Source organism: Micromonospora sp. NPDC005252, assembly GCF_042872475.1.
GTDB lineage: Bacteria > Actinomycetota > Actinomycetes > Mycobacteriales > Micromonosporaceae > Micromonospora.
Genome location: NZ_JBIAKN010000001.1, coordinates 916275 through 973791 on the forward strand (window position 1 = coordinate 916275; position 57517 = coordinate 973791).

Annotated in this window: 49 protein-coding genes and 4 tRNA genes (2 of these 53 only partly in view); 25 read left to right on the forward strand and 28 right to left on the reverse strand. The window is 70.5% G+C overall.

The window, feature by feature from the left end; all coding sequences use genetic code 11:
- The 5 genes in view from hutI to ACFYPH_RS04470 are tightly spaced (at most 16 nt apart) and all read right to left on the reverse strand, a layout consistent with a single transcriptional unit that may run on beyond the window.
- Positions 1-77 carry the start of an imidazolonepropionase gene (gene hutI, locus ACFYPH_RS04450; protein WP_387178878.1) on the reverse strand. The gene continues 1108 nt to the left of window position 1, outside the view, so 77 of the gene's 1185 nt are visible here — the first part of the coding sequence; the start codon lies at positions 75-77; the stop codon falls past the left edge of the window.
- Complete coding sequence (locus ACFYPH_RS04455) at positions 74-1441, reverse strand: formimidoylglutamate deiminase (protein WP_387178881.1); 1368 nt, start codon at positions 1439-1441, stop codon at positions 74-76. Before ACFYPH_RS04455 ends, hutI begins: the two co-directional genes overlap by 4 nt.
- Positions 1432-2634, reverse strand: a complete 1203-nt coding sequence (locus ACFYPH_RS04460) for an allantoate amidohydrolase (RefSeq protein ID WP_387178884.1) — start codon at positions 2632-2634, stop codon at positions 1432-1434. The genes ACFYPH_RS04455 and ACFYPH_RS04460 overlap by 10 nt, the downstream gene beginning before the upstream one ends.
- Complete coding sequence (gene hutU / locus ACFYPH_RS04465; RefSeq protein WP_387178887.1) at positions 2631-4289, reverse strand: urocanate hydratase; 1659 nt, start codon at positions 4287-4289, stop codon at positions 2631-2633. Before hutU ends, ACFYPH_RS04460 begins: the two co-directional genes overlap by 4 nt.
- 16 nt (positions 4290-4305) lie before the next feature.
- Entirely contained in the window at positions 4306-5157 is an 852-nt protein-coding gene (locus tag ACFYPH_RS04470) for a MurR/RpiR family transcriptional regulator (protein ID WP_387178890.1), read from the reverse strand.
- A gap of 130 nt (positions 5158-5287) precedes the next feature.
- Here ACFYPH_RS04470 and ACFYPH_RS04475 point away from each other — a divergent pair, with 130 nt between their 5' ends.
- A complete protein-coding gene (locus tag ACFYPH_RS04475) occupies positions 5288-6616 on the forward strand; it encodes a hypothetical protein (RefSeq protein ID WP_387178893.1) in 1329 nt (442 codons plus the stop codon).
- A gap of 52 nt (positions 6617-6668) precedes the next feature.
- Here ACFYPH_RS04475 and ACFYPH_RS04480 read toward each other — a convergent pair whose 3' ends face one another.
- The 6 genes from ACFYPH_RS04480 to ACFYPH_RS04505 all read right to left on the reverse strand — a co-directional run bounded on the left by ACFYPH_RS04480 (position 6669) and on the right by ACFYPH_RS04505 (position 14667).
- Positions 6669-7733, reverse strand: a complete 1065-nt coding sequence (locus ACFYPH_RS04480) for a glycosyltransferase (RefSeq protein ID WP_354855142.1) — start codon at positions 7731-7733, stop codon at positions 6669-6671.
- Positions 7734-8211: 478 nt separating this feature from the next.
- Positions 8212-9675: a lipid II flippase MurJ gene (locus tag ACFYPH_RS04485; protein ID WP_355066928.1), complete on the reverse strand. Its 1464-nt coding sequence runs from the start codon at positions 9673-9675 to the stop codon at positions 8212-8214.
- Positions 9676-9746: 71 nt separating this feature from the next.
- On the reverse strand, positions 9747-10877 hold the full coding sequence (locus ACFYPH_RS04490) for a glycosyltransferase family 4 protein (protein WP_387178897.1): 1131 nt from the start codon (positions 10875-10877) through the stop codon (positions 9747-9749).
- Positions 10878-10930: 53 nt separating this feature from the next.
- The gene (locus ACFYPH_RS04495; protein WP_387178900.1) at positions 10931-11968 is read right to left on the reverse strand and encodes a glycosyltransferase; all 1038 of its coding nucleotides are present in this window, start codon (positions 11966-11968) and stop codon (positions 10931-10933) included.
- Positions 11898-13409 carry an O-antigen ligase family protein gene (locus ACFYPH_RS04500; RefSeq protein ID WP_354855147.1) on the reverse strand — a complete coding sequence of 504 codons (1512 nt, stop codon included), beginning with the start codon at positions 13407-13409 and terminating at the stop codon, positions 11898-11900. The genes ACFYPH_RS04495 and ACFYPH_RS04500 overlap by 71 nt, the downstream gene beginning before the upstream one ends.
- The gene (locus tag ACFYPH_RS04505; protein ID WP_355066930.1) at positions 13402-14667 is read right to left on the reverse strand and encodes a glycosyl transferase family 1; all 1266 of its coding nucleotides are present in this window, start codon (positions 14665-14667) and stop codon (positions 13402-13404) included. Before ACFYPH_RS04505 ends, ACFYPH_RS04500 begins: the two co-directional genes overlap by 8 nt.
- 432 nt (positions 14668-15099) lie before the next feature.
- Between ACFYPH_RS04505 and ACFYPH_RS04510 the strand changes: the two genes are divergently transcribed.
- Both ACFYPH_RS04510 and ACFYPH_RS04515 read left to right on the forward strand, forming a co-directional pair.
- On the forward strand, positions 15100-16368 hold the full coding sequence (locus ACFYPH_RS04510; RefSeq protein WP_354855149.1) for a DUF1800 family protein: 1269 nt from the start codon (positions 15100-15102) through the stop codon (positions 16366-16368).
- 19 nt (positions 16369-16387) lie between these two features.
- The gene (locus ACFYPH_RS04515; RefSeq protein WP_354855150.1) at positions 16388-17644 is read left to right on the forward strand and encodes a DUF1501 domain-containing protein; all 1257 of its coding nucleotides are present in this window, start codon (positions 16388-16390) and stop codon (positions 17642-17644) included.
- Between the two features lie 9 nt (positions 17645-17653).
- Here ACFYPH_RS04515 and ACFYPH_RS04520 read toward each other — a convergent pair whose 3' ends face one another.
- Together ACFYPH_RS04520 and ACFYPH_RS04525 are read right to left on the reverse strand one after the other, a co-directional pair.
- The gene (locus tag ACFYPH_RS04520; RefSeq protein WP_354855151.1) at positions 17654-18958 is read right to left on the reverse strand and encodes a sugar transferase; all 1305 of its coding nucleotides are present in this window, start codon (positions 18956-18958) and stop codon (positions 17654-17656) included.
- Between the two features lie 330 nt (positions 18959-19288).
- Complete coding sequence (locus ACFYPH_RS04525) at positions 19289-20377, reverse strand: LCP family protein (RefSeq protein WP_387178905.1); 1089 nt, start codon at positions 20375-20377, stop codon at positions 19289-19291.
- A gap of 637 nt (positions 20378-21014) precedes the next feature.
- On the opposite strand from ACFYPH_RS04525, the gene ACFYPH_RS04530 reads away from it, so the two are divergent.
- The gene (locus ACFYPH_RS04530) at positions 21015-21833 is read left to right on the forward strand and encodes an MOSC domain-containing protein (RefSeq protein ID WP_387178908.1); all 819 of its coding nucleotides are present in this window, start codon (positions 21015-21017) and stop codon (positions 21831-21833) included.
- 97 nt (positions 21834-21930) lie between these two features.
- Positions 21931-22980 (forward strand): expansin EXLX1 family cellulose-binding protein, encoded by a 1050-nt coding sequence (locus tag ACFYPH_RS04535; RefSeq protein WP_387178911.1) that lies wholly within the window; start codon positions 21931-21933, stop codon positions 22978-22980.
- A 161-nt stretch (positions 22981-23141) separates the two neighbouring features.
- Here ACFYPH_RS04535 and ACFYPH_RS04540 read toward each other — a convergent pair whose 3' ends face one another.
- The 4 genes from ACFYPH_RS04540 to bcp form a co-directional block, all read right to left on the reverse strand.
- Positions 23142-23669 (reverse strand): GNAT family N-acetyltransferase, encoded by a 528-nt coding sequence (locus tag ACFYPH_RS04540; RefSeq protein ID WP_354855155.1) that lies wholly within the window; start codon positions 23667-23669, stop codon positions 23142-23144.
- A gap of 108 nt (positions 23670-23777) precedes the next feature.
- A tRNA-Leu gene (locus ACFYPH_RS04545) sits at positions 23778-23851 on the reverse strand.
- Positions 23842-24438, reverse strand: coding sequence for an HNH endonuclease (locus ACFYPH_RS04550; protein ID WP_387178914.1), 597 nt, complete (start codon positions 24436-24438; stop codon positions 23842-23844). The genes ACFYPH_RS04545 and ACFYPH_RS04550 overlap by 10 nt, the downstream gene beginning before the upstream one ends.
- A gap of 31 nt (positions 24439-24469) precedes the next feature.
- Positions 24470-24946, reverse strand: a complete 477-nt coding sequence (bcp, locus tag ACFYPH_RS04555; protein ID WP_354855157.1) for a thioredoxin-dependent thiol peroxidase — start codon at positions 24944-24946, stop codon at positions 24470-24472.
- Between the two features lie 435 nt (positions 24947-25381).
- Here bcp and ACFYPH_RS04560 point away from each other — a divergent pair, with 435 nt between their 5' ends.
- The 4 genes from ACFYPH_RS04560 to ACFYPH_RS04575 are packed head-to-tail and all read left to right on the forward strand — an operon-like array spanning position 25382 to position 28106.
- A complete protein-coding gene (locus tag ACFYPH_RS04560; protein WP_363940085.1) occupies positions 25382-26098 on the forward strand; it encodes an energy-coupling factor ABC transporter permease in 717 nt (238 codons plus the stop codon).
- The gene (locus ACFYPH_RS04565; protein ID WP_387178918.1) at positions 26095-26565 is read left to right on the forward strand and encodes a PDGLE domain-containing protein; all 471 of its coding nucleotides are present in this window, start codon (positions 26095-26097) and stop codon (positions 26563-26565) included. Before ACFYPH_RS04560 ends, ACFYPH_RS04565 begins: the two co-directional genes overlap by 4 nt.
- A gap of 15 nt (positions 26566-26580) precedes the next feature.
- Positions 26581-27351 carry a cobalt ECF transporter T component CbiQ gene (gene cbiQ, locus ACFYPH_RS04570; RefSeq protein WP_354855160.1) on the forward strand — a complete coding sequence of 257 codons (771 nt, stop codon included), beginning with the start codon at positions 26581-26583 and terminating at the stop codon, positions 27349-27351.
- Positions 27348-28106, forward strand: coding sequence for an ABC transporter ATP-binding protein (locus tag ACFYPH_RS04575; protein WP_355066935.1), 759 nt, complete (start codon positions 27348-27350; stop codon positions 28104-28106). The genes cbiQ and ACFYPH_RS04575 overlap by 4 nt, the downstream gene beginning before the upstream one ends.
- Here the strand turns inward: ACFYPH_RS04575 and ACFYPH_RS04580 are convergent.
- Genes ACFYPH_RS04580 through ACFYPH_RS04595 form a run of 4 tightly spaced genes read right to left on the reverse strand, consistent with a single transcriptional unit; the run spans position 28090 to position 31046 of the window.
- Complete coding sequence (locus tag ACFYPH_RS04580) at positions 28090-29202, reverse strand: hypothetical protein (RefSeq protein WP_387178922.1); 1113 nt, start codon at positions 29200-29202, stop codon at positions 28090-28092. The two genes, ACFYPH_RS04575 and ACFYPH_RS04580, sit on opposite strands and share 17 nt — an antisense overlap.
- Complete coding sequence (locus tag ACFYPH_RS04585; RefSeq protein WP_354855163.1) at positions 29199-29915, reverse strand: thioredoxin domain-containing protein; 717 nt, start codon at positions 29913-29915, stop codon at positions 29199-29201. The genes ACFYPH_RS04580 and ACFYPH_RS04585 overlap by 4 nt, the downstream gene beginning before the upstream one ends.
- The gene (locus tag ACFYPH_RS04590) at positions 29908-30432 is read right to left on the reverse strand and encodes a MauE/DoxX family redox-associated membrane protein (RefSeq protein WP_387178925.1); all 525 of its coding nucleotides are present in this window, start codon (positions 30430-30432) and stop codon (positions 29908-29910) included. The genes ACFYPH_RS04585 and ACFYPH_RS04590 overlap by 8 nt, the downstream gene beginning before the upstream one ends.
- Before the next feature lie 32 nt (positions 30433-30464).
- Positions 30465-31046, reverse strand: coding sequence for a sigma-70 family RNA polymerase sigma factor (locus tag ACFYPH_RS04595; RefSeq protein WP_354855165.1), 582 nt, complete (start codon positions 31044-31046; stop codon positions 30465-30467).
- Between the two features lie 202 nt (positions 31047-31248).
- Between ACFYPH_RS04595 and ACFYPH_RS04600 the strand changes: the two genes are divergently transcribed.
- The 3 genes from ACFYPH_RS04600 to ACFYPH_RS04610 all read left to right on the forward strand — a co-directional run bounded on the left by ACFYPH_RS04600 (position 31249) and on the right by ACFYPH_RS04610 (position 34791).
- Positions 31249-32913: a copper resistance CopC/CopD family protein gene (locus ACFYPH_RS04600; protein ID WP_387178928.1), complete on the forward strand. Its 1665-nt coding sequence runs from the start codon at positions 31249-31251 to the stop codon at positions 32911-32913.
- A gap of 17 nt (positions 32914-32930) precedes the next feature.
- Complete coding sequence (locus tag ACFYPH_RS04605) at positions 32931-33662, forward strand: YcnI family protein (RefSeq protein WP_387178931.1); 732 nt, start codon at positions 32931-32933, stop codon at positions 33660-33662.
- Positions 33663-33813: 151 nt separating this feature from the next.
- Positions 33814-34791, forward strand: a complete 978-nt coding sequence (locus ACFYPH_RS04610; protein WP_387178934.1) for a hypothetical protein — start codon at positions 33814-33816, stop codon at positions 34789-34791.
- 111 nt (positions 34792-34902) lie between these two features.
- Here the strand turns inward: ACFYPH_RS04610 and ACFYPH_RS04615 are convergent, their stop codons facing one another.
- The gene (locus ACFYPH_RS04615) at positions 34903-36180 is read right to left on the reverse strand and encodes a glycosyltransferase 87 family protein (protein WP_354855168.1); all 1278 of its coding nucleotides are present in this window, start codon (positions 36178-36180) and stop codon (positions 34903-34905) included.
- Between the two features lie 73 nt (positions 36181-36253).
- Here ACFYPH_RS04615 and orn point away from each other — a divergent pair, with 73 nt between their 5' ends.
- Both orn and ACFYPH_RS04625 read left to right on the forward strand, forming a co-directional pair.
- Positions 36254-36844 (forward strand): oligoribonuclease, encoded by a 591-nt coding sequence (orn, locus tag ACFYPH_RS04620; RefSeq protein ID WP_354855169.1) that lies wholly within the window; start codon positions 36254-36256, stop codon positions 36842-36844.
- A 147-nt stretch (positions 36845-36991) separates the two neighbouring features.
- Positions 36992-37067 (forward strand) — tRNA-His (locus ACFYPH_RS04625).
- Between the two features lie 140 nt (positions 37068-37207).
- Here ACFYPH_RS04625 and ACFYPH_RS04630 read toward each other — a convergent pair.
- Together ACFYPH_RS04630 and ACFYPH_RS04635 are read right to left on the reverse strand one after the other, a co-directional pair.
- Positions 37208-38497, reverse strand: coding sequence for an Ig-like domain-containing protein (locus ACFYPH_RS04630; RefSeq protein ID WP_354855170.1), 1290 nt, complete (start codon positions 38495-38497; stop codon positions 37208-37210).
- A gap of 251 nt (positions 38498-38748) precedes the next feature.
- Complete coding sequence (locus tag ACFYPH_RS04635; protein ID WP_387178939.1) at positions 38749-40020, reverse strand: Ig-like domain-containing protein; 1272 nt, start codon at positions 40018-40020, stop codon at positions 38749-38751.
- A gap of 188 nt (positions 40021-40208) precedes the next feature.
- Between ACFYPH_RS04635 and ACFYPH_RS04640 the strand changes: the two genes are divergently transcribed.
- The 3 genes from ACFYPH_RS04640 to ACFYPH_RS04650 all read left to right on the forward strand — a co-directional run bounded on the left by ACFYPH_RS04640 (position 40209) and on the right by ACFYPH_RS04650 (position 41792).
- Positions 40209-40284 (forward strand) — tRNA-Lys (locus ACFYPH_RS04640).
- Positions 40285-40467: 183 nt separating this feature from the next.
- Entirely contained in the window at positions 40468-41370 is a 903-nt protein-coding gene (locus ACFYPH_RS04645; RefSeq protein WP_354855172.1) for a ParA family protein, read from the forward strand.
- Between the two features lie 14 nt (positions 41371-41384).
- Positions 41385-41792, forward strand: a complete 408-nt coding sequence (locus ACFYPH_RS04650; protein WP_355066943.1) for a hypothetical protein — start codon at positions 41385-41387, stop codon at positions 41790-41792.
- Here the strand turns inward: ACFYPH_RS04650 and ACFYPH_RS04655 are convergent.
- Positions 41764-43917 (reverse strand): HelD family protein, encoded by a 2154-nt coding sequence (locus ACFYPH_RS04655; RefSeq protein WP_387178943.1) that lies wholly within the window; start codon positions 43915-43917, stop codon positions 41764-41766. The genes ACFYPH_RS04650 and ACFYPH_RS04655 overlap by 29 nt on opposite strands.
- Before the next feature lie 151 nt (positions 43918-44068).
- Here ACFYPH_RS04655 and ACFYPH_RS04660 point away from each other — a divergent pair, with 151 nt between their 5' ends.
- Complete coding sequence (locus tag ACFYPH_RS04660) at positions 44069-44758, forward strand: vancomycin high temperature exclusion protein (protein WP_387178947.1); 690 nt, start codon at positions 44069-44071, stop codon at positions 44756-44758.
- 203 nt (positions 44759-44961) lie between these two features.
- Here ACFYPH_RS04660 and ACFYPH_RS04665 read toward each other — a convergent pair whose 3' ends face one another.
- The 3 genes from ACFYPH_RS04665 to ACFYPH_RS04675 form a co-directional block, all read right to left on the reverse strand.
- Positions 44962-45408, reverse strand: coding sequence for a DUF418 domain-containing protein (locus tag ACFYPH_RS04665; RefSeq protein WP_387178950.1), 447 nt, complete (start codon positions 45406-45408; stop codon positions 44962-44964).
- A complete protein-coding gene (locus ACFYPH_RS04670) occupies positions 45384-45965 on the reverse strand; it encodes a DUF418 domain-containing protein (RefSeq protein WP_387178953.1) in 582 nt (193 codons plus the stop codon). Before ACFYPH_RS04670 ends, ACFYPH_RS04665 begins: the two co-directional genes overlap by 25 nt.
- A 167-nt stretch (positions 45966-46132) precedes the next feature.
- Positions 46133-47806: a Na+/H+ antiporter gene (locus ACFYPH_RS04675; RefSeq protein ID WP_387178956.1), complete on the reverse strand. Its 1674-nt coding sequence runs from the start codon at positions 47804-47806 to the stop codon at positions 46133-46135.
- Positions 47807-48112: 306 nt separating this feature from the next.
- Here ACFYPH_RS04675 and ACFYPH_RS04680 point away from each other — a divergent pair, with 306 nt between their 5' ends.
- The 7 genes from ACFYPH_RS04680 to ACFYPH_RS04710 form a co-directional block, all read left to right on the forward strand.
- Entirely contained in the window at positions 48113-51097 is a 2985-nt protein-coding gene (locus ACFYPH_RS04680; RefSeq protein WP_387178959.1) for a glycoside hydrolase family 3 C-terminal domain-containing protein, read from the forward strand.
- Positions 51098-51484: 387 nt separating this feature from the next.
- On the forward strand, positions 51485-54184 hold the full coding sequence (locus tag ACFYPH_RS04685) for an RICIN domain-containing protein (RefSeq protein WP_387178962.1): 2700 nt from the start codon (positions 51485-51487) through the stop codon (positions 54182-54184).
- A gap of 112 nt (positions 54185-54296) precedes the next feature.
- Complete coding sequence (locus ACFYPH_RS04690; protein ID WP_354855180.1) at positions 54297-54593, forward strand: DUF6582 domain-containing protein; 297 nt, start codon at positions 54297-54299, stop codon at positions 54591-54593.
- A gap of 67 nt (positions 54594-54660) precedes the next feature.
- Positions 54661-54736 (forward strand) — tRNA-Lys (locus ACFYPH_RS04695).
- 696 nt (positions 54737-55432) lie between these two features.
- Positions 55433-55861 carry a hypothetical protein gene (locus ACFYPH_RS04700; protein ID WP_387178966.1) on the forward strand — a complete coding sequence of 143 codons (429 nt, stop codon included), beginning with the start codon at positions 55433-55435 and terminating at the stop codon, positions 55859-55861.
- Between the two features lie 307 nt (positions 55862-56168).
- Complete coding sequence (locus tag ACFYPH_RS04705) at positions 56169-56696, forward strand: hypothetical protein (RefSeq protein WP_387178969.1); 528 nt, start codon at positions 56169-56171, stop codon at positions 56694-56696.
- A 329-nt stretch (positions 56697-57025) separates the two neighbouring features.
- On the forward strand, positions 57026-57517 hold the 5' portion of the coding sequence (locus tag ACFYPH_RS04710; RefSeq protein ID WP_387178972.1) for a YdcF family protein. The gene runs 183 nt beyond the window's last position; the window shows 492 of its 675 coding nt (coding positions 1-492); it begins with the start codon at positions 57026-57028; its stop codon lies beyond the right edge, outside the window.

Below are 57517 nucleotides of genomic sequence, written 5' to 3' on the forward strand. Positions count from 1 at the left end.
CGGCGGATGCCCAGCGGGCCCTCGCCGACGCCGTTGGTGACCAGCTCGCCGATGTTGTCCACCAGCAGAGCGCTCATGAGCGGATCACCGCCTCGATCGACGCCGACAGTTCGGCCGGCACGTCGACGCTCAGGTGCCGGCCCTCGGCCACCACCACGCGGCCGTCCACCACGACCTGGTCGACGTCGGCCGCCCCGGCTGCGAAGAACGCCCCCACCGGCGGCACCCCGGCGGTGCGGGCGCTGTCGAGTCGTACCGTGACCAGGTCGGCGCGGGCGCCCACGGCGATCCGCCCGGCGTCGGCCCAGCCCAGCGCCGCGTGCCCGGCAGCGGTCGCCATGGTCAGCAGGCCCGCCGGCGTGAAGTGGCCGCGCCGGCGGGTGCGCAGCCGCTCGTCCAGCTCCACCGCCCGGGCCTCCTCGAACAGGTCGATCACGGCGTGGCTGTCGCTGCCCAGGCTCAGCCGGATCCCCGCGTCGGCCATCCGCCGGGCCGGGCCGATGCCGTCGGCGAGGTCGCGTTCGGTGGTGGGGCAGAGGCACACCCCGGTCCGGCTGTCGGCGAGCAGCGTCAGGTCTCCGCTGGTCGGGTGGGTGGCGTGCACGGCGGTGGTCTCCGGCCCGAGCACGCCGTGCTGGGCGAGCAGCGCGGTGGGCGTACGCCCGTGCACGGCCCGGCACTCGTCGTTCTCGGCGGGCTGCTCGGAGAGGTGTACGTGCAGCGGTGCGCGCCGCTCCCGGGCCCAGTCGGCGACCGCGCGCAACTGCTCCGCCGGGACCGCCCGCACCGAGTGCACGGCCGCGCCCACCCGGGCGTGCGAGTCCGCCGGCTGGAACGCCGACACCCGCTGCGCCCAGCGGACCGCGTCGCCGTCGCCGAAGCGCCGCTGCGGCCCCGCGAGCGGCCGGCCGTCCACCCCGGCGCTCAGGTAGCAGGCGTCCAGCAGGGTGAGCCGGATACCGGCGTGCGCGGCGGCCTCGACAAGCGCCGCGCCCATCGCGTTCGGGTCGTCGTACGCGCCGCCGTCGGGTCGATGGTGCAGGTAGTGGAACTCGCCGACGCAGGTGATCCCCGCGAGGGCCATCTCGGCGTAGACGGCGCGGGCCAGCGCCAGGTAGGTGTCCGGGTCCAGCCGGTCCGCCACCGCGTACATCCGGTCCCGCCAGCTGAAGAAGTCGCCCCGGCCGCCGTGGGTACGCCCGCGCAGAGCCCGGTGGAAGGCGTGCGAGTGCACGTTCGCGAGGCCGGGCAGGGTCAGGCCGGGCAGCGGCACCGCGTCGGCGTACACGTCCACACCGGCGCTCGGCCGACCGGGCGCGGCCAACGCGGTCACACCGGTGATCACCCCTGCGTCCGTCTCGATGAGCACGTCGGGCGTGGGCTGGGCGAGATTGGGCAGCCAGGCGTACTCGGCGAGCCAGCGGGTCGGGGTCAGCGGCATGTCAGCTCCTCCAGCACGCGGGCCAGCGCGCGCACCCCGGCGGCGCAGTCGTCGTCGGTCGCGGCCTCGGCGGGGGAGTGCGACACCCCGGTCGGGTTGCGCACGAAGAGCATCGCGGTGGGCAGGTGCGCGGCGAGCACCCCGGCGTCGTGCCCCGCGCCGGTCGGCAGCACCGGCGCGTCGAGCAGCGCGGCCAGGCGTCTGGCCAGCCCGCCGTCGAAGGCGACCAGCGGGGTCACCGACTCCTCGGTGACGGTCACCTCCGTACCGTCGCGGCGGGCCCGCTCGGTGAGCTTGCCCCGGACCGCGTCGACCAGCCCGGCCAGCGTCTCGGGGTCGGCGGCGCGGGCGTCCAGCCAGCCGGTCACCTTCGACGGAATGGCGTTGGTGGCGTTGGGCTCGACGGCGACCCGGCCCACGGTGGCGTGCGCGCCGCGCAGCCGGGCCTCCTTGTTGGCCGCCAGCACCGTGAACGCGTAGGTGAGCATCGGGTCGCGGCGGTCGGCCATCCGGGTCGTACCCGCGTGGTTGCCCTCGCCGACCACTTCGAAGCGCCAGCGGCCGTGCGGCCAGATCGCGCTGGCCACACCGACCGGAGCGTCCGTGTCGATCAGCGCGCGGCCCTGCTCGACGTGCAGTTCCACGAAGGCGCCGAACCGGCCCAGCAGCTCCGGTCGGGCGCCCGCCGGCCGGGCGCCGAGCGCGTCGGCGAAGCTCACCCCGGCCGCGTCGCGCAGGCCGGCCGCGCGGTCGGCCGCCAGCGCGCCGGTGAGCAGCCGCGACCCCAGACAGGGTACGCCGAAACGGGCGCCTTCCTCCTCGACGAACGCGCCCAGCACCAGCGGTCGGACGGGGGTGACGCCGGCGGCGCGTAGCTCGTCCACGGCCAGGAACGCGCTGACGATGCCGAGCGGCCCGTCGTACGCCCCGCCGTGCGGCACCGAGTCGAAGTGGCTGCCGGTCAGCACCGCGTCGGAGCCCTCGGGGTCGCCCCAGTGGGCGAACAGGTTGCCGTTGCCGTCCTCGGTGACCGGCAGGCCCCGCCGCTGTGCCTGCGCACGGAACCAGGACCGCAGCTCCTGCTCCGGCTCGGTCAACGCGTAGCGCAGGTAGCCGCCGCTGCCGGCGTCCCGTCCGACCGGCGTGATCTCGTCCCACAGCGCCCGGAACCGGCCGGGAAGGTGGTCCGTCACGAGTTGCCACCCTCGGCCATCGGCACCCGTACCCCGGTGCGCTCGGCGACTTCGCGGGCGCTGTCGTAGCCGGCGTCGGCGTGCCGGATGACGCCCATCGCCGGGTCGTTGGTGAGCACCCGCTCGATCTTCTGCCCCGCGAGTGCGGTGCCGTCGGCCACGCAGACCTGCCCGGCGTGGATCGACCGCCCGATGCCGACGCCACCGCCGTGGTGGATCGACACCCACGACGCGCCGCTGGCCGTGTTGACAAGCGCGTTGAGCAGCGGCCAGTCGGCGATGGCGTCGGAGCCGTCGGCCATCCCCTCGGTCTCCCGGTACGGGCTGGCGACGCTGCCGGTGTCCAGGTGGTCGCGGCCGATCACCACCGGGGCGGAGAGTTCACCGGAGGCGACCATGTCGTTGAACCGCACACCCGCCCGGTCCCGTTCGCCCTGACCGAGCCAGCAGATCCGGGCCGGCAGGCCCTGGAAGGCGACCCGCTCGCCGGCCAGCTTGATCCACCGGGCCAGCGACTCGTTCTCCGGGAACAGGTCCAGGATGGCCCGGTCGGTGGCCGCGATGTCGGCCGGGTCGCCGGAGAGCGCCGCCCACCGGAACGGGCCCCTGCCCTCGCAGAACAGCGGCCGGATGTACGCGGGCACGAAACCGGGGAAGTCGAAGGCCCGCTGGTAGCCGCCGAGCTGCGCCTCGCCCCGGATCGAGTTGCCGTAGTCGAACACCTCGGCGCCGGCGTCGAGGAAGCCCACCATCGCCTCGACGTGCTTCGCCATCGACGCTCGGGCCCGGTCGGTGAACTCGGCCGGCTTCGCTGCGGCGTAGTCGCGGGCGTCGGCCAGCTCGACCCCCACCGGGAGGTACGCCAGCGGGTCGTGCGCGCTGGTCTGGTCGGTCACGATGTCGATCTCGACGCCCCGGCTGAGCAGCTCGGGAAAGACCTCGGCGGCATTGCCGACGACGCCGACGCTCAACGCCCGCCGGTCCCGCTTCGCCGCGAGGGCCCGCTCGACGGCGTCGTCCAGCGAGTCGGCGACCTCGTCCAGGTAGCGGTCGTGCACGCGACGGTCGAGCCGGGTGCGATCCACGTCCACGATCAGGCAGACGCCGTCGTTCATGGTGACCGCGAGGGGCTGCGCGCCACCCATTCCGCCGCAGCCGGCGGTCAGCGTCAGCGTGCCGGCGAGACTTCCTCCGAACCTCTTGGCGGCCACCGCCGCGAACGTCTCGTAGGTGCCCTGGAGGATGCCCTGGGTGCCGATGTAGATCCACGATCCGGCGGTCATCTGCCCGTACATGGTCAGGCCGAGCTGTTCGAGGCGGCGGAACTCCGGCCAGGTCGCCCAGTCACCGACCAGGTTCGAGTTGGCCAGCAGCACCCGGGGCGCCCACTCGTGGGTGCGCATGACCCCGACCGGGCGGCCCGACTGCACCAGCATCGTCTCGTCCTCGCGCAGGTCGGTCAGCGTACGGACCAACGCGTGGTACGACGGCCAGTCCCGTGCCGCCTTGCCGGTGCCGCCGTAGACGACCAGGTCGTCGGGGCGTTCGGCCACCTCCGGGTCGAGGTTGTTCATCAGCATCCGCAGGGCGGCCTCCTGCTGCCACCCGCGGGTGGTGAGCTGGCTGCCCCGTGCGGCACGGATGGGCTGGGTCATCTGCGGTCTCCTCCGGTCAACCGAGGAACAACTGTCGGCGGGCCGCGGAGGCTTCGAACGCCTCCAGACGGCGTTGGGTGTCGGCCGGCGCGGCGTCGCAGATCGCCTGCAACAGCACCATGGCCAGGGTCATCGGGGCGGTGTGCAGGTCGAAGACGAGCTGGGCGCCGACGGCGGCCGGCAGCAGCACGTCGGCGTGTTCGGCGGCCGGGCTGACCGGCGAGTCGGTGATCGCCACGACGGTCAGCCCGGCGGCACGCGCGTCGCGCAGCGCGTCCAGGGTCTCCCGGGGATAGCGGGGCAGCACGAAGGCGAGCACGGCGGACGCCCCGGCCTCGGCGGCCTGCTCCAGGCGGTCGGTGAGCAGGCTGCCGCCGTCGTCGAGCACCCGTACGTCCGGGTGCACCTTGGCGGCGAAGTAGGCGAAATACGCGGCCAGCGGCGCGGCGGCGCGCAGGCCGAGCACCGGCAGCGGGCGGCTGGTCGCGAGCAGCCGCCCGGTCTCGGCGATCCGGTCGGTGTCGGCGAGCTGACCGGCCAGCCGGTCCAGGTTGCCCATCTCGGCGCGTACCGCCTGCTGGAGCTCGTTGCTGGCGTCCGTCGGCCCGCCGGGCGTCGTGCTGGTGAGGTCGCGCAGCCGGCGGCGCAACGCCGGATAGCCGTCGTGGCCGAGCGCGACGGCGAACCGGGTGACCGAGGGCTGGCTGACCCCGGCCAGTTCGGCGACCTCCGCCGCGGAGAGGTACGCCACGGCCGGGGCGTGTTGCACGAGACAGTGCGCGATCCGACGCTGGGTCGGGGTGAGCCGTACGCCGTCGAACAGGTTGAACACCTGTTCGGCCGACGCCTGGACCGCTCCGTCATTCACTCCGCGACTGTATGCATGAAAACTTTCACGAAGCAAGTAGTGGCTCGATCACCGGCGGATGCCGGCCGAGGAGGGTCAGGTGTGCGAATGGCCGGTACTATCCGCACGGCGGTACAACGGAGGAGTGCGCATGCAGCCGGAAGGCCCCTACAGGTTCACCCACGCGCTCGGCGGGTCTCCGGTGGGGAAGGCGTGGGCCGCGATCGACGAGCAGGGCCGGTTCGTCACAGTGGCGGTGCTCGACGCCACTGTGGCCGCAGCGCCAGGCTGGCGCGAGTCCTTTGCCGGAGTCGCCGATTCGCTGGCGCAGGCTCCGGGTGGGCCGGCCTACACGTACGCCGACTTCTCGGCCGACGCCCCCTGGGTGGCGTACCCGGCCGAGGCGGGTGCCGGGGCCGAAAAGCTGTTCCGGGCCCTCGGCGTCGAATACACCCCCGCTCCGACGGCTGCGCCGCCCACGTCCGCCCCGCCGTCGGTGTCCGCCCCGCCCGTGTCGAGCCCGCCGCAGCCGGTCTCCGCTGTGCCGCAGGCCCCGTGGGCAGTGCAGACAGGTCCCGTCCCCGGCAAGTTGGTGTCCGCGATCCCGCACCCGATCTCCGGCGTACCCATTTCGCCGGCCGAGGTGACGTCGGCGCCACCCGCCCCGGTGATGTCGGCACCTCCCGCGCCGGTGAACTCGGCACCACCCGACACCTACAGCCACGGTCCGACGAACGCCGACCTGTTCGCCTCGCCAGTGCGTCGCATCACCCCCTCCGCACCGCCCAAACGGCGGACCGGCCTCTGGGTCGGAGCCGCAGCGCTGGTACTGGTGGTGCTGGCGGGCGGGGGCGGCCTCGTCGCCTGGGCCGGCCGGGCTGACGACGACAACCCGGCCGACCTGAACGCCGCTGCCACCGCCACCGCCACCGCCGAATCGCCACCGATGCCTACCGCCCCGCCACAGTCGCCGGGAATCGAGCCGCCGCACGGAGGCAAGTGGCCGGCACAGTGGCCGGGGTTCACCGAACGGGACAACGTGCGGACGCTGACCGGCCTCGAAGGGCTCGGGTTCCCGGTGAAGGTTCCGATGGACTGGTCCTGCACACTTGCCGGTCAGGCCGAGGGGTTCGTCAAGTACAACTGCGGCATGACAGCCTCCGGGGGGTCGCCGATCGGTGGTGAGCTGATCGTTCGGAACTGCCCTGAGCCGTGTGACGAGCAACGCCAGACCACGATGCGGATGAGCGAGGAGGCGTGGGGCGCGCGGTGGATCCGCAGCGGGCAGTACGCCACCTACGCCGAGGCGCTCATCAACGCCGACGGCGAGCAGCGGCACGCCCTGGTCGTCGTCGCCTACTTCCGCAGCGGGGACGGTGTCGTCGACCGGCAGCTCGTGCTCCGCATGACCAGCCCGGTGCCGGAGGCCCAGCAACTGCGCCGGGTCGCCACCTACCTGCGGGACGTCGTGGTCTTCTGAACCTGCCGTGGATACGCGTGCCGACCGGCACGCGTATCCACGTAAATCGCACTCAGCGCCGGGCTTCGGCGATCCAGTCCGTCATACGCGCGGCGAACTGCTGCTCGGAGAACGCGGCGGCATGTGCCCGGATGCGCTCCGGCGACAGTTCCGGCAGGCGGTGGACCAGCGGTACGAAGCTGCGTGGGTCGACGGAGTCGACGAGGAAGCCGGTCTCGCCGTTGTTGACGGTCTCCAATAGACCGCCGCGGCGCAGACCCAGCACCGGGGTACCGCAGGCCTGTGCCTCGACCGGGATTATGCCGAAGTCCTCATGGACCGGGAACAGCAGCGCCCGCGCACCCCAGTAGAGCTGGCGCAGCCGCTCCTTCGAGGGGCGTACCTCGAACGTCACCGCCACCCGGGCTCGCTCGGCGGCGTGGCGGAGCGCGGTCTCCTCGGGACCCGAGCCGGCGATGACCACCGGCAGACCGGCCGCCTCGGCGATCTGAATGATCAGGTCGAAGTTCTTGTACGGGATCCACCGCCCGACCCCGAGCAGGTAGTCGCGGGACTGGCTCTGGTCTGCAGCAGGCGCGGCAGCGAAGTAGTCGACGTCCACCGGAGGGTTGATGACGACCGCGTCGCGTCGCCAGTACCGGGCGATCCGGGCACGCACCTCCTCGGAGTTCGCGGCGTACCCGTGCACGTGGCGGCTGAGCCGCACATCGGCGGTCTGCAGCACACGCCGCGGCAGGGTCAGCAGCGGGTTGGAGCCCCGCCCGTCGAAGTTCGGGCTCCAGATGTATCGGGCGGGGGAGTGCACGTAGCTCAGGTACCGGGTGTGTTCCGTCGAGCCGAGCCGTACGGTGTGGGCGAACGCGTGGCTGGACGAGATGACGAGGTCGAACCGCTCCCGGCTGAGGGTCCGCCAGACCAGCGGCATCAACGGCAGCGCGCCTGCCTTCGTACGGCGCAACGGTGTCTGCGCCAACCAAGATTCCCGCAGGTTGGGCTCGACGGCGTCGTGGTCCTTCCACAACACGAAGCGCTCAGCCTCCGGCAGCAGGTTGCTGATCTGCCGGAAGACGTTCTCGGAGCCGCCGGTCGCCCCGAACCACTCGTGCACGAGCGCCACCCGCCTGCTCGTCAGATGGTCGAGCGGGCGCGTCCCGTCGGCCTCAGGATGGGCGGAAAGATCGTCTACCACTGGTTGCTCCTCATGCCGTGGGGACGCCGGCGTCCGGCCGTACCGGCCAGCCGAGATGGTCGCTGCTCGCCTGTTGCGCTCTGATCTGCGCGTAGCCCTACTGCAACCTCCGGCGCAGCACCCGGGCGGCGACGAAATGCGGCGCGAAGCCCGCCTCCACGAACTGGATGATGGGCCGGACCTGCGAGTACTCCGCGGAAAGAGCAGCGATCATCCACTGTACGTAGATGAGAACGATTCGCTTGTACGTCAACCTGTACCACACGACGACCGCGAAAAGCAGGTAGATCTTCAGTTCGACGGGACAGGGGTCGAGTCGCCGGATTCGTTGGCCGGCTGCGGTGCTTCCCGCTCCGAGGTGTCGTCCATGCCGGTCACCAGGCCGGTGTGCATCGCCATCGGGTCCTCACTTGATCGCCACCAGGCCGTCCTGCTGAGGCTCGTCCGTGCCGTGGCCGAGCTTCTTCAGGACGAACGACAGGAACGTACGCCGAAGCGAGGGCACGGCCGTTACGTAGCCCACCCAGATCAGCAGGATGGCCACGCACGATGCGATGAGGCGTAGCGGCCCGGCGCCGGCCAGCAGATATCCGGCTACTGCGGCGACGGCCGCGCCGGGCAGCGCGAGGGCGAGCAGGCGTGTGCTGTAGCCCAGCACCGACAGCCACCTCGCCGAGATGAGGAACATCAGGACGCCGCCGATCGAGGACGCCGCGCCGATCGTGAAGGCCCCCCACTGCCTGTACAGCAGGAGGTTCACGGCGATCGGAATGCCGAAGGACAGCGCCATCACGATCGCGACCTGGAAGTTGGCCCCTCGGGCGTTCAGCACTTTTACGAAGGTGTAGCCGAGGACGTGTGCCCAGATCCCGAGCGCGAAGCCCATGAGCAGCACCGACGAGACGTCCACGGCCCGCTCGTCGAACTGGCCTCGGGCATAAAGAAGGGTGACGATCCCCCGGCTGTTCAGCGACAGGATCAGGGCGAGGGGCACGGCCACCAGGATCACCGGCGGGATCAGTCGGCCGAGCCCGTCACCCACCTCATCGGCCTTCATGCGGGCGAACGACGCCAGGCCGGCCAGACCCAGCGGGGCGGCGAGCAGGGCCATGCACGAGTCGACCACGAAGCGTGCGTACTCGGTGGCCGCTACCACCTCGACGCCGAGCAGCGAGCCGACGGCCCGCTCGACCGCGATCGAGCCCTGCAGGATCACGGGAATCAGCAGCAGTGGCCGCAGGCGCCGCCAGAACATCCCGAGGGCCACCTTGGCGGCCGCCCGATCCGGGCGGTGCGAACCAGTGTCGTCGCCTCCGTGCAGGTAGCCCTGACGGCGGATCCAGTAGGCGCCCCAACCCCACAGCACGATGTACGGCACCGTGAAGCCCCACGCCAGCACGGAAACGTGCCCGGTCCTCCAGGCGATCACCGTGGCGAGGATCAGCCCGACGCTCTGGCACGAGGGCCGCAGGTTGATCAGGCGGACGTCGTCGTTGGCCAGGCCGACCAGGGTGTTGAGGTTGTACAGGACGTAGAACGGAACCCCTAGCGCGGCGATGCCGAGCATGGTCGCGGCGATGTCCGCCGTGTGCGGATCCAGCCCCGGCCCCAGGAGCCCAACCCACAGGTCCCGCCCGAAGATCAGCGCCACGGCCAGAAGCAGGGAGAAGACGGCCAACAGCAGGTGCACCGCACGGTGCAATGTCCGCGCCATCGCCGGCCGCTCCTGGCGGTACTGCACGTACAGGGGAAGGAATCCCGCAGTCAGCGCGTCGGCGGTGAAGAAGTTGATCGGAACCAACGTCGCAGTCAGCGCGATACGGTTGGCTGCCACCACCCGCCCCGCCCCGAAGAGCGCGGCCAGCAGCACCTCGCGGAGCAGGCCGAGGATCTTGCCGGCGATGCCGCCGAGGACCAGACGGAAGAAGATCTTGCCCATGGTCAGGCTCGGCGCTGTGTGACCAGGTGCGCGAAGTCCGCCAGGTAGTCCCGGGCACACTTGTCGAGCAGGAAGGCCGGGGGCAGCAGATTTGCCCGCGGCGCTCGGTCCGCCGTCACCTTAAGCACCACGTCGGCAAGAGCGTCTGAGTTCGACGTGTCGACCTCGTGCATGACCCGGCTCAGCGCCTCGGATCGGATCGACCCGGCCGTGACGACGCAGGGCAGGCCGCTGGCCAACGCCTCCAGCACCGCCATCGGAAGCCCTTCCAGTCGCGCGGTGGTGAGCAGTGACACGTCCGCGGCCGAGTAGTAGTCGGGCACCGCGTCCGCGTCCACCCGTCCGGTGAAAACGACCATCTTCTCCAACTGGAGCTTGCGGACCAGGCCGCGCAGCCGTCCGTCGTCCGGGCCATCGCCCACCATGAGGAACCGGAACCGGTCGCCGAGGCCACGGTCACGGAGGGCCGCTGCCGCCTGCAGGGCACGGTCGACCCGCTTCTGCACGTGCAGTCGGCCGATATAGCCGACCAGTACCGTCGCCTCGTCGATTCCCAGAGCGCGTCGGATCCGGTCCCGGGCCGCGCGGTCAAAGGCGTGGTCCTCGGCCCGGACGCCGTTCGGAATCAGGCGGATCTTGCCTGGCAGCGTCGACCAGTTCTGTGGCGCCGCGGTCAGCGACTCGACCACGTTTTCGCCGACCGCGATCAGGCGGTCGAAGTCGCGATACCGGGCAAGGTCGCGGACCAGCGAGAGGGCGTTCTTGGGCGTACCGGCCAGGGAACGCGCGGTGGGTGCCCGCAGCTTCGACCCGAGTTCCATGGCGGACGTGCCGTGGGCCTGGAGCACGAACGGCGTGTGCGGGTGCAGGGCCCGCTCCCGGACCACTGAGTAGGAGCCGGCGCTGACCGAGAGAACCACCCCCGGTGGGGTGCCGATCGCCGCCCAGTGGGCCCGGGACTCCTCCCACCAGGCGCGGGAGTAGTGGCCCGGCCGGGTGCCGGCCAGCGGCGTCACCTGGACGCCGTCCTCTGTGAACGCGCCGGTCCGGCCCGGAATCGCCGTGGTGACCATGTGCACCCGCGGTACGTTCCTGGCCCACTCGGCGGCCAGTCGCCAGGCGAGGGTTTCCATCCCGCCCGTGTGATGGTGCGGCGTCGACCGGGAATGGATGAGAATTGACTCGATCACAGCAGATCCCTGTACAACGACTCGAGTTTCTCGGTCTGCCGGCGCAGGTTGAACCGGTCCTCGACGGTCTGCCGCCCGACCTTCCCGAACCGGTCGCAGAGGTGCTTGTCCCGCAGCAGTTCGATCAGCCGGTCCGCGAGCGCGGCGACATCCCGCTCGGGCACCAGGAAGCCGTTCGCCCCGTCGGTCACCGCTTCCGGTATCCCGCCGTGGAGAGTGCCGATCACCGGCTTGCCGGAGGCGGCCGCCTCCAGGAGGACCATGCCCAGCCCCTCCTGGTCACCGTCCTGCGCCGTCACGCTCGGCAGGCAGAGCAACGTCGACTGGCTCAGCCACTGGAGGGTAACGCTGTGCTTCTGGGTGCCCAGGAAGCGCACCGATGCCTCGATGCCGAGTTCCCGGGCGAGCGCGCCGAGCGGGTCGCGGAGCGGACCCTCACCGATGAGCGTCAGCTCCGCACCGGGAATCGCCTTCCGCACGTCAGCGAAGGCCCGCAGCAGGTATTGCGTTCCCTTCTTTTCCACCAGCCGCGCGACGTGCAGGATGCGGGGCACCTCGACAGGACCGGTGGGCTGGATGGCGTCGACGTCCACGCCGATGGGCAGTACGCGGCACCGATCCGCGGGGTATCCCCACTCCACCGCGCGGCGGCGGATGTGCTCGGACACGCAGACGAACACCGCGCCCTCAGTGAAGAGGGAGTTGCGGAAGGTGACGTAGTTCAACCACGACGGCTTCTTCGAGGCGAACATCTTCGCCCGGGTGACCGTGACGTCGAAGCCATGCAGGGTCGTGACCAGCGGTACTCCCAGCGCCTTCGCGGTGGGGACCGCGTACACCCCCTCGACGCCGAAGTGGGCGTGCAGCAAGGCGGTGCCGCGCTCCGCGAGGGCGCCGGCCAGTGCCTCGGAGCGGCGCGTCAGCGTGTACGACAGGACGGCCGGCTTGCCGAACTCCGCGACGCTAAGCGATTCGGTCCCAGGCCGGTCCGGAACCAGATCCCGGCCCACGAACAGCGGTCGGAAGCTGCGCATCGCCAGCGCCTGGCTCGGGATGAACGTCTCCGAGGGCAGGAACTGTTGATGTCGAAGGATTCCAACGGCGGGTAGTCGCATGATCGTTCGACTCCTCGCGGCCGCCCCCGATGAGGAAGGCGACCAGCAGCGAAAGGATAGGTATGAGGTGGATGTCACCGAAAATCTCGGTGTTGTCACCCAGCCCATGAATGAGCGTCCAGGCGATGGCCGCGGTGGTCCAGAGCGCGAACGCTCGGTGTCGAGGCTCGCCGTTCGTGACGACGCGGACGGCGAGCCGCAACGCGAGCGTGAAGAACGCGGCGGTCAACACCAGGCCGACCAGACCTGTCGCGGCCCACGCCGCGAGGAGGACGTTGTGCGGCGGGAAGCTGCGGTAGATGCCGTGCTCTCGCGCGTATGTCCCGAAGCCGGCGTCCCAGCCGCCGTAGCCGAGGCCGAGCAGCGGGTCACGCAGGAACGCCTCCGCGCCGAAGCCCCAAATGGCCGCCCGGTCGCCGAAGGACTTGGCCAGCGCATCGGTGAAGCCGAGGTTGACGGCGAGCAGCACGGCCGCGACCGCGCCGAGCAGACCGGCACCGCCCAGCCCGAGCAACAGTTGACGGCGCCTGCGGCCGGTCGGCCAGTGGCGGACGCTCTGTCGGGCCGGCCCCGACCCGCGCGTAGGGGCGAGACGTTGGACGGCGAGCACGGTCGCGGGTAGGGCGACCGCGAGGATCGTCGCCGATTTCGAGCCGGTGATCGGCACCGCCGCCAGCGCGACGAAGCCCACCACCCGCGTCCACCGATCCCGGGTGACAGCCGCGACGGCGAACGCGGCAATCGCGTTCACACCGAGGAACAGCCCGGCGACATTCGCGTTCACGAACACCCCGCCGGACTTCGCCTCGTCGAAGACGTTGTTGGGACTGTCCCCAAACAGGGCGGCGACGGTGTTCTGCCCGGCGACGATCCCACCGACGGAACGCAGGAACGCGTCCTCCACGCCAGGTAGGACCCGGAAGGTGAGCACCATCGCCGCCTCCACCATGACCCAGGGCCAGTACCAGCGCGCCAATCGGCGCAGCAGATCGGCGTCCTGACGGACAGCCTGGAGCATCAGCGTCAGCGTGACGATGAACTGGCCGAGCAGCGCGATCAGCGGCAGACCGGCCCGTGGATCCGGCGACCAGACCAGCGCGAGCATCCGTACCACGAGCAGCGCCACCAGGACGCGGAAGAAGCCGAGGCGGAGCAGGTCGACGCCCGAGCCGCGACGGGCCGCAAGGAGGACTCCCGGAGCCAGCAGGATGGTGACCACCGTCGACGCAGCGATGTCGGTGCTGCCCTTGGGTAAGAGGTAGAACTGCGGCAGGGCGAGAAAGAGCACCAGGCAGGCCGCGGCCGCCGGCGTCGATCCGGTCGCGATCGCCCAGGATGCGGCCGAGCGTGCCCTAGCCACGGGTGCCTCCAGTCTCGCCGGCAGGCCGCGCCACGACCTCGGCGGCGCGTCGTGGCATGCGATGTGCGATGTCCCGCAGGAGGCCACCCCGCGAGCGCCAGCCGAAGTCGCCGGCATACCGGACACGGGCCTCGATCACGTCGTCCGTGCTAGGGCGGATCGTCGCCAGCACCTGGCCGACGAAGTCGCCGGTGGAGCTCGCGGCGGTGATGTGCTTGGTGGCCCGCGCCGCCTGTACGACGTCGGGGATGGGGGTGCTGACCACGTTCAAGCCGGATGAGAGGTACTCATAGCACTTGAGCGGGCTGACGCCGACGGTGTAGTCGTTCAGCGCGTACGGGATTAGCCCGACGCTGCAGGTGCCCGCGGCGGCGGCGAGTTCGTCGAGGGTCAGTACTCCCAGGTACCTGGCGCCGAGCCGTTCGAGTTGGGCCAGTTCGCGGTCGAACCCGCCGCCGCCCGCCGCGATCGGGCCGGCGAGAAGAAGCTCGCCGTGCCCCTGAAGTGCGGTGGTCAACGTGCGCAGCAGTTCGAAGTCCAGCTTGTGTGGCGAGAGGTTGCCCGCGAACAGTGCTGCGGGAAGCCGCTGCGCCGCCGGCTGGCTCGCGGCGGAGAAGACATCGATCTCGGCGACGTTCGGCAGCGTGAGGACCTCGGTGAACCCGACGTCGCTCAGGTGGGCGGTGACGGCCCGGCTGGTGCCGATGGTCAGGTCGGCCAGCTCCGCCAGGTGCCGCTCGCCGGCGGACACGGCCGAGGCGTCGATGCCGGGAAAGGCCTGAAGGATGTCGACGCAGTGGTAGAGGGTGAAGTCCGCGTACTGCTCCAGGCCGTACGTGACGGGCGTGAACGTCCAAAGAATCCGAGGGCTCGGGCTTCGTCGCCATTCGGCCACGGCACGTTCCAGGAGGAGTCGGTTCGGCAAGCGGGTTGGCCCCTGATGGATCGGCACGATGAGCGGCGAGATGACCGTGGCCCGTTCGGGGATGGGACGGTAGGCCGCCGTCTTCTGATGGCCGACGACAGAGTGTCGCAGCCGCTTGGCGATGCGGGTGACGTCCTTCGAGTCGAGTCTCACTCGACGTAGACCCAGAGATTCCACGAAGTAGGTGTCCGAGTCACGGGCCAGTTCCCGTACGACGTAGTGCTGGTTCGTGGCGATCTCAGCATTCCACTCGGCGGTGCCCAGGACGAGGATCGTCGGTGCTGCCGACCCGGCTCCGGAGAGGGGGTCCGGCGGCGAAGGTGGTGTCGTCACGTGTCTCTTCCGGATTCGTCCGGCCACATGTTCGCGCTGCGGCCGCAGGTGTGCAGACCGCGCGGCAGCGGTGGTGCGTGCACGACAGGACGCACTCCGCTACAACCCGATCCCCGTTCGGTTGGGTGCGTTTCGCCAGTCGCGACGGTGGCCGGGCGCACCCGCAGACGACGGCAGCGAGGGCCGCCCCGTCAAGCCGGGGTTAATAGACCTCAGTGCCGGCCGTTCTGTCAATGATGGACCGGACTGCCGGACCGTCCGGTGACGATGCCGAGAAGCTACGTCAGAACGCTACTCAATCCTTCTGTAGGCTTTTGGGATCAGATGGGCTACTCGGAGCACGGAGGAAATAGCTCTTTGGTCAGATCCTGTCGGCGTGGGAACGGTCCGGGCCTGTCGCCGGACAACGGTGACACTCCTTACTGTGGACGTATGACCGACGACATCGTCCTTCTGCTTCGGCGGGCCGGTTTCGGCCCCACCGCGGCGGAGGTGGGCGCCGGAAGGCAACTCGGCTACGCGGCGACGCTGACGGGGGTGGTCGCCCCTGCCGGGCCCGATGTCGGCGCGACCAGCGCACCGGTTCCCGACCTGGGCCCCGATCCGTTCACCCGCCTGCCCCGGCCGACGGACGCTCAGCGGGCTGAGGGAGACCGTCGGCGTACGGAGCAGACGGTGTCCCTCGCGCGCTGGTGGCTCGATCGGATGACCGTGGCAGACCACCAGGCGGTCGAGAAGTTGGTGTTCTTCTGGCACGGGCACTGGGCGACCTCGGTGGCGAAGGTCCGCAGCCCGCAGCTCATGCTCGGGCAACTGCACGCGTTCCGGGAGGCACGCGACTTCGCGGAGTTGGCCCACCACATGGTGCTCGACCGGGCGTTGGTCTACTGGCTGGACGGGCAGCACAACAAGAAGACGGCACCGAACGAGAACCTCGCCCGGGAACTGTTCGAGCTGTTCATGCTCGGTGTGGGGCGGTACACCGAGCAGGACGTCAAGGAGGCTGGCCGCGCACTGACCGGCTGGCGGGTCGTCCTTGACCGTGAGTCGTTGGTCTCCGATCCCCAGCACCGCGACACCGGCCGCAAGAAGGTCCTCGGCGTCACCGCGAACTTCGACGCGAACAGTCTCGTCGACCTTCTGCTGGAACAACCGACTTGCCGGCGGTTCATCGCGTCCCGGCTGTGGTTCCGGTACGCCTCGCCAACCCAGCCCATCCCGGAGCGCACCCGTGACGCGATGGCGGAGGCCTTCCCGGCGCCGATGGCGATGCTGCGAGTGCTCTTCGCCGACGAGGCGTTCCAGGCGACTCGCGGGACGATGGTCCTGCAACCCGTCGAGTGGCTGGTCGGCGCGATGCGTCAGCTGGGGGTCCGGCCGGCCGCCATGCCCGCGCAGGTGTTCACGCAGATCTACTGGGCGATGGAAGCGCTGGGTCAGCGTCCGTTCGCGCCGCCGAGCGTCGGCGGGTGGCCGGCAGGTGCTGCCTGGCTGACCTCGGCCGCAGCCCAGGTCCGGTTGAAGATCGCCAGCATGCTTGTCGGCCTGGTGCAGCCCGGCTCCCTGACACCGGAAGCCGTGGCGCAACTGCTCTGCGTCGAACGATGGACCAACCGGACGTACGCCGTGCTGCGCGACGCCCGAGATGACCGAATGAAGCTGACACTCGGGTTGGTCAGTCCCGAGTACCTGGTGACCTGACCAGAGTGGATGTGTGGACATGGATGCGTTGACCCGACGGCGGTTCCTCATCTCGTCCGGGGTTGTCGCCGGTGGCGCGCTGGCGGCCGGCGCGGGAGTGCTGGGCTTTCACGAACTGCTCAAGAGCGGTGAGAAGACCAGGGCCGGTGATGCCCAGGAGGGCCTGCCCACGCTCGTTCTGGTCACCCTTTACGGCGGCAACGACGGTCTCAACACGGTCATCCCGTACGCGGACCCGGCCTACCACAGCGCCCGGCCGGAGTTGGCGTACGCGCCTGGGCAGGTGCTGCACCTCGACGACGCGTTGGGCCTCAACCCGGTGCTGCGCGGAATGAGACGGCTCTGGGACGACCGGAAGATGGCAATCGTGCGTGGCGTCGGCTACCCGAAGCCGGACCGGAGCCACTTCAAGTCGATGGACATCTGGCAGACCGCGTCGCCCGGCACTCCCGCTCCAACCGGCTGGGTGGGGCGCTGGCTCGACGCGACGAACGCCGCCACCGAGACGGCCGTCAGCTTCGAACCGGCCCTACCGCCAATGCTGGTGGGTAAGTCCCGCGTCGGCGCCTGCGTGAGCTACCGAGGGCTCACCCTGCCGCCGGGCGTCCCGCCCGCCGTCGTCTCGGCACTCGGCCGGGCTGAGCCCTGCGAGTCGGAGATGCAGGCGCGGGCAGCGGCCAGCTACGCGGACCTCATCACGATGAACCGTGTGGTGCAGGAAGCCGCGTCCGGAACCGACGAGCATGGCCATACCGGTGGGAGTGCCGTCCAGGCGACCGGCACGGGCGGCGACAACGCACTCGTCGCCCAGTTGGCGCTCGTTGCCCGGTGCGTGGAATTCCAGGTGCCCACCCGGGTCTACTCGGTGAGTCTTGGCGGGTTCGACACGCACGCGGGCGAGCGCGTGTGGCAGGAGACGCTGCTCAAGAACCTCGACGAGGCGTTGAGCGGCTTCGTGGACCGGATGGGCCGCACCGAGGCCGGCCGACGGGTCACCGTCGTGGTCTACAGCGAGTTCGGCCGGCGGGTCCGGGCGAACGCCTCCGACGGAACCGACCACGGCACGGCCGGGCCGATGTTCGTCCTCGGACATGACGTGGCCGGCGGGCTCTATGGTGAGCAACCGAGCCTGACCGACCTGGATGACGGCGATCTTAAGGCGACGACGGACTTCAGGGACGTCTTCGGCACCGTGCTCGCCAGCGTGTTGGCCGGCGACCCGGACCGTTACCTCGGTGGCTACCGGGCCCAGTTGCTGCCGCTGCTCGTGCGCTGATGCCGGCCGTCAGCGGCCACCACCGCGGAACACCTCGGCAACGGTGCGGAGCACGACCTTGAAGTCCAGCCACAGCGACCAATTCTCGATGTAGTAATTGTCGAACCTCGCCCGGTCCGAGATCGGGGTGTCGCCGCGCAGGCCACTGACCTGGGCGAGCCCGGTGAGCCCGACGGGCACCCGGTGGCGCATCGCGTAGGTGGGGTACTCGACCGAGAACTTCTCCACGAAGTGCGGCCGTTCCGGCCGGGGGCCGACCACGCTCATCTCGCCGCGCAGGATGTTCCAGAGCTGGGGCAGCTCGTCGAGCGACGTCCGGCGCATGAACCGGCCGACCAATCCCACCCGCTGGTCGTGCGCGATGGACCAGTTCGTCTGCGACTCGCTCTCGTCGGTGGGCTGCATCGAACGGAACTTGATGACCTTGAATGGCCTGCCGTATCGGCCGATCCGTTCCTGGTAGAAGAAAATGCCCCGCCCACCGTCGAGGAACGTCGCAATCGCGCAGAGCAGCAGCACCGGGCTGAGGACGAGCAACGCCACCGCGGCGAAGACCACATCGGACGCCCGTTTGACAGCCCATCGCGGGCCGGAGAGCTTGGTATCACCGATCTTGACGATCGGTATCGCGCCAATGTGGTCGGGATATCCGCCCAGGGACCGGGATCCCCAGAGACGCGGCACCGCCCAGAGGTCGGAGCGCGAATTGACCGCCCGCAGCAGGATGTCCATCAACGCCGACTCGGAACAATCCGGATCGGCGATGATCAGGACATCGCATTCGAGCATGTCGGTGAGCTTTTCGAGATCGTCCAGGGTGCCGATCAACGGAACCGACCCGACGCCCTCGCCGAGTGCGACGTCGACGCAACCGACGAACCGCAGGCCGTACTGCGGGTAGCGACGCAGCAGCCGGGCGAGCTCCAGACCGACCGGGCCGCTACCGATGATGATGGTGTTGTGCTCCACCCACCGGCGCTTGCGGGCGACGATGGTGAACGCCCTGCTGAAGGCCCGGCCGACGATCACCAGGCTGGCGGAGAGCGCGACGCCGCGCATGAACCCGCCCACGTAGTGCACCGAGTCGTGACGCTCGGCCGCGATGATGGCGACCACGGCGGCGGAGGCCAGCAACCGTCCGCAGATGCTCGGCAGTTCGTCCAGAATGCCGACGTGCCGCCGGGCCCGGTAGAGCCCGCCGGACGCGAAGATGGCCACGGCGAGCGCCGCGTTGGCCAGCGTCCCCCGCCAGTAGTTCTGGCTCAGCAGCAAGGGGACCAGCAGCGCGGCGACGTCGATGGGTGCCGTCAACATCCACGCCCGCAGCCAGCGCGTCCTCTTCGATGCGCGGGATCCCGCGTACGGCAGAACCGCTGTCGTGTCCATACCGGAGCGGACGGACGCTCTCGCCGACACCCTCGGCGGGTCGGCGACAGAGCTGCTGTCCGCATCGTGGTGCGCCTCCGCCTGCGGCGGCGCGTCGCCGAACTCCGTCCGTCTCGCACCCGGATAACTCATGACCGGTTGGCTCGACATGGTGATCCTCCCCCGTGAGCCCTCCGGCGCAAATTCATAGCCAGGGGGCGATCGCAGGTTACGACCGCGTCAGTTGCACCACCAGAGCCGGCACGGCAATCCTGTCTCCTACTTTGCGGCGGACGCGATGTCGGCCACCGAATCGCGGCGAACCGCGTCGAAGACACGTTGCGCCTTGCCCTTGTCGGCGATCACGACGCTTTCACTGCCGATTTGGCCCGTCCCCTTGGTGGGGCAGGTGAAGAACGCGAGGTTGCCGCCCCGGAGATGACGAAGCTCCATCGACAGGTCGACCAGGGACAGGGAACGGTCGACGGCCACCGAGTTGGCCGTGGCCTTCACGAAAGAGTTCAGCTTGGCGGGATTGGCGAGCACACCGCCGGAGGCTGCCTTGTCCAGAATGGCCTTGATGACCTGCTGCTGATGCTTGATCCGGGTGAAGTCGCCGTTGGCGAAGGCGTAACGCTCGCGGGCGTAGTCCAGGGCCGCGGCCCCGTCCATCGTCTGCCGGCCCTTGGTGAACTCGCGCCGACCATCGGGATTGAGCGAGTGGGTCGAGGTGAAGCTCTGCTCCACGTCGATTTCGACGCCGCCCAGCGCGTCGACGATCTCCTTGAAGCCGGAGAAGTCGACCATCGCCACGTGGTCGATGCGGACGTTTGTGAACTCCTCCACCGTCTGGACCATCAGCGGGACACCACCCCACGCGTACGCCGCGTTGATTTTGGCGTCGGTGCCGCCGCGCCCCTCCTTCGACTTGGGCACGTGCACCCAGGTGTCGCGGGGAATGGAGATCAGCTGAGCGCTGGACCGGTCCTTGGGGAGATGAGCCAGGATGATCGTGTCCGATCGGGAGCCCGAGCTGTTCTCCGTGTCGCGGGAGTCGCTGCCGAGAATCATGATGTTCATGGCGCCGGTCGCCACGGGCTGGGGACGTGACTCCTCGGGAACGTCGCCGAATGCGTCCACCCGCTCGATGTCGGAGTTGATGGATCGGAAGTAGAGCCCGCTCGCAACCACGCCACCGCCAGCGAGCAACGCCATGACCACGAGGGTGATCAGGACGATCCGTTTCCACCGCCGCCGGGGCCGCGGCGACGGGGCAACGATCTGCTCGCCACCATCTGGCTGCCCAGGGTCGACCGGCCCCGAGTTCGTCGGGAGGTTGAGTTCTGCGGTCTGGTCTGCACGCGCCATAGGGGCGATGCTACTGATTCACGTTCCGGCCCGCGTACCCTCGTCCGGCCAGGAACGCCCGCCGATGGTGGGAGGACCGTCGACCGGCGATCGGTGACATTCCCAGCCATCGTCCGGTTGGAACTGGTAAGAACCCACCCGTAGACGCGACGAAGCTCCGACGGGCCATCGCCCGCACACATCTCGCGCCGGTCGCCGCCGTTCGCCCGGGTCGCCCGCCACGACGCCAAGGTGCTGCGCATCTCCGCCCGGTGGCTGGCCACCTCCCGTGAGCATCACAACTACACGTACGAGCTGACCATATTCAGCCGCAACCACCTGGTCTGGTTCGTCAGCATGGTCTGTGACCGGCCGGTCAAGGCGGTCCGCGGGTGGCTCGACAAGATCGAGTCCGACCATGAGCTGCGCCAGCAATCGAGCGGGCCGCCGCGGGGGCCACCCGGCGCGAACTGGCCGACAAGCGGGTCCACTATGCCCGCCGCATCGGGATACGCGATCGTCCGCGCCACCCGCCCCTCGCACGTGGTCGAGACGGGTGTCGACAAGGCACTGGGCATTTGCGTCCTGGCCGCCCGCCGGCAGTGCAACGCCAGCCACCGGTGCCCCGGCGACGGCATCGGCATGGCATGGTGGCCGGGTGCGGCTGACCTCGATTCACACGTACCCCGTCAAGGGTTGTCACCGCCTCGACCACGACGGCGCGTTGGTGCAGCCGTGGGGCCTGGCCGGCGACCGACGCTGGATGGTGGTGGACGCCGACGGCGTCGGCGTCACGCAGCGGGAGACCACGCGGCTGGTCAACCTGCGCGCCGTCGTGCGACCGGGCGGCCTGGTGCTGCGCGCGGACGGGCAGCCCGACCTCGACGTGCCGGAGCCGGCCGGCGGCGATCCGGTGGCGGTACGGACCTTCCGCAGCCGGACGATCCCGGTCTGGGCGCTGCCCGCCGGCGCGGCAGCCGACGCCTGGCTCGGCGCGCTGCTCGACCGGCCCGTCCGGCTCGTCTGGCTGGCCAACCCGGCTCGGCACGTGGCTACCGACGCGCGTGAGCACGACACCGGCGACCAGGTGAGTTTCGCCGACACCTACCCGCTGCTGCTGACGAACGCCGCCTCCCTCGACGCCCTCAACGGCTGGCTCGCCGACGCGGGGGAGGAGCCGGTGCCGATGACCCGGTTCCGCCCCAACCTGGTCGTCGACGGTGCGCCGGCCTGGGCCGAGGACGGCTGGGCCGGCCGGTCGCTGCGCATCGGCGACCTGCGGCTGCGCGCCGCCGGACCGTGCGATCGCTGCGTGGTCACCACGACCGACCAGGAGACCGGGGTACGCGCGAAGGAACCGTTGCGCACACTCGGCCGCTACCGCAACGTCCGCCAGAAGCTCCTCTTCGGACTGCACCTGGTGCCCGTCGACGGTGGTTCGTTGCGGATCGGCGACCCGGTCGTCGTCGAACCCTGACCGGCCAGCGTCCCGGCCGTCACCGTCCGTCGATGCTGTCTTAGCTTTCGCTTAGCCGGCTTGTCCGGCCGCACGTGGGTCCGGCAGCATCGCCGACGTGACCGACGGAAGCGCTCCCGGCGGCGTCGACAGCAGGGGCATCGACGGTTCCGCCATCGGCGTCAAGGACGTCGACATCGAACTCGACCTGGACCGTGCTCCGGACGAGCGGCTCGCGTCCCCGTCCGGCCCGGTGCCCTGGCTGGTCGCAGCCGGGGTCACAGTGCTCGCGGCGGTGCTCGGGCTCACCCTGGCCCTGCGGTCCGGCTCCTCCCCGGCCTGCGCCGCCGGCCGGACGCTCGCCGCCGCGCCACCCACCGGCACCGCCACCCACAGCGGCAAGGCGACCTTCTACGACTCGAAGGGCGCCGGCGGCAACTGCTCGAACCCGGCGGCGCCAGCCAACCGGCTCTACGTCGCGCTCGGCCCCACCGAGTACGCCGCCGGCGCCGCCTGCGGCGGTTTCCTCGACGTCACCGGCCCGAAGGGCACCGTCCGTGTCCTGATCATGGACCAGTGCCCGGAGTGCGAGCCGGGACACCTCGACCTGTCCCGGGAAGCGTTCGCCCGCATCGCCGACCCGGTGCAGGGCCTCGTCCAGGTCACCTACCGCGCTGTGGTCAACCCGCCCCTGCCCGGCCCGCTGAGCTTCCGGATCAAGGAGGGCGCGTCGCAGTTCTGGTTCGCCGTCCGGATCGGCAACCACGGCAATCCGCTGCGCGCCGTCGAGGTGCGCCAGGGCGACGACGGCCCGTGGCGCGCAACCGCCCGGCAGGACTACAACTACTGGCTGCTGGCCTCCGGCGCGGGCCCCGGCCCGTACAGCGTGCGGGTCAGCGACGTGTACGGACACCGTGTCACCGTGTCCGGCATCCGGATGGCACCCGGTCAGGTGCAGTCCAGTGTGGTGCGGATGTACGAGCGTGGCGTCGTGGCCAAGACCTCGCGCCCGTCCGCGACGGCCCGCCCGCCGGCAGCCCGACCCAGCGGTACGCCGACATCGGCACGCCGGCCGGCCGAGGTGGCGAAGGCGAACGCCCCGGCCACCCCGGTCGCCGACCGGCCCTCCACCCGACCGGCCGGGGCAACCGCCCGCTGGTGCGGCTGACCGGTCTTCTTGTTGCCGGTCTTCTTGGTGCCGGTCTTCTTGGTGCCGGCCGGCGTGGCGCGGCGGGGCCGGCCTTCCTGCTGCGGACTTGCGTGGTGCGGCCGGACGGCTTGGTGTGGCTGTCCGGCCTGGTGCGCTGGCGGCCTGGTGCGGCCGGCCGCTCAGCCGGTTGGTGTCAGGTCGAGCCACATGAGGATCTCGTCGCGGTCGTCGCCCGGCGCCACCCGCAACGCGCCCGGCAGCCGACCAATCTCCCGATACCCGAGACGACGGTAGAAATTGTCCAGCCCCAACCCGTCGCGCACCGTCACGTGCAGCGCCTCGTGGCCCAACTCCCGACCCAGCCGGGCGGCCTCGCGCATCAGCGCCGACCCGTGGCCCGCACCCTGGGTGTCCGGGTGGATCATCACCCGCTTCAGCACACACCAGTGCGCCTTGAGGCCGAACCGGTTGTCGCTGAAGACCAGTACCGCAACAAGCCGGTCGCCGTCGTAGCCGACCAGCAGCCGGTCCGGCCCTTCCGCGATGCCCGCGAACGTCGGGTCGGCGATCGTACGGACATCGGTGGCGGTGACCGGCGGTACGAAACCCACCGCGCCACCGGCGTTGCTGACGTCCACCCAGAGAGCGACGATGTCGGCGCGCAGCCGTGGGGTCAGTTCGGGATCAAGGACGAAGCGCAGACTCACGGCGCCCATCCTGACCCGGCGGCCAGTCTCCCGGCCCATGATCGTGACGCGTTCGACAGCCAGCCCTGATCGAGCGGCGCTAATTCGTCCACCGACGATGTTGTTTTGTGGGGCCGGCGGGATTCGAACCCGCACTGGTACGGACCTAAACCGCATGCCTCCTGCCGTTGGGCTACGGCCCCTTGAAGCTGTACTCCACCAGCGTCCAGGGCCATTCTGGCCGATGAGGCAGCCGCCTGCCTATCCGGAAGCCCGTGGGAGTAACCGCCTCAGGATCGTAGACCACCTCGTCATCGGCGAGGGCAGGCCGTCGCTGTCCGGCATACGTGGAGGTCTGGCTGTGGCAGTTGGGGCACAGCAGCCGGAGATTGCGCGGCCGGTTGTCGAGAAAGTCGCCGTTGATGTGGTCAACGTGCAGTGTCAGCTTGGCGCCTTGCCACGTCGACCCGGTGCCGCACACCTCGCAGCTTTCCGGAAGGCCGATTGTTGCCAGGGCGCGTTTGAGTCGAATGCCTGGGATCCGACGGGAGCCCGCGGGCAGCACCACGAGCAGATCTTCGGGAGACCGCCGGCGCCAACGTACGCCTCGGTTGTGTGCCTGGCCGGTGAAGTGCGAGGTGTCGATGCCGAATCTCTTGAGCTGCCGGCTGATGTGCGCGTGCGAGCCACCGCTGACCCGGACGCCGAGCAGTCGCATCACCTCGGTGATGTTGCGCGCTGCGGCGGCTGCCTGAGCGAGCGCCTCCGGCGTGTACTTGTACCGAACCATTGACGCACGGTAACGGGACCGTACGACAGGTTCAGTCCAGGCCGAGGTCTCGGCGGAGCTTGGCGACGTGCCCGGTGGCCTTGACGTTGTAGAGCGCCCGTTCGATCTTGCCGTCGGCGTCGATGACGAAGGTCGAGCGGATCACGCCGGTGACGGTCTTGCCGTACAGCTGCTTCTCGCCGTACGCGCCGTAGGCGGTGAGCACCGACCTGTCCACGTCCGACACCAGTCCGAAGGTGATGGCGTCGCGGTCGCGGAACTTCGCCAGCTTCTCCGGCTTGTCGGGGGAGATGCCAACCACCTCGTAGCCGGCCGCTTGGAGCGAGGCGAGCGAGTCGCGGAAGTCGCACGCCTGCTTGGTGCAGCCGGGGGTCATCGCCGCCGGGTAGGCGTACAGGACGACCTTGCGGCCTCGCAGGTCGGCCAGGGAGAGCTGGTCGCCGGTATCGGTGGGGAGGGTGAACTCGGGCGCGGGGTCACCGGGGGAGAGGCGGTCGGGCGCGGTCATGACCCGACCCTACCGCCGGGCATGCCGGTGTCGGCGTCGGCGGCGCGCGCCGGCCCGTTGATCGACTCGCCGTCCGGTGAGCCGGCGGTCCCGAGCCGTGGCACGCCACTCGCCGGCACCGGCAGGACGATTTGTCGGATCCGCGCCATCCTGTGGCAGCGGCATGAGCAGATCTTGGACAGTTTCCGTCAGCCGCTGACGGAAACTGTCCAAGATCTCGGAGCGGACGGCCGGTTGGGCGTGCAGCGCCGATGCGGTCACGTGGACCCCCGACATCAAGCACGGCGAGTCGATCAACGGGTCGGCCCGCGACGTCGGGGCCTGCCGAAGGTGATCAAGACCATGCGTTGTTGCCAGAGTCTGGCAACAACAACTCCTAGGAAATAGGCTGACCCCGCCGGTCCCGGACGGGTCCGCTGACGCGTGGGAGGTCGCGTGGAAACACTGGCGATGCACATCTCGAACGGGATCATCGACGGTCCCGTCGCGGCGGTGTTCGCGGCCCTGGCGCTCGCCGCGCTCACCGGTTGCGTCCTACGCGGCCGGCGGGACCTGGACGATCGGCTCGCCCCGATGGCCGGCCTGGTCGCGGCGTTCATCTTCGCCGTCCAGATGCTCAACTTTCCGATCTTCACGGCCGGGGTGAGCGGTCACCTGCTCGGTGGCGCGCTCGCCGCGATGCTGGTCGGGCCGTGGGTCGGCGCGCTCTGCGTGGCCGTGGTGCTCGTCGTGCAGGCGCTGATCTTCGGCGACGGCGGTGTGGCGATGCTCGGCCTGAACATCACCAACATGGCGCTGCTCGGCACCGCCGCGGCGTACCTGCTGATCGCGGTGCTGTTGCGGGTGCTGCCCCGCACGCGGGCCGGCCTGGCCGTCACCGCGTTCGTCGCGGCGCTTCTCAGCGTGGTGGTCGCGTCCCAGGGCTTCGTCGTCGAGTACTGGCTGGGCGGCACCACCGACCTGGGCGGCAACCTCGCCGGCCTGGCCGGCACGATGGCCGGCGTGCACCTGCTGATCGGCATCGGCGAGGGCCTGATCACCGCGACCACCGTGCTCACCGTCGCGAAGGTGCGCCCCGACCTGGTGTACGCGCTGCGCGCGCTGCCCGCTCCCGCCACCCCCGCCGTCCCGGTCTCCGGAGGTGTCCGATGAAGAACCGTTCCTGGGCGTTCCTGGCCGGCGGTCTGCTGATCGCGCTGCTGCTCGCCGGTGTCGTGAGCAACTACGCCTCGTCGCACCCGGACGGCCTGGACTCCTCCCTGCTCAAGGGCTGCACCGTCGACGCCGACGACAACATCGTCGGCGGCAGTTGCCCGGCGCAGCAGGCCCGTGAGCACGAGCTGGGGGACAGTCCGCTCGCCGACTACGGCGTGCGGGGCATCCGGAACAGCTTCGTCTCGACCGGCCTCTCCGGGGTGCTCGGGGTGCTGGTGACCTTCGCGATCGGCGGCGGTGGCTTCTGGCTGCTGCGCCGCCGGGGCGGCGTGTCGACCAGGGGCGACGACACGTCCACCGCGTCGACCGCCGGCGACGACACGTCCACCGCGTCGACCGCCGGCGACGACGACGCGACGGGGGACGCGGTCACCGCCGCGCGCCGCGCCGGCGCGGCCGGCTGAGCAGGAGGTACGCGGATGGGTGCCGGTCACGGGCACGTGCTGTACCGCGAGTCGACCTCGCCGGTGCACCGGCTCCCGCCCGAGGTCAAGATCGTCGCGATGGTGGTCTTCACGATCGCCGTGGTGGCCACCCCGCGCGAGGCGTTCTGGGCTTTCGGCGCGTACGCCCTGCTGGTGGCCGCGGTGGCGGCGCTGGCCCGGGTGGGGCCGCGCTGGCTGCTCAGTCGCGCGCTGATCGAGCTGCCGTTCGTGCTGTTCGCGGTGGCGCTGCCGTTTCTGGGCACCGGCGAGCGGGTCGAGGTGCTGGGGCTGCGGCTGTCCGAGGACGGCCTGCACGGGGCGTGGAACATCCTGGCCAAGGGGACCCTCGGTGTCCTCGCCTCGCTGCTGCTCGCGGCGACCACCACCACCCGGGACCTGATCGTCGGGTTGGACCGGCTGCGCTGCCCGCAGGTGCTCACCCAGATCGCCACGTTCATGCTGCGCTACCTCGACGTGCTGGTCGGGGAGGCGCGACGGATGCGGGTGGCGCGGATCTCGCGGGGTGACGACCCGCGCTTCCTGTGGCAGCTGCGCGGCTTCGCCGCCGGCATCGGAGCGCTGTTCCTGCGTGCCTTCGAGCGCGGTGAGCGGGTCTACCTGGCGATGCTGTCGCGGGGCTACACGGGGCGGATGCCCGCGGTGTGGCAGGGCGACGGCGCGGCGACCGCCGGGCAGTGGCTGGTCGCGGCGACCGTGCCGGTGGTGGCGGCCTCCATCGCCGCGACCGCCGTCGTGCTGACATGATCGGTGTCGTGCAGACCGCCCTCTCGCTGGACGTTCGTGGCGTCCGGTACGCGTACCCGGACGGGCACGTGGCCCTGCACGGGGTGGACCTGACGGTGCCGCGCGGCGACCGGGTGGCGCTGCTCGGGCCCAACGGCGCCGGTAAGACGACGCTGGTGCTGCACCTCAACGGCATCCTCACCCCGACCGAGGGCAGCGTGAGTGTCGGCGGGCTGACGGTCACGCCGGATCGGGCGACCCTGGCCGAGGTGCGTCGCCGGGTGGGCATCGTCTTCCAGGACCCGGACGACCAGCTCTTCCTGCCCACGGTGGCGGAGGACGTGGCGTTCGGGCCGGCCAACCTGGGCCTGCGCGGCGCGGAGCTGGCCGCCCGGGTGGACGAGGCGCTGGCCGCCGTCGGGATGAGCGAGCATCGGGCCCGGGCGCCGCAGCACCTCTCGTTCGGGCAGCGCCGACGGGTGGCGGTGGCGACCGTGTTGGCCATGCACCCGGAGATCCTGGTGCTGGATGAGCCTTCGTCGAACCTGGACCCGGCGGCCCGGCGCGAGTTGGCCGAGATCCTGCGCGGCCTGCCGGTGACCCTGCTGATGGTCACGCACGACCTGCCGTACGCGGCGGAGCTGTGTGAACGCTCGGTGATCCTGGACGGCGGCCGGATCGTCGCGGACGCCCCCACCGTCGACCTGCTGAGCAACGAGCCTCTGCTGGCCCGCCACCGTCTGGAACTCCCCTACGGCTTCACCCCGCGGGCGTAGCCCCGCGCTGGGCGTCCGCCGCCTCGGCTGATCGTGTCGCGGCGCGGGAGGCGGCGTGTAGGCGGAGGACTCCGGCTGCTGTCGCGCCGACGCCGGTGATCAGGACTGCGGCCACCATGGCGCGGGCGACCTCGGGTGACCACGGCACCGGGGCGACCGACCGGCTGAACACCGCGGCGTTCGCCACGCCCGCGAAGAGGGCCAGGCAGGCGCCGGCCAGCGCCACCGCGAAGTCGGCCGCCGGGCGGCGGGCCAGCGCGTAACCACCTGCGGCGAGCGCGCCCAGGCCGGTGAGCAGTGCCCAGACCTGACCGCCCAGCAGCCCGGCGAGCACTCCGCCGACGCCCTGGGCGCCAGCGTCCAGCTCTCGCCCCACCGGGTAGAGCACGGCGACCGCGCCGCCGACGACCAGCAGCACGCCGACCGCGGACAGCGCCCGGGCGCCGGCCGTGGAGGCGGCGGCGAGCAGGCCGAGCGCGCCCACCGCGAGCAGACCGACGATGGTCACCGCCCACCAGGTGTACGCGTCCGGCGGTGGCACCCAGTCCAGCGTGCCGGCTATCTGCGCGGGGTCGGCGCCGTCGCGCAGCGGGATCGTCCAGTCCCGGACCCGGTGCTCACGCTCCGGCGCGACGCGTGCCGCGTCGGGTGGTGCCGACTCCTGCCACAGGGCCCGCTGGTCGTGCCAGCGCACGGTGGCCCCGTCGTCGACGCGCCGCCAGGACGGCGGGGCGGCCGGGTCCGCGTCGGCCGGCAGCGCGGTGTCCCCGGCGAGGGTGCGGTTGAGGTACGTGGCGGGGGACCGGCTGTTCTCGTACACGCCGTCCGGACCGACCCGCAGGTACGGCTCGCCGGAGTAGCCGATTACCTCGATCGCCCGGCCGGTGCGGTTGGTCAGCTCCAGTCGGGCGCCCGCCTCGATCACCCGTACCGTCAGGCCGGGCCGGGCCGGCGTGACGCCGGTGACGCGGGTGCGGTAGTCGGAGCCGTCCGGGGCGTCCGCGCCGTGCGCGGCGGCGGGCGCCGCGCTGAGCAGGGTCGCCGCGCAGGCGGTGGCAGCGATCAGTGTGGCGCCCGCCAGCAGGGTACGGATCACCTGCCGGCCGCCGCCACGGCCGCGGTGAGGCCCTGCGGGCTGCGGTCGGCGAGTGGCTGGCCGTTGACCAGGACGGTGGGCGTGCCGGTGACGTCGCTGCGGCTGGCCTCCTCGGTGACGTGCTCGGTCCACGTCTTGTACGTGCCATCGGAGACGCAGCCCCCGAACGAGCCCCGGTCCAGCCCCACGCCGACGCCGGTGTCGATCAGCTCGTCGTCGCTGAGCCCGGCGCTGCCCTCGGGTGGCTGCTTGGCGAAGAGCGCCTTGGCGTACTCGCGGAACTTTCCGCCGGCCGCCGCGCAGCCGGAGGCGGCCGACGAGCGCGTGGAGTACTCGGTCGTGGAGAAGCGGTTGAGGTACGCGACCGGGTGGTAGACCACCTTCGCCTTGTTCTCGGCCACCAGCTGCTCCAGCGTCGCGCCGCTGCTCTGCTCGAACTGCTTGCAGACCGGGCAGAGGAAGTCCTCGTAGACGTCGACGGTGACCGGCCCGCCGCCGGTGACGATGCCGGTGCCGGCCTCGTTGACGCCGGGCGGGGTGGTGAAGGTGTCCGAGCGCTGGCTGGACCAGACGCTCCAGCCGACCAGGCCGGCGATGACCAGCACGGCGACGGCGGCGGCGGAGACCCAGAGCGTACGGCGGCGGCGTCGTTCGCGGGCCAGTTGCTCGCGGACCACCCGGGCCGCGTCCCGCTGCCCCTTGCGACTACTCATCCTCGTCCTCCACGGCCGGTTCGGCGGACAGCCACCCGTCCACCGAGACGGGCGTACGCGGCCAGATCGCCAGAAATCCGGCCAGCACCAAGAATCCCAGGTCCCGGAGGATCTCCGGGAGGTAACTCGGGGCCTGTCCCTCGGCGAGCTGCCCGCCGCTGCCGAAGCAGCCGCAGTCGATGGCCAGGCCACGCGCCCAGGCCGAGGAGATCCCCGCGATGAAGACCAGCAGCAGCGCGACGGAGATGGCCGCGCTGAGCCGGGTGGCCAGACCGAGCAGCAGCAGCACGCCCAGGGCCAGCTCGACGAACGGCAGCGCGGCGCCGATCACGGTCGCCACGTCGTACGGCAGCACCTGGTAGGCGTTCACGGCCCGGCCGGAGGCGGCCAGGTCACCGACCTTCGACGCCCCGGCGACCAACCAGACGGCGGCGAGGCCGAGGCGGGCCGCCGTGCTGAGCCAGGGGCGCACGGCCGCCCAACGGCCGGCCCGGATGGGGGGTGCGGTCACGGTCATTTGTCGTCCCGTCTGCTCCGGAAGTTCCGGGCTCAACCGGTGAGGGCGTCGCCGACGGCCTCGACCAGCTCGTCGCGGGCCCGGGCGACGCGGGAGCGGATGGTGCCTACCGGCACCCCCTCGACGTCGGCGGCCTCGGCGTACGACAGGCCGAGCAGTTGGGTGAGCACGAACGCCGCCCGTCGCTCGGGGCTCAGCCGGCGCACGAGGTCGGCGGCGCCGAGCTGCCCGGCCGGGTCGGGATGCGGACGGTCGGTGTACGCGTTCGCGGCCAGCCGCTCGTCGAGACGGCGACGCCGGATCACCGTCCGCAGGTGGTCGGCGCAGGCCCGCCGGGCGATGCCGAGCAACCAGGTGCGGACACTGGACCGGCCCTCGAACGCCGGCAGGGCCCGAAACGCCCGCAGGTACGTCTCCTGGGTGAGGTCGTCGGCGCTGTCCGGGCCCACCAGGACGGCCGCGAAGCGCCACACCTCGGCCTGGGTCAGCCGGACGAACACGGCCTGGGCTGCGGCGTCACCGGCGCGCGCGCTCAGGGCCGACTCGGTCGCCGGGTCCCGGGCGACGTCACCTGTCGCACCGGCGGCACCGGAGTCACGCGGGACGGGGATCACGACACACCAGGCTACGCGCCGCCGGGTGTGACGTCAGGGTCCTTCGGCCCTTGGATGGTCTGCGCCACGTCGGGAACTTTTCCCCGCCGCCGGCCGACTACCTGCTCATGACACGCGACCTCTCCTGCGCGGCGCTGGCGGCTGGCCGCAGGTGAGCCGATCCTCCGCCTCGGGTCGCCGACATCCAGGTCCGTCGGCGACCATGGCCGGCATGACTGTCGCACCCCGCCGCTGGATCGCCCGGCTGGCCGCCGCCGCCGGCCTCCTGGTCACCGTCGTCGCCCTGTTGATCGCGCCAGCCACCCCGGCCAGCGCCCACGCGGTGCTGTCGAGCAGCAGCCCGGCCGCCTCGTCGGTGGTGCCGAGCGGGCCGGCCGAGGTGGTGCTCACCTTCAGCGAGTCGGTCCGCAAGGTCCCCGACAAGATCCGGGTCATCGCGCCGGACGGCACCCGGGCCGACCGGGGCGAGCCGTCCTTCGAGGGCGCCGTGGTCACCATTCCGGTCGACCCGGCCGGTCAGCGCGGCACCTACCTGGTGACCTTCCGGGTGATCTCCGCCGACAGCCACCCGGTCTCCGGCGCGTTCACCTACTCGGTGGGCGCGCCGTCGGCGCCGCCGGTCGACTCCGGCAACGACAGCCGCGCCGACCCGGTGGTGGAGAACGCCGTGAAGGTGGCCCGTTTCCTCGGCTACGCCGGCCTGGTGCTGCTGGTCGGGCCGGCGCTGGTGCTCGCCGCGCTGTGGCCGCGCCGGCTCTCCCGGCGGGGTCCCACCCGGCTGGCCTGGGTGGGTCTCTCTCTGGTGGCCGTGGCCACCCTCGCCGACCTGTGGTTGCAGGTGCCCTACACCGCCGGTGGTGGCCTCTTCGAGGTGACCGGCGAGGGGTTCGGCAGCGTGTTCGGCAGTGCCTTCGGTGCCGCCCACCTGGTCCGGCTCGGCCTGTTGGCGGCCTCGGCGTTCCTGCTGCGCCCGCTGCTGGCCCGCCCGGCCGGCCGGGCCGACGCGATCATCCTGGCCGTGCTCGGCGGGGCGGCCCTGTTGACCTGGCCGCTGGCCGGGCACCCGGCGGCCTCCCCGGCGCCGGCGGTCTCCGTGGTGGTCGACGCGGTGCACCTGGGCAGCATGGCGGTCTGGCTGGGCGGCCTGCTGATGCTCGCCGTCTTCCTGCTGCGCCAGGCCGACGAGCGGGAGTTGGGCGCGATCCTGCCGATCTGGTCACGCTGGGCGGCGCTCGCCGTGTCGGCCCTGCTGCTGGCCGGCACCGTCCAGGCGCTGATCGAGGTGGCCACCCCGGACGCCCTGTTCAACACCACGTACGGGCGGCTGCTGCTCGCCAAGATCGGGCTGTTCGCGATCGTGATCGCCGTGGCCGCGTACTCCCGGCAGTTGGTCCGTCGACGCACGGCGGCCCAGCGACCGGCGCCGGTGCGCCGGGCGGTCCTGGTCGAGTTGGCCGTCACAGTGGTGGTGCTGGGGCTGTCGGCGACGCTGGTGCAGACCACGCCCGCCCGCACCGCCGTGGCCGGGCCGTCCGGCACCCAGGCCGGGCTCTTCTCCACCACCCTGACCAGCTCGCTGTTCACCCTCCAGGTCGAGCTGGACCCGGCCGAGCGGGGCAACAACTCGGTGCACCTGTACGCGTACACCAAGGACAACCAGCCGCAGCCGGTGGCGGAGTGGCGGGCGACCGCCGCGCTGCCCTCGGCCGGGATCGAGCCGATCGAGCTGCCGCTGCTGCCGCTGACCGACAACCACTCCTACGGCGACATCAGCCTGCCGGCCGCCGGCGACTGGCAGTTGAAGATCACCGTTCGCACGTCCGACATCGACCAGGCCACGGTGACCGCCACCGTGCCCATCCGTTAGAGAGGTTCCCCAAGCCCATGATCCGTTTCCGGCGTACCGCAACCGCCGCTGCCGCCCTGGCGTTCACCGCCGTCGCCACCGCCGTGCTCGGCTTCGCCGGGCCGGCGTCCGCCCACGTGACGGTGAACCCGAAGGAGGCGACCCAGGGCGGCTACGCCCGGGTGGCGTTCCGGGTGCCCAACGAGAGCGACACCGCGTCGACCACCAAGCTGGAGGTCGTGCTGCCGGAGAACGCGCCGATCGGCTCGGTGTCGACCATCCCGGTGCCCGGCTGGACGGTGGCGACGGAGAAGCGCAAGGTGGACCCGCCGATCGACGTGCACGGCAGCCAGCTCACCGAGGCGGTCTCCAAGATCACCTGGACGGCGACCGGTGACGCGGCGGTCAAGCCGGGCCAGTTCCAGGAGTTTGGCGTCTCCATGGGGCCGCTGCCGAAGGTCGAGTCCATGGTCTTCAAGACCCTGCAGACGTACTCGGACGGCAACGTCGTGCGCTGGATCGATGAGCCGCAGCCGGGCGGCGCGGAGCCGGAGAAGCCCGCTCCGGTGCTCACCCTCACCGCCGCGGGGCCGTCGGCGTCGGCCGCCCCGGCCGCTACGGCCGTCGCCGCGGCAGACGATGACGACGACGAGAGCGAGGGCACCGCGATCGGCCTCGGCATCGCCGGCCTGGTCGCCGGCCTGGCCGGTCTGGTGCTCGGCGGGCTCGCGTTCGCCCGGACCCGCCGGGGCCCGGTCGTCAAGCCCTGACCCCGTCGCTCACCCGCTGGCCCGCCGGACAATCCGGCGGGCCAGCGTGCTTCCCGGGACCGAAGTCGGCCGTGCCGTGGATATCCCCTGATCAGCCGGTGTACGTCGGTAAGGTCGGCCGGGTATCTGGCTACGGAGGGGGACGCTGCGAATGCGGTTCGTGCGGGTGATCACCGGATTGCTGCTGTTGGTCATCGGGATTCCGGCGCTGTTCGCCGGCGGCGGGCTGTGGCTCGTCACCCGGCACGCCGACCCCGGTGGGACCTTCGCCGCCCGGTTCGAGACGGTCCGCACACCCGGCCACGCGGTCGTGGTCACCGATCTCGACCGGCTGCTGCGGCGGGAGGCGCCCTTCGCGCGTGGCGCGCAGACCCGCCTGCGGCTCGACGCCCGTACGCCCGACGGCCCGGCCTTCGTGGGGCTGGCGCCCACCGCCGAGGTGCGCCGGTGGCTGGAGTCCGTGCCGTACGCCTCGGTCCGCCGGGTGGCGTTGGCCCGAGGTCCGCTGCCGGTTCGCACGGACCCGGCGGTCCCGGCGGCGGCCCCGACCGCCGGTGCGGCCCCCACCCCGCTCGGTCGCCCGTTCTGGGTACGCGAGGGTGTCGGCACCCTCGAGTGGAGCGCCGACGAGCTGAGCGGCGAGTCGATGAGCCTGGTGGTGATGCGCCCGGACGGTCGCGCCGACCTGAGCCTGGATCTGCGCGCCGAGTTGCGTGCGGGTTGGGTCGGCCCGGTCACCTGGGGCCTGCTGGCGGCGGGGGTGCTGCTGGTGGCATGCGCGGTGCTGCTCCTGCTGCGCCCGCCGCGTCCCCGCGAGGTGGTCTTCGTGGTCGAACCGGACCAGGTGCCGGTGCTCGCCGGCCGGCTCGGGGTCACGTCGCTCAGTGGCCTCAGCGCCCGGGATCCCGATGCGGCCCCGCCGCTGCCGGCGGTGCGACAGCTCGCCCCGGTCGGCTCCGGCGCGGCCGAGTGGCAGCGGTCGGCGTCCGGCGTCGAACCGATCCGGCCGGTCACCCTCGCCGACCTGGACGCTCCGGCGCGGCTGCCCCGGCCGCCGGAGGTGGCGTTGAGCCTGGCGTGGCCGCCCACCGGCACCGAGCCCACGGCACGGCCGGTGCGGACGGACTGAAGCGGCGAGTGGCCCTCCGCGCTGCCGACGCGGAGGGCCACTCTCACCGGGGGATCGGTGCTACCCGAGCGACGCTTGAGGTAGGTGAGTCCAGATTAGCGCCGATGGTGGCTACTGGGGACTTGTGTCCATTTGGTGCGACTTTTCCTCAGTCCGGATCGGGCGGGCCACCCGGACCGGCAGGACCACCAGCAGCAGCAGGCTGAGCAGCACGTAGCCGTTGCGCAGCACGAAGTCCACCGGGTCGTCGGTGCGGACCGGTGCCACCCCCCAGTCGTGGAACGACACCACGCCGTAGATGATCACTGCGGCGGTGCCCACGGCGAGCCCGGCGAGCCACCGCCGTCGGCGGAACTCCTCCGGCCGGTTCGCGCTCAACGCCGCATCGGCGAGCAGCACCACCGCCGGCACGAACCAGTAGATGTGGTGGGTCCAGGTGATCGGGCTGACCAGAGCGCCGACCAGACCGGTCAGGGTCAGGCCGGTCAGCGCGTCACCGGCACGCGCGGCGCGGACCGCCCGCCACAGGCCGTAACCGGCCACCACCACGACCACCAGCAGCCACAGCAGCCGGTCCGGCTTCTCCGGCGCGGTGAACCGGCTGAGCAGCCCGAAGAGCGACTGGTTGCCGGTGTAGTCGGTGCGACCCACCCGGTCGTTGTCCCACAGCTCCTGCGTCCAGAACCGCCACGAGTCCCCGGGCGCGACCGCCGCCGCGAGCAGGGTCGCCGCCGCCGCCGTCGCGCTCGCCACCGCGGCGGCCCGCCACCGTCGGGTGGCCAGCAGGTACACGATGAAGATGCCCGGGAAGAGCTTGAGCGCCGTCGCCAGCCCCACGCCGACCCCGGCCCAGCGCCGCGCCTGCGGTACGGCGAACAGCAGGTCGGCCAGGATCAGCACGACCAGCAGCATGTTGATCTGCCCGAACGTGATCGTCTCGCGGGTGCTCTCCACCGCCAGCACCAGCAGCACGGCCACGGTCAGGGTGAACGTTCGCGGCAGGTGGTGCCGGGCGATCACCGGCGTCACCAGCCACCGGGTGGTCACCACCACGGCCACCACCGTGAGCACCGTGAAGATCACCACGGTGGCGCCGAGCCGGATCAGCCCGAACGGCCACAGCAGCAGCGCGCTGAAGGGTGGATACGTGAAGTACAGCTCACCCTGCACCCGGTCCGGCTGGACGTAGTCGTAGAGCGGGTGGCCCGCCGTCCACCAGTCCATCGCCGACATGTAGATCTTCAGGTCGAAGAAGTTGTGCACCAGACCGGGCAGGTAGAGCGCCGGCAGCACGGCGATCAGCGCCACGATCGCGACGAGCCGACGGACCGTACGGCCACCGGGATCGTCGTCGGTGACGGCGGGTGGTGCGACGGGTTCGGCTGGCACTTGAGAAACCCTAGCGGTCCGTCCGGTCCAGAGCGCGCAGCCGTGGGGCGTGGGCTGCGCGTAGGCTGTCCCGGTGGCTGATCTCCTCGTCTGGATCGACTGTGAGATGACCGGGTTGGACCTTGGCAGTGACAAGCTGATCGAGGTCGCGGCACTGGTCACCGACCCCGACCTCAACGTGCTGGGTGATGGTGTCGACGTGGTGATCCACGCCGACGAGGCCGCGCTGGAGGCGATGCCGGAGATCGTCCAGACCATGCACGCCAAGTCCGGCCTCACCGAGGAGGTCCGCCGCTCGGCGGTCACCCTGGCCGAGGCCGAGGACCGGGTGCTGGAGTACATCAGCACCTTCGTCAAGGACCCGCGCACCGCGCCACTGTGCGGCAACTCGATCGCCACCGACCGTGGCTTCATCGCCCGGGACATGCCCCGCCTCGACGCGCACCTGCACTACCGCATGATCGACGTCTCGTCGATCAAGGAACTCTGCCGCCGCTGGTACCCCCGGGTGTACTTCGGTCAGCCGCAGAAGGGCCTGGCGCACCGGGCGCTCGCCGACATCCGGGAGAGCATCCGGGAGCTGGAGTACTACCGGCGCACCATCTTCGTCCCGCTGCCCGGCCCGGACGTCGAGACCGCCAAGGCCATCGCCGCCGACCTCTGACGGCGCCTGCCCCGGACGGCGCTCGCCGGCCCCTGCTGTCGGTGCTCGGCGCGGTCGGCGGGGAACCCGCTGGACGCCGTGAGCGGTGGTGTGGCTATTATTGGTCCGCACCCCGCCCGGGGCGATCGACCGGGCGTCGGAGGCGTGGTGGCTGTAGCTCAGTTGGCAGAGCACCGGGTTGTGGTCCCGGTTGTCGTGGGTTCAATTCCCATCAGTCACCCCATATCTCAGGCCCCCTCCTCGGAGGGGGCCTGAGTCGTTTCGGGGCTGGCTGGTGATCCACTCCGGTTACCGGAAACCGGGGTATCCGGGTTCGTCGGATACCCCGGTTCCCTGGATCTCGAGTCGATCCAGGTGCCTGGATCAGGCGGTCGGCGTGGCGGACGGGGTGACGGCGCCGTCCGGGGTCGGCGAAGCGTCCGGGTCGGCCGGCGGCTCGTACGGCAGGGCGCTGCCCTTGACGTACTCGTCCCAGCTCATGTTCCAGTCGGTCCAGCCGTTGCCGTTCTGGAGCTTGCGCTCGGTGCCCTTGACCGTGATCGGGTCGCCGATCTGGGTGTTCTTGAACAGCCAGTCGCCGTTGGCCATCGACACGTTCACGCAGCCGTGCGAGACGTTGACGCTGCCCTGCTGCCCTTCGGACCAAGGGGCCGCGTGGATGAACTCGCCACCCCAGGTGAGCCGCTGCGCGAAGTCAATCTTGGTGCGATATCCCTCCTCGGGGCCCAGCTCCTCCATCGTGTCGAACACGGTCTTACGCAGTTTCTCGATCACGACCATCGTCCCGCTGGACGAGGGGGTGCTCTTCTTGCCCAGGCTGACCGGGATGGTCTTGATCACCGAGCCGTCGCGGGTCACCGTCATCCGCTTGGTCTTGTTGTCCACGGTCATGATCAGCGACGAGCCGATCTTGACGTCCACGGAGAGGTCCGAGCGGCCGTAGTAGCCGTCACCCATCGGCAGGCCGCCGGCCTGAACGCGGTAGGAGACCTTGCTGTTCGCCTTCCAGAACTCCTTCGGCCGGTACCGGATCTCGGTGGGGCTGACCCAGTGCCAGATGCCCTCCTGGGCCGGCGTCGAGGTCACCGTCATCCGGCGCTGCACGTCGTCGCGGTAGTCCTCCGGAACGGCACGGCTGAACTTCACGATCAGCGGCATCCCGACGCCGACCACCTGGTTGTCGCCGAGGAAGCTGCTCACCCGTACCTGCTTGTCGGGCTTGGCCATCGTGGTGAAGGTGCTGGTCGCGGTGGCCGGCCGGCCGTCGTCGCCGGTGGCGGTGACCGTGGCGGTGTAGCTGGTGGCGTACTCCAGCGCCCCGTTCGGAAGCCACGTCTTGCCATCCTTGGCGAGGGTGCCCTCGACCGCCTTGCCGGACGCGTCCTTGAGGTCGACGGTGGTCTCCTCGGCGTCCTTCGTGGTGAAGGTGATGCCGGTGGACGCCGGCACGTCCTTGGCGTCCGCCGCCGGCTCGCTGATGGTCGCCGCCGCCTTGGGGGCCGGGCTCTCGTCGCCGCCCTGCCACGAGGACGGCTTGCCGCCGTCGCCGTTGGTGCAGGCGGAGGTGAAGGCCAGCGCCACGGCGAGCAGCCCCGCCGCGAGCACGCGGCGTCGCCCACGGGGCCGGATCAGCTGGTCCTGGCTAGCTCGCATGATGTCCTCACAGTCGTGGTCCCTGACCCATCGTCTCCTAATGACGCGCCAGAACCGGCCTCGGTTGCCGAGGGTGAACCGGAACACGCCGATCAGGATGCCGGAATCTTGGTACCATCCGGCGTTTCGTGATTCGGGCTCGTCTTTGTGCCGGGACTGAGGGTCGCCGCCGCCGTCGTCACGGCGCGGGCAGTGCAAGGGTACGCGCCGGCCCGTGCCATCGGCAGGGCCGGCGCAAAGGAGCCGAACCGTCAGAGCGCCGGGCCGGACCCACCCTTGGGCACCGGCAGAGCGCTGCCCTTCACGAACTCCGACCAGCTCAGGCTCCATGCCGTCCAGCCGTTGCCGGCGACGATCTTGCGCTCGGTGCCCTTGATCGTGATCGGATCGCCGATCCGCGTCTTGTCGAACAGCCACTTGGCGTTCGCCGTCGACACGTTCACGCAGCCGTGCGAGACGTTGGACCGCCCCTGCACATGCTCCGACCAGGGCGCGGCGTGGATGTACTCGCCACCCCAGGTGAGCCGCTGAGCGAAGTCGATCTCGGTGACGTAGCGGTTGGCCGGGTCCGGATCGTCGCGGGTGTCGAAGACCGTGGTCTCCTTCTTTTCCATCACGACCATCGTCCCGCTCGACGACGGGGTGCTCTTCTTGCCCAGGCTCACCGGGATGGTGCGCGACAGCGCACCGTTCTCGTACACCGACATCTTCTTCGTGGCGTTGTCGACCTTCATCACGAACGACCGGCCGACCTTGGCGGTGGCCTTGCGGTCGACGTCGCCGTACTTGCCGTTGCTCAGCGGCACGCCGGCCAGCGCGATCCGCACGGTGATGGTGGTGCCCGGCTGCCAGTACTCCGGTGCGCGGTAGTAGGCCTGGGTGCCGTTGTCGACCCAGTGCCAGGCGCCCGGCTGCGGCGGGTCGGTCTTGACGAACATCCGCTTCTGGACCGCGGCCCGGTCCTTCTTCGGGATGCCCGGGTGGAACTCGGTGACCACCGGCATGGCGACCCCGTAGCTCTTGTCGTCGAAGAGGTACAGGCCGGACCCGATGGTCGACTTCGGCTTGGCCATCGTGGTGAAGGTGCTGGTGCCCTGGCTGGTCGTGCCGTCGGGCCCGGTAGCGGTCACCGTGGCGGTGTAGTTGGTGCCGTACTTCAGGGGAGCGGACGGCACCCAGGCGGAGCCGTCGGTGCGCAGCTTGCCCTCCACCGCACCCCCGCCGGCCGCGGCCAGGGTGACTGAGGCGACCTTGCCACCGTCCGGGAGCTTGGCGCTGATCTCCGTGCTCACGGGCTTGTTCTTCGTGCCGTTGGCCGGGCTCAGCGTCAGTGCCGGCCCACTGGGCGCGCTCGACCCACCCGGGGCCGACGGCGCAGCCGATTCGGGTACGGCACTTGCACCTGTCGACGCCCCGCCGACGAATTCCGGCTTCTTCTGCTCGTCGCCGCACCCGGTCAGTGCCAGCGACGCCGCCAGGGTCAGAGCGCCCACCACCGCCCCGGCTCGCGTGAACCGTGCCATCCCCACCTCTGTTCTCGCGTACCTGGCGGACATCGTGCCCCATCAGTGCCCCGACCCATGCCCCTGCCCCGGAGCTTGCGGTCGGTTTATGACTGTATGTCCCTTAAGCTCGACCGAAGGGGGGAGTCGGGTAACCGGATTGGAGCCCGAGTTGGCGGGGTGCTAATGTTCTCTCCGTTGCCGAACGAGCGCCGCTAGCTCAACTGGCAGAGCAGCGGACTCTTAATCCGCGGGTTCGGGGTTCGAGTCCCTGGCGGCGCACCAACGAGCAAGGCCCTGATCTGGTGTTCACACCAGGCCGGGGCCTTTTTCGCGTACGTTGCGGTCGGCGCGGGCGACCTGCCGGGCGCTACCGGGCCCGTCGGTGTCGTCCTGCTCGGAGACGCCGGTGCTCACCTCGACCGGGGCTACCCGTTCCTGAGATCATGTCGCGATGCGGGGACCGGCATGAGCATCACGTCCGTCATCAACTACAAGGGCGGGGTCGGTAAGACCACGATCACCATGAACCTCGGCGCCGAGCTCGCCGCCCGTGGCCGCAAGGTGCTGCTGATCGACTTGGACCCGCAGGCCAGCCTCACCTTCTCGTTCTATCCGGCCGCCGAGTGGGAGACCGACCTCGCGTACGAGAGGACCATCCTGCAGTGGTTCGGCTCGGTGCTTGCCGACGAGCCCACCGGCGCGCTGCACCCGTACGTGCTCACCCCGGAGCCGGTCAACGCGCTGCTGCCCGACGGCGGCCGGCTCGACCTGATCGCCTCCCACCTTCAGCTCGTCGACGTAGATCTGGACCTCGCCGCGGCCCTCGGCGGGTCACGCTTTCAGCACGGCAGCCCGCATTTCCTGCCGCTGCACCGGGCGCTCGCCGACGCGCTCGCCACCGACGAGTTCGCCGGGTACGACGACATCCTGATCGACTGCGCGCCCAACTTCACCATGGTCACCCGGACGGCCATCGTGGCCAGTGAACACATCCTGACCCCGGCGAAGCCCGACTACCTGTCCACACTCGGCATCGACTACCTGCGCAGCAAGGTCTCCGAGCTGGTCCGCGATTTCAACCGGGTGGCCGCCCCCGGCCCGACCATCGACCCGCAGTACCTGGGCGTGGTGTTCACTATGATCCAGTACGCCGCGGGTGGTCCGATCACCGCGTCCCGCAACTACATGCGGCTCACCGACAACCTGGAGGTCCCGGTGTTCCGGCAGACCATCCGGGAGAACAAGACCCTGTTCGGCACGGCCGGTGAACGGCACCTGCCCGCCGTGCTGGTGCCGAACGCCAACGACAAGGTGCAGTACGAGCTCCAGCAGCTGGCCAGCGAGTTCCTGGCCCGCACCCGCCCCTAGAAGGAGAGCCACCGGTGTCCGACCCCGCCGACCTCGCCCACGCCGTACTCCTGCGGGTGGCGGAGTTCGTCCGCGCGCTGCCCGCCGACCAGCTCGCCGCCCTGGCCGACGGCGCGGCGAAGCTCGCCGTCGTCGACAAGGCCCGGCCCGCCGCCCGGACGACGACGGCGGCTTCGGCCGGCGTGGACACCAACCGGGTCCGCACCGACCTCGCGGCGATCGGCGACCGGGCGGCCGGCGCCCGCTACCTCGCCGACCTGAAGCTCACCGTGGTGAAGCTGCGGGCGCTGGCCAGGGAGCTGGGCATCGCGGTGCCCAGCAAGGCCAAGAAGGCCGACATCGAGCAGGACATCCTGCAGTGGACGGTGGGCCGACGGCTGGATTCGGCCGCCATCAGCCGTCCGTCGGCCGCCCGGAACTGACCGCGTCCTCCGGCAGCAGGCTGGCCCGCAGCTCGGCCAGCACGTCGGCCCAGAACGCCGGCGGCGCCGCGCCGCGGAGCTGACCGGCGAGATGTTCGGCAAGCCGGTGCGCCTCCCGCCGGGTGAACGTCGCGTCCGCCGGGTCGTCCATCGACGGCCGGGGCCGGACTGGCGCGTCCAGCGGCACCGGGTCGCCCGTGCAGACGATGTCCAGGTGCCCGGTCGTGCGAGTCAGCGCCACGTACAGCAGCCGGTGGCCGCGTTCGTCACTGGCCACGATCTCCACCGGTTCGACCACCACCACCGCGTCGAACTCCAGGCCCTTGGCCTCCTGCGGGCTGATCAGGTTGACCGCGCCGCCCAACTCGCCCCGGTCGGCGCTGCTCCAGGTCATCCCGTTCGCGGCCAGCGCCGCCTCGACCGGTCGCCGCTGCCGGGGCGGGCAGACGATGCCGACGAACCGGCCGGCTTCGGCGTGCCCCCGCGCCACCGTGACCGCCCGGCCGGCCAGCTCGGCCAGGCCCACCCGGTGCACGCCGGTGTCCGCCGGCCCGTCCCGGACCACTTCCACCGGTGTCACGCCCGGCGCGGCCACCGGCAGCAGCGGCGCCGCCGTCTCGTACGCCTGGCGGGGTACGCGGTAGCCGTACCGCAGGGGGGTGATCCTCGCCGGGTGCACGGTCGGCAGGTGGGTGAGCACCTCGTCCCACGAGTCGCGCGCCCAGTTGCCGGTGGACTGGGCGAGGTCACCGACGACCGTCAGCGACCCGGTGGCGCTGCGTCGGGCCACCGCGCGCAACTGCATTGGGGACAGGTCCTGTGCCTCGTCGACCACCACGTGCGCGTACCGCCGGCCCGGCCCGTCGATCAGGTGCGCCAGCTCGTCCAACAGCGGCAGGTCCGCTGCCGACCAGGTCTCCCGGGACAACCGGTCCGCGCCACGCCGGTGCAGCGCAGCCACCTCCGCCGGGGTGAACTCGTCCCCGGCGGCTGCCCGCAGCCGCGCGGTGGAGCCCAGCAGGTCACGCAGGAAGCCGGCCGGGGTCTGCGGTGGCCAGAGCCGGTCGGTGAGATTGCCGACCGCCTCCGAACGGGCCGGGTCCAGCCCGGTCCGGGCGGCGACCAGGGCGGTGAGCCGGTCGCGCAGCAGCCCACGGCGGCCCCCGTACGGCAGGGTCGCCGCCCGTGCCGCGGCGAGCGCCTCGGCCACTTCGACACCGGGCAGGGTGACGAAACGGCCGCCGACCAGCAGCCGCTCGGCCGGGTCCGGGGCGCCGATCCGGGCGTCCAGCGCGCGGGCCAGTAGACCCGCCATCCGGGCCTCGCCCTTGATCCGGGCGACCGCGTCGGGCTCGGTGCGGCCCCGCGGCACATCCGGGCCGAGCCGGCCGACGTCGCGCAGTTCCACCCCGTCGTCGCCCAGCGTCGGCAGCACCTGGCCGATGTACCGGACGAAGGTCGGGTGCGGCCCGACCACCAGCACATCCGGCGCCGACATGTCGTCCCGGTGCTGGAACAGCAGCCAGGACACCCGGTGCAGTGCCACGGCGCTCTTGCCGGTGCCGGGACCACCCTCGATCACCAGCACCTGGTCGCGCGGGGCGCGGATCAGGGCGAACTGGGCGGCCTGAATGGTGGCCACGATGTCCCGCATGGTGCCGGTACGCCCCCGGGCCAGATCGGCCAGCAGTTGCGCGTCCACCGCCTCGGCGATCTCGGCGAGGATGGTGTCGGCGACCTCCTCGATCGTGTTCCCGGCGCAGATGAAGGCGCGCTTGCGACGTACCCCCGCTGGGTTTTCCGGGGTGGCCTCGAACCAGCCTGCGGCGGCCGGCGCTTGCCAGTTGACCACCAGCACCTCGCCCTCGGCGTCCCGGATCAGGTGCCGCCCGACGTACCAGGTGTCGCCCGTCTCTGCGTCCACCCGGCCGAACGCCACCGCTTCGTCCGTCGCACCCAACGCCCGCTGCGCCGCGTCGGCGTACCGGCGCAGGTGCGCGGCGGCGCCGGAGTGGGCCGCGGCGGACGGCAGGTGCCGCAGGTCATCGCGACGTCGGTTCCGGTGCGCCGCCGCCGCATCGAAGTACGCCTGCTCGGCGGCGATCTCGGCAGCCCTGGACGTCACGCACCCTCCCCACACCCGAGCCGGCCCGTGGGACCGACGGGATTCGATCCGGTTACCGTACCGGTCGGGTCCGACCCCGCGTCGGCCGTGGATGGACACCCACCGTCCTTGCCCGAGCCGCGATACTGGGGCCGTGTCTCGTCTTCGTCGAGTGCTCAGTGCGATTCGTGGCGCCCACCGGGCACGCTGGCTGCGCCGCGCCCTGCTGGTGGCGGCGCTCGGGGCGGTGTTGGCCGGCGCGGTCACCGGGGGCAGCGTGGTGTGGGTCCGCTCTGGCGCGGAGGGCCGGACCTTCACCGTCGAGGACGTTCCCGAGGCGCCGGTGGCCCTGGTGCTGGGCGCCCAGGTCGACCCCGGCGGGCAGCCGTCGGCGTTCCTGGCCGCCCGGCTGGAGATCGCGCGGCAACTGCTCACGGCCGGCAAGGTCCATGCCATCCTGGTCTCCGGTGACCACATGAACTGGGGGTACGACGAGCCGGGCGCAATGCGGCAGTGGCTGGTCGACCGGGGGGTGCCCGACCAGAAGGTGGTGCTCGACCACGCCGGCTTCGACACGTACGACTCCTGCGCCCGGGCCAGGCAGATCTTCGGGGTGCGCCAGGCCACCGTAGTCACCCAGTCCTTTCACCTGGACCGGGCTGTCACGCTCTGCCGGGCCCTCGGCGTCGAGGCCAACGGCGTGGGCGACGAGACGGCCAAGCGGTACGCGCCGCTGTGGCGCCGGGGCGTCGCGCGCGAGTACGGCGCCGCCGACAAGGCGGCGTGGGACGTGCTGTCACGGCGTGAACCGGTGTACCTGGGCCGGTACGAGACAGGCGTCGACGACGCCCTGCGAGGCTGAACCGGCGGCGCGCCACCCAGCGCGAGGGGCAGTGACGGGGCGCGCGGCGCCACGATCGACGTCACGAGCCGCCTCGACCACGGCACGCTGTTCGCCATCACGTTTCCCCTCGTCGTCCCAGCCTCTCGCCGACGCCGCACAGCCAGCGCAGGCGACCGACAGACGGCCCTGACCGTCCTGTCCGGACGGCCAGGGCGGGCCCGTCAGGCCGGGTCCGTGGCCCGCAGTCGTGGCCACCGCTGCTCGGTCCAGGCCCGCAACAGCCACTCCACCGGTCCGTACCGGAACCGGGCCATCCACGCCGCGCTGGCGGCGAGCTGCACGCCGTAGATCGCGACCGCGATGAGGAGGACGACCGGGGGTGCGACGGCACCGGCGAGACCCAACCCGACGCCGGTGAAGACCAGTACGCAGAGCAGTGACTGGCCCAGGTAGTTCGACAGGGACATCCGTCCGGCCGGCGCGAGTACGGCGACCACCCGCCGTCCCCGGTCGGTCTGGAAGAACTCAAGAAGGGTGGCGGCGTACGCGGCCGCGAGCAGCGGCGCGGTGAGTACGCCCACCGTCAGTCCGGTCAGGTTGGCGGTGCCCCCATCCGAGGCGAAGACCACCGCACCGGCCAGGCCTATCGGATAGCCCAGCTGCTGCACCCGACGCAGGAGGCGCCGGTTCCCGACGACGTCGGTGCGGAGCCGGCGAGCGCGAGGACGAAACCGATTCCGCCGGTCAGCAGGACGGCGGCGCGCAGCGCGGTCCCGACGGCGACTCTTCGCGTGGCGAGCAGGACCAGGCCGAGCAGTGCGTACGTGGTCAGGATGTCGCCCTGGAACAACAGCACCGCGTGCAGGATCCCGAGCACGAAGAGCCCGGCCAGCCGTCGCCGGAACCGGGGAGCGAAGTCGACGCCCCGCCGAGCGGCGGAGTCGAGCTGGAGCGTGAAGCTGTAGCCGAACAGGAAGGAGAAGAGCAGGTACGCCTTCATCGCGAGGAGCGCCTCGACCACCCACCGGGCCGCCTGGTCGCCCCACGAGTCGTGGGCGGGATCGGGGACCAGATGGAAGGGGTAGCCGGAGGCGAAGAAGGCGATGTTGACAACCAGGATGAGGAGCAGCGCCACGGCGCGCAGCGCGTCGACGTCGGCGATCCGGGAGAACGTCCCGGGCGACCCGTCATCCACGACTGGCGGGTCTTCGATGGAGAACGTCACGCGACCACCCCGTGGCGAACAGGAAATCGTTTCGATGGCTCCTCTGTGACGCTATGAAACGGCCTGTCCAGGTGACAGCCGGTGAGCGGGAAGGTCGCCGGTGGGGCAGGCCCTACCCCCGGGGTGGAAGGTGGAACGAATGCCGGCGAACCGACCGGCCGGGATGGCTACTGCCGCTTCGGGAGCAGCAACTCTTCGTGGTCGAGTTCCCGCTCCAGGACCCGCAGTTCCTCGTCCGGCAGCCGACCGGAGTCCCGCCAGCGCACCAACTCCTCGCGCTGCGCGTCGAGGGCCGTGCGGCGGACCCGCAGCGCCGTCTCGTACTGCGGGGAGGTGGGTAGCTCTTCTGACCCGCTCTGCTCGAGCAGGTCGAGTCGCCCGCGGTAACGCGCCAGGCGGGCCAGCAACTGGGTCCGGGTGGTGTTGACGGCCACCGTGCTGTCCGGCTCGGCGGCGGCGACCTCGTCGAGGCGGGCCAGGGCGGCCTCCACCGCCGCCGAACGGGCCTCGTTGCGTACGCGGGCCTGGTCCGTCTCGTTGGCGCGCAGGCCGAGCATCCGCACGAGCGGTGCGAAGGTCAGGCCCTGCCCGACGAGCGTGACGAGCACGACCACGAAGGTGCAGAACAGCAGGAGGTCGCGGTCGGGGAAGGGTGACCCGTCGTCGGTGGTCAGCGGCAGTGTGAAGATCGCAGCCAGGCTGATGACGCCGCGCGTACCGGACCAGCTCAGCGCCACCACCTCCCGGGAGGTGAGGCGGCGGGCGTTGCGGTCGGCCCGGGCTATCTGCCGTGCGGTGCTCGGCTCGTCGGTGTCGTCCTGCTCGGAGATGCCACCCAGGCGGGTGTGCAGGGAGCGGGGGAGCGACTGCGTCATCACCAGCCAGGCGGGGCGCAGGAGCAGCACCACGCCCACGGACACCGCGACGGCGATGACGATGGTCGACGTGTCGTACTGGCGCAGTCCCTTGACGACCTCCGGAAGCTGCTGGCCGATCAGCAGGAAGACGAAGCCTTCGAGGAGGAAGTCGACCAGCCGCCACACGGCGCTGGTCTGCAGCCGGGCGGCCCCGGACCCGACCTGCGGCGTCTGGTGACCGACGATCAGCCCGGCGATCACCACGGCGAGCACGCCGGAGACGTGCAGCGCCTCGCCCAGCAGGTAGGCCACGAACGGTGTCGCCAGCGAGATCGCGTTGGACAGCAGCGGGTCCGCGGTGAGAGGTCGGGCCAGCCGTTTCGCCCAGGCGACGGCCGCACCCACAGCGACGCCACCGACTGCCGCCAGCACGAACTGCGCGACGGCGGCGGGGAACGAGAACGTCCCGCCGACGGCGGCGGCCACCGCCACGCTGAGCATCGTCAGCGCCGTCGCGTCGTTCAGCAGCCCCTCGCCCTGAATGATCGTGACCATCTTCGGGGGCAGGTTGACGCGCCGGCCCACCGCCAGGGCGGCCACCGGGTCGGGCGGAGCTATCGCGGCGCCAACCGCGATTCCGGCGGCGAGCGTCGCCCCGGCGACGAACAGGTGGAACCCGATGCCGACGAGTACTCCGGTGAGAAGCACCAGGACGACGGACAGGCTGACCACGATGCGCAGGTTCCGCCGGATGTCCAGCAGCGAGGAGTCCAGTGCGGCGCTGTAGAGCAGCGGCGGCAGCACGACCATGAGCACCAGGTCGGGGTCGAGGCTGACGTTGGGGCCGGGGAGCAGCGCGTACGCGATGCCGATGAGCGGCAGCAGCGCCGCCGCCGGCAGGCCGGTGCGCGACGCCACCCACCGCACGGCGACGATGACCGCGACGGCAGCGAGCACGAACAACACCATCGAATGGGCGCTCACCTGGTGACGTCCCCCTGGATCGGCGCGCGGCGCGGGCCGCACCAGCGGTAACGAGCCTACCCGCTAGATCAACCCAGCCCCGGTCGGCGTTGGGGGTGACCCGGCCGGGTCCGCTGGCCGGTATTGCTCGCCCATAGGTGTACGTCTATAGTCTGGCGATCACCACATTCATGGCCGTGGTCAACGCGGCCGGATCGTCGAAGCGCTTCGACGATTCGTCGTTCAGGCCCGTCAGCCGGGTGTCGAGCCTGGCCACGCCGGTCTCGGCGCCCCCTGGCGCCTGTCGTACGACATGAGGAGAACCGCATGCGGAACAGGCGCCTTCGGCGCGGAATCACCGCGCTCGCGCTCGCACTGCTCGTCCTACCGGCCGTCCCCGGCGCGGCGCACGCCGAACCCACCTACCCGTTCCGAGATCCACACCTGCCCGTGCAGGCCCGGGTCGACGACCTGCTCGGCCGGCTCACCCAGGACGAGAAGATCTCGTGGCTGCACCAGTACCAGCCGGCCGTTCCCCGACTGGGTATCGGCCTGTTCAAGACCGGTACCGAGGCGCTGCACGGGGTCGCCTGGTCGACCGACATCGACAACAACGGCGCGGTCGTGAAGGCTCGCGGCACGTCCTTCCCGCAGCCGGTGGGCATGGCGAGCACCTGGGACACCGACCTGATCCAGCGGGTCGGCTCGGCCGTGGGCGACGAGGCGCGCGGCTACCACGCGCAGAACCCCCGGGTCTGGGGTCTCAACCTCTGGGCGCCGGTGGTCAACCTGCTCCGCGATCCTCGGTGGGGCCGCAACGAGGAGGGCTACTCCGAGGATCCGCTGCTCACCGCGAAGATCTCCACCGCGTACGGCTCGGGGATGTCCGGCGGGGACCCGGACCACCTCAAGAGCGCGCCGACCCTCAAGCACTACCTGGCCTACAACAACGAGGTCCGGCGCGACGTCACCTCGTCGAACGTGCCTCCGCGGGTGCTCAACGAGTACGACCGGGCGGCCTTCAAACCGGCCATCGCCGCCGACGCGGCGACCGGCGTGATGGCCTCGTACAACCTGGTCAACGGCCGTCCCGCGACCGTGGACCCGGACCTGGCGACGGTGGTACGGAGCTGGACCGACAAGCCCCTGATGAACGTCACGGACGCGTGGGCACCGAACAACCTCGTCGCCTCGCAGGGGTACTACCCCAACCAGGCCGAGGGGAACGCCGCGATCGTCAAGGCCGGCCTCAACAGCTTCATCACCGACGACACCAACGCGCTGCCGACCGTCACCGCCATCAAGCAGGCCCTCGCCTCCGGCCTGCTCACCGAGGCGGACATCGACGCCCGGATCCGCGAGACCTTGAACGTGCGCTTCCGCCTGGGCGAGTTCGACCCGGGAGGCGGTCGCTACGGCGGTATCACCCCGGACGTCATCAACAGCCCCGAACACCAACGGCTGGCGCGTCAGGCCGCCGGTGAGGCGATGGTGCTGCTGAAGAACTCCCGACAGGCACTTCCGCTGGACCCGGCCCGGACCCGCAAGGTGGCCGTGCTCGGTCCGCTGGCCGACACCCTCTACTCCGACTGGTACGGCGGCGACCTGCCGTACGAGGTGACCGCGCTCGACGGCATCCGCGAGCGGCTGGGCGGCTCCGCCAGCGTCAGCGGGCTCGACGGTGCGGACCGGATCGCCCTGAAGGACCCGGCGACCGGCCGGTACGTCACGGCCACCGGCACCACCGACGCCGACCCGGTCGCCGCGACCGGTGCCACCGCCTCGCTCGCCGCCCAGTTCGACGCGGTGGACTGGGGCCAGGGTGTGGTGACGCTGCGCAACGCCGCCAACGGCCGCTACCTCGGCTACAACTGGGGGCCCTTCATCACCCGCGACGAGCAGCCGAACGGCTGGTACGTCCAGCAGCAGTTCACGCTGGAGCCGCAGGCCGACGGTACGGTCGCGCTGCGCTACACCGGCTACGAGACGAAGGAGAGCTGGTTCGGCGCCAACACGTACGTCACGGTCGGCGACGACGGTGCCCTCAAGCTCGGGGCGTCCTCGGCGGCGGACGCAACCCACTTCCAGCGTGAGGTGATCAGTAGCGGGGTCGACCGTGCCGTCGCGGCGGCCAAGGCGGCCGACACCGCAGTCCTGGTCGTCGGCAGCAACCCGTTCATCAACGGGCGCGAGGCGCACGACCGCACCTCGATGGCGTTGAGCGCCGGCCAGGAAGCGCTGGTCAAGGCCGTGACCAAGGCCAACCCGCGTACGGTGCTGGTGCTGCAGACCAGCTACCCGGTCACGATCGGGTGGGAGCAGGAGCACGTGCCGGCGATCGTCTGGACCACCCACGCGGGCGCCGAGACCGGGCACGCCGTCACCGACGTCCTGTTCGGTGACCGCAACCCGTCCGGCAAGCTCACCCAGACCTGGTACCGCTCGGATCGGCAACTACCGCCGGACCTGCTGGACTACGACATCATCTCGTCCGGGCAGACCTACCTCTACAGCACCGCGAAGCCGCTCTATCCGTTCGGTCACGGGCTGTCGTACACCCGGTTCCGGTACGGCCAGCCCCGCACCGACGCCCGCTCGGTCGCGGCCGACGGCACCATCACTGTCAGCGTCGACGTGACCAACACCGGCAGCCGAGCCGGGTCCGAGGTCGTCCAGCTCTACACCCACCAGCGCACCTCCCGGGTGAAGACCCCGATCCGGGCGCTCAAGGCGTTCCAGCGGGTGCAGCTCGCACCGGGGCAGACCCGGGCCGTGACGCTCCGGCTGCCCGTCGCCGATCTGGCGAACTGGGACGTCACCCGCAGCCGGTGGGTGGTCGAGTCGTCCACGTACGACCTGCTGGTCGGCGCGAACGCGGAGGACATCCGGGCCCGGGCGGCGGTCGCGGTGCGCGGCGAGACGATCCCGGCCCGGGACCTCTCCCGGACCACCCGGGCCGAGAACTTCGACCGGTACGCGGGAGTCCGGCTCGTCGACGAGACGAAGGCACAGGGTACGGCCGTCGGCGCCACCGCCGCCGGTCAGTGGATCTCCTTCGCCGGTTCCGTGCTGCGCCCGGGTGCCCACACGTTCACGGCGAGGGTCGCCAGGGCGGCGGCGGGCGCCGGCACGATCCAGGTCCGGCTGGGCTCGCCCACCGGCCGGCTGCTCGGTACGGCCACCGTGCCCAGCACCGGCGACGACTACCGGTACGTGAACGTCAGCGCCGAGGTGGCCCGGACCGCCGGCACCCACGACGTCTACCTGGTGTTCGACTCTCCACTGCGGGTGGTGGACTTCTCGCTGCGGTGACGAATGCGCCCGGTGCTTCGTGATCGTTGGCGGCTGGGCGACACGACACGCCGAGCGGCGCACTGCTGAGCAGCCACCGATCGGCTCGGGCCGGGGTGCTGGTGCACCCCGGCCCGATTCATCGGATGATGCCCGACCGCACCTCGTCTTACCCGCGTCTTTTGCAACTTTAATAGGCATTTAGACATAGATGAGACCCAATCTTGTATTGCATTCGTCACACGTCTGACATACGCTCCGCGAGAGACTTCGTAGCGATTGGCAAAAGAGTGCGGTCGGGCTGCACCACCCGCCCCCCGCCGATCCTTGGTGGCGTCGCTGTTCCCTGCTTGTCGCTCGATGCACGTATCACGCACCACATCGACGACAAGTGAGAAAGGACAGCACGTGAGATCAGCCGTAACCACCACCACCCGCACGGCACTGCTCGCGGCGGCGCTCGTCGCCGCCACGCTGCCGGCCGTGGTGATCAGTCAATCGCCCGCCTCGGCCGCGGTTCAGGAGACCTACTACGTCGCCCCGGACGGTAACGACTCCAACGCCGGCACGCTGGCGTCTCCGTTCAAGACGGTGCAACGCGCACGGGACGCCGTTCGCACTGTGAACGCGAACATGACCGGCGACATCAACGTGTACCTGCGCGGCGGCAGGTATCCGGTCACCAGCACCGTCGAGTTCGGCGCCAGCGACTCCGGCACCAACGGGTACCGGATCAGTTACGCCGCCTATCCCGGCGAGACCCCGGTCCTGGACGGTGGCGTCCAGGTGACCGGCTGGACCCAGCACAGCGGCAACATCTGGAAGGCGCCGCTGGACCGCAGCACCAAGCTGCGGGCGCTCTACGTCAACGACAAGCGGGCGTACATGGCGTCGAAGACGATCAGCTCGGGCGGGTGCTACGGCACCTACACCATCACGGCCGGCCAGGCCGCCTGGGCGTGGGAGTCGGGCTCGCAGTGCGACGGTGCCAAGTACAACCTGAACGACTTCCCGGCCATCGCCCGCAACCAGGACGACCTGGAGATCGAGACGGGAACGACCTGGACCACGGCCATCGTGGGAGTCCGCCAGGTGACCACGAGTTCCGACGGCGCGAACCGGGTGGCCCTGTTCCAGCAACCGGGCGCGGCCATCGCGCAGGGCGCGTTCAACGGCAACGCCCAGGTGGGTGGCAGCCACAAGGTCATGAACGCGTACGAGTTCCTGGACACGCCCGGTGAGTTCTACTTCGACAAGGGCGCCAAGACGGTCTACTACTACAAGGCCAGCGCCGAGAACATGTCGACCGCCGCGGTCTACGCGCCGAACAACGTCACCACCCTGCTGCGGGTCGCCGGCACCTCGACGAGCAGCCACGCGCGCAACATCACGTTCTCCGGCCTGACGGTGCAACACTCCGACTGGAACCTGTTCAACGTCGCCGGCTCGTCCTTCAAGCAGGCGCAGCAGGGCAACCTCGGCGCCCAGGTGTACGCCAAGGGCAACTTCCACGTCTACTACTACCGCAACGTGGACGTCACTCCCGGCATCGTCCAGGTGCAGAACGCCGACGGCATCCTCCTGCAACGCAACCGGATCCAACACACCGGCGCCGACGGCATCAGCATGGTCAACGACGTGCAGGGCACGCAGTTGATCGGGAACTACACCAACGACATCGCGGGGTCGGCCGTCAACGTCGGCCATCCCCAGCACGTCTACATCGGAGACGGCACGTCGACCAACCGGGAGAAGTACTCCCCGCAGGTCGAGGGGCTGCCGAAGAACATCGACATCAAGAACAACTACATCTACGACAGCGCCGTCCTGTTCAACGGGCACAGCCCCATCTCGGCGTACTTCGCCGACACCCTCACCATCTCGCGCAACCGGATCGAGAAGGCCCCCTGGTCGGGCATCACGATGGGCTGGGGCTGGTGGAACTTCGACGGGTCATCGGGCTCGATCGTGCCCAACCGGCCGACCACGACGGCGCGGAACAACACCATCAGCTACAACCACATCATCGACACGGTCCAGCGCCTCAGCGACACGGCGCCGATCTACACGCTGGGCAGCCAGCCCGGGACCACGATCACCAACAACTACCTCCAGGGCGTGCCCTCGGGCCACAAGTACGGACTGCACCCGGACGAGGGGTCGGCGTACATCACCTTCCGGGACAACGTCCTGAGCATCGACAAGAACGTCACCTGGATGATCAACTCGGACGACTTCGGGCGGAAGCACGATCTGTCCATCACGCAGATCTACGGCCCGATCAACAAGGTCTCGAACAAGAACCTGCCGAACAGCACGGTCGCCGACATCCTCGTCTCCTCCGACTACGTCTGGCCGGCGGCGGCGTACGGCATCGCGGCCAACTCCGGCCTGGAGGACGCCTACCGGGACATCATCCCGGCGAGCAGTTTCTCCGCACCGAACTACGTGCTGCCGGCCAGCACGTTCGTCACCAGTGCCACGGCGTCGATCCCGATCCGGAGCACCGGCGACGCCACCAAGTCGGTCTGGCTGGCTCCGTACGGCACGACCACCTTCACCGCCGGGCCGACGATGACCAGGGCTTCCGGCACCGCCACGTCCATCGCCGTGCCGACGAGTCAGGGCGAGTACCGGCTCTACGTCGTCGACGCACAGGGCAACCGGTCGGCCGAATCGACCTCGATCGTCAGGCAGCAGAGCGGCGGCGGCAGCCAGCAGGGCGGGCAGCTCGTGGGCGGCCAGTCCGGTCGCTGCGTCGAGGTCCCCAACTCCTCCACCACCAACGGCACCCAGGTGCAGCTGTGGGACTGCGGCGGGGGCACGAACCAGCGGTGGACCTCCACCGCCAGCAAGCAACTGATGGTGTACGGCAACAAGTGCCTGGACGCCTCCGGGGCCGGTACGGCCAACGGCACCCAGGTCATCATCTGGGACTGCCACGGCGGGCTCAACCAGCAGTGGAACGTCAACGCCAACGGCACCATCACGAACGGCCAGTCCGGGCTCTGCCTTGATGCCAACGGCGCCGCCAGCGCCAACGGCACGAAGATCATCCTCTGGTCGTGCAACGGTGGCCCGAACCAGCAGTGGAGCCTGCGGAGCTGACCGACCGACCACACCGGGGCCGGGCCGATGACGGCCCGGCCCCGGGCCGTCCGCGTCCCCGCCTCCTCGAGGCAGCATGTGCTACCGGACAACAAGTGGGTAATGGTGGGTGATGACGACAACCTGGAAGCCTTACGAGAAGCACGGCGGCCTGTCGGAGAAGGACAAGCGGGAGTTGCCGGAGAGCGTTTTCGCGTTCCCCGACAAGCGCAAGGAGCCGATGACCGACGCGAGCCACGTCCGTAATGCCATCGCCCGCTTCGACCAGGTGCAGGGCGTCACCGACAAGGAGCGCGACCTGGCGTTCCAGAACATCCTCGCCGCTGCGAAGCACTACGGCGTCGACGTCGCGGAGACGGACTGGCGCCAACTCGGCAAACTGCCGCACACGCCGAACCCCGCGCACTGAGACCGGCCCGGGGATGGGTTCCGGGGCCGGTTCTCGGGCGTGTTAGCGTGCTCGTCGTTGTCAGCGAGCGCCGCTAGCTCAACTGGCAGAGCAGCGGACTCTTAATCCGCGGGTTCGGGGTTCGAGTCCCTGGCGGCGCACCAACGAACAAGGCCCTGACCTGGTGGTTCGCACCGGGTTAGGGCCTTTTCGTGCCCGGCCGTGGAGGGTGGTCGCTCGGTGGGTGCTCGGGAACCGGTGGACCAGGGTGGCGGTGGTGGTACACGGCGCAGTGCTCCGGAACGCAGGTCGGTGGCTGGCGGCGCGGGATGGTCGGGCGGCCGGGGGTTGCGGCAGTCGGTGGTTCCGGATCGCCTCGGCGGGCGGTTTCCCGAATGGGCTCGGAGCCGGGGTCCGGCGATCTTGGCGGAACACGGTATGCCGGTTCTGCGGCTTTCATCGTCAACTCTTCGGCTGACTCGATGAACAGTGATCATGGAAAACGTCTCAGCAAATCCTGTCGTTCCTGGCATTGCACGGCTGGGCCACCACGAGCGACATCGCGGTGGTAACGGAGGTGCCGCGGTTGACCGCGCACCGGGACCTCACCTGGTTGCACACCGTGGGCCTGGTGGGCAGGGAGCGGTCGGCGGAGGACCGGGCGCACGCCTGGTGGTACAGGATCGCCGGGGAGGGGACTGAGCTGCTAGATCGTGATCTCGTCTCGTCGGGCGGCCGGTGCCGTTGCGTCTGGGTCAGCGGGACTGGGGCGCGGCGCACTACCTGCTGTTCCTGCCGCTGCTCGCGGTGTCACGCCAGGATCCCGCGCTCGGTGTGGGCTGTTCCAGGGGTTGACGACGTTGGACACGTCGGTGTGGCTGCGGGAGCGGGGCCTGGCGCATCTGCGTGCTGACGGGTACGGCGTGTGGCTGCAGGACGGCCGGTGTCTGCGATTCCTGGTGCACTTCGATCCCGGCCCGGTTGGTGAGGTGATCGCCGAACGAGAGCGGTCAACTGCTGGGCTCGGTGCTGTTCTGGCTGGCTATCGGCGCACCGACCCGGTCTTGCCGGTCGGCGTGGTGCTGGTCATCGCTCGGGACGCGGCCCGCGAGGCCAACCTGGTCGCTGATCTGGTGAGCCGGCCGTTGCGGGCACCGATCGCGATCACTACCGTCGACCTGCTGCACCACCATCGGCCGCACGAGCAGGTGCGGAGGATCCCGGCGGCCGGGCACCGCACGTCACCGGCTGATCGACCTCCCTCCTCCAGCCGGAGCTATCGTCGTTGATTCGAAGGTAGCCGGGCCGTAGTAAGCGAATGCGTGGGAGCCGCCATGGCTCTGGCGCTCTGAGAAGCAAGCATCGACCGTATAGGGTATCCGCTTCTGCCGAGTTGAGTGCGCCGTCGAGGCGCTTTCGTCAGTGCAACTGATTTCAACTTCGTCCCATGGCGTTCGAGGTGGATCTTGGGACGCACTGGGAAGCTCTTTTGCAGTTCACAAACGCCCGTCACGCGATAGCGCGGACACAAGCCAGCTGTCAAAAATCCGACAGGGCTCGTATTTCTGCCCTCATCGTGCTGCACACTTCGTGGCCGTGATCGATGTCGTTTTGGACGTACTTCCCGTGATAATTTCGTCCGTCGCCTTGGCGGTGGCTGTAATCTCCGGGCGGCGACAATGGCGTTCCGCAAGGAACGCGAACGCTGTAGCAGCAGTTTTGCAGCTATTCGAGGAATATCGGACAGACGAGCTAAGGTCGGCGCGGCGAGCGGTCTTTCAGATGAAAGACTTTCCGGCTGGCGCTGCGCCAGCACTGAGGGATCTATCTGACGACCTTAGGGTGCCCAGTGAACGAGTCGCCCAGTATTTCGACCACGTCGGCCTCCTAGTGGGACATCGGCTAGTGCCCGCCAGACCGATGATCTCCTTCTTCGGATTCGGTTGCGCAGCATTGTGGAAGAAACTTGAGCCTTGCATCATTGCTGAGCGTCAATTGCGAGGCGTTGGCTACTATCTAGGATACTTCGAAGGCTTCGCGGCGCTCTCCGAAAAAATCGGCGCCGACGAGTTAAACCGTAACGTCACAATTCATATGCGTTCCGGAAGAATGCGGCTTGAATGAGCTGGGCCGGCAGAAACCTGCGGGATGGGGGACGCGGACCATCGCCAGCAGCGCTGCAGGTGTACGAAACTGCCGCAGATCGCGCGGCTCGCTCCCCGCTCGGTACGGCCATCCGCGAGGCCGACGAGATGGCGTCGTGGGTTCAGGTAAGCAAGCTGACGCCGACGGAGCGAGTGGCTGCCGATGGCGCTGATGGTGTCGGCCCTGCCGAATGTCACCCGGTGGACAGAGGAGCCGTAGCTGATTTGATTCGGCCTGCCCTACGCTGACGCCATGAGGGGACGGGGTGTGAATCAAACTCCAGCGCTTGCCCTACCTGGCGGGCGCTGATGGATCGGCAGGCCGCGGTGCCGACTCACGTGCTCCCGGACGAAGTCCGTGCTGACGTGGAGACGCTGTGGCGATACCACGACATGCACCACAAGTTGCGCCCGTGCGACGTGGGCATCGGGCTGGGCAGCCATGACCTCGGCGTTGCGGTGATCGCAACACGGCTGTTTCAGGCAAGCCTGTTCCCATGGATCGTTTTCACCGGGGCGAACGCGCCGACAACGATCGAGCGGTTCCCCTACGGCGAGGCGGTGCACTATCGCGAGTACGCGGTTGAGCACGGTGTGCCGGCGGAGTCCATTCTCGTGGAGCCGCGTGCCACGAACACCGCCCAGAACCTGGAGTACTCGCGTCAGCTGCTGACCGAACACCGGATCCCGGTGAAGTCGGTGTTGATCATGTCGCGTCCCTACCAACAGCGTCGGGCCTACGCGACGTGCAGGCTGATGTGGCCGGAGGTCGATGTGGTGTGCGCGTCGAACCCACTCGAC

Bases quoted from the DNA above. Each gene is read 5' to 3' on its own strand.
- ACFYPH_RS04590 (WP_387178925.1), bottom strand. From the start codon at position 30,432: ATGACCGTGACCGCACCCCCCATCCGGGCCGGCCGTTGGGCGGCCGTG.
- ACFYPH_RS04510 (WP_354855149.1), top strand. From the start codon at position 15,100: ATGACCGACGACATCGTCCTTCTGCTTCGGCGGGCCGGTTTCGGCCCC.
- ACFYPH_RS04455 (WP_387178881.1), bottom strand. From the start codon at position 1,441: ATGCCGCTGACCCCGACCCGCTGGCTCGCCGAGTACGCCTGGCTGCCC.
- ACFYPH_RS04690 (WP_354855180.1), top strand. From the start codon at position 54,297: ATGACGACAACCTGGAAGCCTTACGAGAAGCACGGCGGCCTGTCGGAG.
- ACFYPH_RS04610 (WP_387178934.1), top strand. From the start codon at position 33,814: ATGCGGTTCGTGCGGGTGATCACCGGATTGCTGCTGTTGGTCATCGGG.
- ACFYPH_RS04635 (WP_387178939.1), bottom strand. From the start codon at position 40,020: ATGGCACGGTTCACGCGAGCCGGGGCGGTGGTGGGCGCTCTGACCCTG.
- ACFYPH_RS04680 (WP_387178959.1), top strand. From the start codon at position 48,113: ATGCGGAACAGGCGCCTTCGGCGCGGAATCACCGCGCTCGCGCTCGCA.
- bcp (WP_354855157.1), bottom strand. From the start codon at position 24,946: ATGACCGCGCCCGACCGCCTCTCCCCCGGTGACCCCGCGCCCGAGTTC.
- ACFYPH_RS04565 (WP_387178918.1), top strand. From the start codon at position 26,095: ATGAAGAACCGTTCCTGGGCGTTCCTGGCCGGCGGTCTGCTGATCGCG.
- ACFYPH_RS04475 (WP_387178893.1), top strand. From the start codon at position 5,288: ATGCAGCCGGAAGGCCCCTACAGGTTCACCCACGCGCTCGGCGGGTCT.
- ACFYPH_RS04630 (WP_354855170.1), bottom strand. From the start codon at position 38,497: ATGCGAGCTAGCCAGGACCAGCTGATCCGGCCCCGTGGGCGACGCCGC.
- ACFYPH_RS04495 (WP_387178900.1), bottom strand. From the start codon at position 11,968: ATGCGCAGCTTCCGACCGCTGTTCGTGGGCCGGGATCTGGTTCCGGAC.
- ACFYPH_RS04575 (WP_355066935.1), top strand. From the start codon at position 27,348: ATGATCGGTGTCGTGCAGACCGCCCTCTCGCTGGACGTTCGTGGCGTC.
- cbiQ (WP_354855160.1), top strand. From the start codon at position 26,581: ATGGGTGCCGGTCACGGGCACGTGCTGTACCGCGAGTCGACCTCGCCG.
- ACFYPH_RS04550 (WP_387178914.1), bottom strand. From the start codon at position 24,438: ATGGTTCGGTACAAGTACACGCCGGAGGCGCTCGCTCAGGCAGCCGCC.
- ACFYPH_RS04585 (WP_354855163.1), bottom strand. From the start codon at position 29,915: ATGAGTAGTCGCAAGGGGCAGCGGGACGCGGCCCGGGTGGTCCGCGAG.
- hutU (WP_387178887.1), bottom strand. From the start codon at position 4,289: ATGACCCAGCCCATCCGTGCCGCACGGGGCAGCCAGCTCACCACCCGC.
- ACFYPH_RS04600 (WP_387178928.1), top strand. From the start codon at position 31,249: ATGGCCGGCATGACTGTCGCACCCCGCCGCTGGATCGCCCGGCTGGCC.
- ACFYPH_RS04645 (WP_354855172.1), top strand. From the start codon at position 40,468: ATGAGCATCACGTCCGTCATCAACTACAAGGGCGGGGTCGGTAAGACC.
- ACFYPH_RS04515 (WP_354855150.1), top strand. From the start codon at position 16,388: ATGGATGCGTTGACCCGACGGCGGTTCCTCATCTCGTCCGGGGTTGTC.
- ACFYPH_RS04525 (WP_387178905.1), bottom strand. From the start codon at position 20,377: ATGGCGCGTGCAGACCAGACCGCAGAACTCAACCTCCCGACGAACTCG.
- ACFYPH_RS04520 (WP_354855151.1), bottom strand. From the start codon at position 18,958: ATGTTGACGGCACCCATCGACGTCGCCGCGCTGCTGGTCCCCTTGCTG.
- ACFYPH_RS04490 (WP_387178897.1), bottom strand. From the start codon at position 10,877: ATGGAAACCCTCGCCTGGCGACTGGCCGCCGAGTGGGCCAGGAACGTA.
- ACFYPH_RS04605 (WP_387178931.1), top strand. From the start codon at position 32,931: ATGATCCGTTTCCGGCGTACCGCAACCGCCGCTGCCGCCCTGGCGTTC.